The following is a 57671-nucleotide window of genomic DNA, read 5'->3' on the forward strand; positions in this document are numbered from 1 at the left end:
GCAAGACCAAGAGCAAGACCAAGAGCAAGACCAAGAGCAAGACCAAGAGCAAGACCAAGAGCAAGACCAAGAGCAAGACCAAGAGCAAGACCAAGAGCAAGAGCAAGACCAAGACCAAGACCAAGACCAAGAGCAAGACCAAGACCAAGACCAAGACCAAGACCAAGACCAAGACCAAGACCAAGAGCAGGAGCAGGAACAGTAGCAAGAGCAAGAGGAGGGGAAGAAAAGGAAGAGGAAAAGGAAAAGCAGACGTGAGAGAGGGGATCTGCAGATCACTCAGGGAGCGGAAAAATGAGATACAACAAGATACTACTAGTTAAAATTTTACATTTCGTAAAATAGAAATAATTTCCATATAGGAGATCAATAGGAGAGGGATTACGGGATTACGAGATATGAGATATGAGATATGAGATAGGAGAAATAGCTGTCTATTGCAGATGAATCGGCTGCGGATGGCGTTTTAGGAGGTACTTTTTAGTGAGATGCGTAACAAATGGGGAGTTTGGTTCGTCTGAGGGGGTGAGGTGATGCGGTGATGAGGATTGCGTTGGCGATGTTGGCGTGTATAGTGCTGACGTTTGTAGCGGGGGCGATTGCGGTGCCGGGTAAAGCGTATGCCTGCTCCTGTGCGCCTACGCCGTCGGTTGAGGAGGAGCTGAGCCGCAAGACCGCGGTATTTTCGGGTACGGTTACGAAGGTGGTCAAGCCGGAAAATAAAGAAATCAATAGTTCGGCCGATCCGGTTGAGGTTACGTTCGATGTGGAGAAGGTATGGAAAGGCGATCTGGATAAGCAAACGAAGGTTTATACGGCGGTCGGTGAGGAAAGCTGCGGTTATGTGAATTTTGTGCAGGGGGCCAAGTATATCGTATCCGCGTACGGATCTTCGGAACGGCTGGAAACGGGAGTTTGCGAGCTGACGAAACCGATCGAGCAAGCCGAAGAAGCGGTGGAGAAGCTGGGAGCGGGGAGCGAACCGAACGAGGGAAGCAAGCCCGATGACGCAGTAGAGAAGGTTCGAACGGGAAACGATCCCGATAACGCAGTAGAGAAGGTTCGAACGAGAAACGATTCCGGTGACGAGGTGGAAAAGGTGCCAACGGGAAGCGGGGAGCCCGGAGATGCGGTGGAGAAGCTGGGAGCGGGGAGCGAGCTGGGAGGAGAAGGGGGCGGAGATGGGAATCCGGTCTGGCCGTGGGTCGTTGCGCTTGCTGCGGGCGGCGGTGTTGGGCTGGTTATCGTTCGAACCCGGATGAAGAGAAAGGGAGGAGAGTGAACGATGCGGAAAAAGAGCGTTGTGTTGTTGGCCTTTCTGGTCGTTTTTGTATTGGCGCTGACGGCTTGCGGGGAGAGGCCAGAGACGCGGCAAACGCCTGGAGGGCAGGCTGAAACGCCGAACGCCTCCGGGGAGCCGTCCGAGAATTCGGATTTTGCTTACGAGGGTTATATTGTCAACCTGGAGGACGGAAGAATTTTGGTCACCGATACGGTAGAGAGGGACTTTAGCGATAACGGGGGCGCCCGTCATTTTTACGGAGCGGTCTGGTTTTCCAATGCCGGCTCGGGACTCGAAATCGGCCAGCGGGTCCAAGTTTGGGTGGATGAGGGCATTGCGGAATCCTACCCGGGACAAGGGAAGGCGAGCCGTGTGGAAGTCATCGAGGCGCCGAAGCCGGACGGGGCCGAATTGACGGAAGCGGAGGCGATCCGCAAGGCGCTTGAAGCTTCCGAGCCTGCCGGCATGTTCCCGCCTGCCGTCAAGGAGGTGGAATACGAAGGGGACGCCGGCCAATGGAAAATCGAGCTTGCGCAGAACGGGGAGGCTCAGACGGTCGTTGTCGAGGTCGCGGATAAGCCATAAAAAACAAGGGATAAACGCCAAAGTGCTCCGGCGGTTATCCCTTTTGCTTGTCAGGCCAGCCACTCGTCCCAGCGGCTCTCCAAGTAATTTTTCATCCAAAGGCACACTTCCCATAGGTCGGAGACGGGCTGGCGGGTAAACGGAAGCGTATGCAAGTAGCCCGGAGGGCCGAATTCGGGAACGAAAATAAGCTGCTCCGCTCCTTGATCGCGTTTATGACGGGCGATGGAGCGCCACCAGGCGTCGTGCGCGGCAAGCGCATCGGCATGCTCCGGGGCGGCCGGATGATTGACCTGCGGTCCTTCGGCATAGCCGACGCGGGCATGAACATACGCGGCGCGGGGCGTTATTTTCGCCATTCTTTCGGCCTGGTCCTCGAGCAGCGATTCGCATACGACACACCAATGGCTGAAGTCCGCGCATAGGCGCAGTTCCGGCACATCGTCCAGCAGACGCTCCGTCGTCCACGGCGTATACATTGCGCGTCCGCGGTGAGTCTCGTGAACGACGGGAATTCCGAAGGTGCGTTCGATTTCGGCCGCTTGCCGGTAGAAGCGCAGCTGCTCTTCGTAAGGCATATCGTCCTTCGCGCTGTGCGCGTTGATCAACGCCGGCGAGAACGAGGCCGCCCGCTCGAGCTGGCTTCGGAACGACTCGATGTGATCGCCGCTCGTGAACAGCATCGCGGAGTATTCCAGTCCGTAGCGGTCCAGCAGCGCCCGGAACTCCCCCTCTTCCTCCGGTCCGGGAGGTGCGCATTCGACTCCGGCATAGCCGGCGGCCGCGATAAGCGCGAATCTCTCTTCTAGCGTCTGATGCTCCATGCCCCATAGGGACTTGAATACTTTTAGCTTCATGATTGCGGGTCATCTCCTTCGTTTTCGGAAAGCTCGTCGATCGTTCGTTCGAATCCCGGCGCCAGGTGAGCGAGAAACCATTCGACTTCGGGCAGCTCCAGCCGGAGCAGCTTCTCTTCGGTCTGTCTGCGCGCGGTGGCAAACTCGCGATTGCCGGCGGACATCTCGCTCGTGCATTTCAGATAGGCGTCCAGCAGGTCGGCGGCCTTCAACAGCTTGGCCAGCTCGGGATCGGCAGGCTGTCTGGCGAGCAGCGGGGCGTAGCTGCCGCGCAGCCGTTCGGGGACGTTGGCCAGCAGCCGCTCGGAGGCCAGCGATTCGATCTCGCGGAAGTTGGCGAGAATCCGCGGGTTCTGATGCTTCACTGGCGTCGGGATGTCCCCGGTAAACACCTCGGCGGCATCGTGAAACAAGGCGAACGCGGCGAGCTGCTCGGGCTGGATATCCCTCCCGTATATTTCCCGCGCAATAACGCCCAGGGAATGGGCTATCAGCGCCACGTGATAGGAATGCTCGGCCACGTTCTCCGGTCTCGTATTCCGCATGAGACTCCAACGCTCGATATGCTGCAGCCGGTACAAATACGCCAAAAAATGATTCGCCATGACCCCGGCCTCCTTTTCTCCCAACGCTGCTATCTATGCTATTATATAATGTATAGGGGTTAACGAATAGAGAGGGGATTCCGTACTTATGTCATCTGCATTCGAACAAAGCGTCTATCAGCTCGTCGTCGAAACGTCCACGAATCTCCCGGCGGATGTTCGCCGTGCCATAACCGCGGCCCGCGAGGCGGAAGACCGGGCTACCCGCGCGGGATTGTCGCTGTCCACGATCGCGCAAAATATCGAAATGGCCGAATCCAACGTCTCGCCGATCTGCCAGGATACGGGAATGCCGACGTTTGTCGTTCATACGCCGGTAGGCGCCAACCAGATCGTGATGAGGCAGGAAATCCGCAACTCGATCGCCCGGGCGACCAAGGACGGCAAGCTGCGCACGAACTCGGTCGATTCGCTGACGGGCGCGAATACCGGCGACAATCTCGGGCCGGGCACGCCGGTCATCCATTTCGAGCAGTGGGAGCGCGACGAGGTCGACGTCCGTCTCATTCTCAAAGGCGGCGGCTGCGAAAACAAGAACATTCAATACAGCCTTCCTTGCGAGGTGGAAGGGCTCGGCAAAGCGGGCCGCGATCTCGACGGAATCCGCAAATGCATTCTGCACGCGGTGTATCAGGCGCAGGGGCAGGGCTGCAGCGCCGGCTTTATCGGCGTCGGCATCGGCGGCGACCGGACGACCGGCTACGAGCTGGCGAAGCAGCAGCTGTTCCGCAACGTCGACGACGTCAACCCGATTCCGGAGCTTGCCCGGCTCGAGGAGTACGTTCTGGACAAGGCGAACCGGCTCGGCATCGGCACGATGGGCTTTGGCGGCAACGTGACGCTGCTCGGCTGCAAGGTCGGCGTGGCCAATCGGCTGCCGGCCAGCTTTTTCGTGTCGGTCGCCTACAACTGCTGGGCTTACCGCCGGCAGGGCGTGCTGCTGGACGGCGGCACGCACGAGATCAAGAGCTGGATCTACGAGGGCGGCTCGAACGTGCCGATGAGGGACCAATCGGACGCAGTCGCGGAAGTTGCCGGAGGCAAAGAAATCGTGCTGCAGATGCCGCTTACGGAAGAGGACGTCCGCAGCCTGAGGGTGGGCGACGTCGTTATTCTGAACGGCGAGATGCATACCGGGCGCGATGCGCTGCACAAGCATCTGATGGACCACGACGCGCCGGTCGACTTGAACGGCGGCGTAATCTATCACTGCGGACCGGTGATGCTCAAGGACGGAGACGGCTGGCACGTGAAGGCGGCCGGGCCGACGACGAGCATTCGCGAGGAGCCCTACCAGGGCGATATTCTGAAAAAGTTCGGCCTGCGCGCGGTAATCGGCAAAGGCGGCATGGGGCCCAAAACGTTGGCCGCGCTTAAGGACCACGGCGCGGTGTACTTGAATGCCGTCGGCGGCGCAGCCCAATACTATGCCGAATGCATCAAGAAGGTGAACGGCGTCGACTTCATGGAGTTCGGCATTCCGGAGGCGATGTGGCATCTTCAGGTCGAAGGCTTCGCGGCGATCGTCACGATGGACGCTCACGGCAACAGCCTGCACGCCGACGTCGACAAAGACTCGAAAGCGAAGCTGGAGCAGTTCAAAGATCCCGTATTCGCGTAACGAAGAAGGAGCGCATCCCCGGCCATGACCAAGTTTCGCTTTAAGCTTACCGTTCTGTTCGTGCTGCTGATCGGCTCGTCCGTGCTGGCCGCGGGATTGCTTATGGGCAATTCCTATCAGAAAAACCACCAGGCGGCTTTGCGCGATCATATGATTCGCGAGCTGCACGTCCTGAACGCTGCCGTCCCTTGGCCCGACACGAAGGACAATGCTCAAGCGAGCGAATATTTGCAGCAGCAGGCCCGGCGGTTCAAAGAAATCGCCGGGATGCGCATTACCTACATTCGCCCGGACGGAGCGGTGCTGGGCGATTCCGACCATGCCCCCGGCACGATGGATAACCATCTGAACCGGGAAGAAGTGAGCGAAGCGCTGGCCACGGGATCGGGGAGCAGCATTCGGTACAGCGATACGCTAAAAGAACGAATGATGTACGTGGCGATTCTGGTGAACGCGGAGGAAGGCGAGAACGGTCCGGGAGTCGTGCGATTGGCGATGAGCCTCGGCGACGTCGAGCGCAGCTTGGACAACATGTGGCTGGCGCTTATTTTCGGATTGCTTCTGCTGTTCGTCGTAGCCGGCGCTGTCAGCTATCGCGTCGCGCTTGGCGTAACTCGCCCGCTGGAAAGGATGACCGCGGCGGCGAAACGGATGGCCAATATGGACTATGCGACGCGCGTGCCCGAGGGCGGCAAAGACGAGGTCGGCGAGCTTGCGCGGGCGCTGAACGCGATGGCGTCGAGTCTGCAGGATCAGCTCGACGAAATCCGCGGCAACGGGACGCGGCTGCAGAGCGTGCTCGACAATATGCCGAGCGGCGTCGTCATGATCGCGCCCGACGGGAAAATCACGCTGTACAACCGCGAAGCGGAGCAATTCCTCGGCAGCTCGACCCGCGAGCGCGTCGGCCGCAGCTTCGCGGAAATTCGCCAGCATTACGAGCTGATCCATTTGATCAAGGAAGTGCTGGAACAGCCGGCTTCCGTTCACGAGGAGCTGACGGTGTATTATCCGGAGGAGCGGCTGCTGGAGATTCATATCGTGCCGATGACGATGAATGGCGACGACGAGCGGGGCCTGCTGCTCGTGCTGCAGGACGTGACCGCGATCCGTCGTCTGGAGCGGATGCGCAGCGAATTCGTCGCCAACGTCTCGCACGAGCTGAAGACGCCCGTGGCCGCGGTCAAAGGGTTCGCGGAGACGCTGCTGGCGGGAGCGGTGAACGACGAGGAAACGGCCAGGTCGTTCCTGACGATTATTCAGGACGAGAGCGACCGGCTGAACCGGCTGATCGGGGACATTCTGGAGCTGTCCAAGATCGAGTCCCGCCGCGCTCCGCTGCAATTTTCCCCGATCGACCTGCCGGCGTTTCTCGGAAGGATGGCCGAGCTGCTGTCACCGGAAGCGGCGAAGAAAAGCATCGAGCTCGACGTGCGGTCGGAAGAGGGGCTGTTCCTCGAAGCGGACGAGGACCGTCTCGGCCAGATCGTCATGAACCTGATGCAGAACGGCATCAACTATACGCCGGAGGGCGGCAAGGTGAAAGTGCGCGCGGAAATCGCGGAGGCGGAAGACGGGGAAGAGGAATGGGTGCGCATTACGGTGTCGGATACCGGGATCGGCATTCCGAAGAAGGACATTCCGCGTATTTTCGAACGGTTTTACCGCGTGGACAAAGCCCGTTCGCGCAGCTCCGGGGGCACCGGACTGGGGCTGTCCATCGTCAAGCACCTGACCGAGCTGCATCACGGAACGATACGGGTGGAGAGCACGGTCGGCGCGGGATCGAAGTTTATTTTGGAGCTGCCGCTGCTGCAGCCGTGAAACGGCCGAGCCTATTTTACATTGCGTTAATATTTGCATGACGAAGGCTTTACAGTGGTATGATAAAACTAACATAGTGAGCCAAAAAGGCAGGGGATTCTGCACGATCGGAGGTACTCATGTCGGACAAAGTGTTAATTATAGAGGACGAACCGACGCTTGCCCGTCTCGTCACCTACAACCTTTCGCAGGAAGGCTATGAAACGGATGTGGTAGGGAACGGAGCGGAGGGGCTCCATAAAGCGATGCACGAGCCCTACGCGATTATCTTCCTGGACCTGATGCTTCCGGGCATGAACGGCTTCGAGGTGCTCCAGAAGCTGCGTCAGAACGGCATACGCACGCCCGTGATCATCCTGACTGCGCGGAACGCGGAGGAGGAGGTCGTGCAGGGACTCAAGCTCGGGGCGGACGATTATATTACGAAGCCGTTCGGGGTGGCCGAGCTGCTGGCCCGGACTTCGGCGGTGCTGAGGCGCTCTCGCAACGAGGAGAGCAGGCCGACGAAAGCGGCGGAAGGGGAGAAGGTCATCCCGATCGGAGACCTGCAAATTTTTCCCGACAAGTACGAGGTGTTCTCGGGGGGGCAGTGGATTACGCTGCGGCCCAAGGAGTTCGAGGTGCTGCTCTACTTGGCGGAGCGTCCGGGCATCGTCATTACGCGGGACGATCTGATGAACGTCGTATGGGGGTTCGATTATATCGGCGGCCAGAGAACCGTCGACGTGCACGTCAGCTCCTTGCGCAAGAAACTGGAGCTGAATCAGCAGAGCGTCCAGATCGACTCGATTCGCGGCGTCGGCTACAAGCTGATCGTGAACCGGAAGGTTACGTCCAATTAGGTGAATCGGCATTTTCCGGCAATCATCGCCCGGCCAATCGGCCCGGGCGTTTTTTTCATGGCCGGATTAATGGCGGAAACCGCTTGTCCGAATCTGCATTTTTTTGTTGACCAAATCCTGGAATACTCGTTATGATAGGAACATACATAAATTTCTATTAATGGATCGAATTTTGTCGAATGATGGGGAGGAAGAGGAGAGAAGGCCTCATGGATGTACTCTTCACTAAGGAGATGATGCTTTCGTGCCGCACCGCAAATTAATGGAGCGAACGTTAGAGCGCCAGGCCGAGATGTACTGGTCCGGCGTCATGAGAGGCTGGGAAAGCGAACCGCCGCTGCAGCCCGACGGCTACGGCAAATCCGGAGACAAACGGCAAATCGAGATGAATATACCCGAGCCTGTCGTTGCGAAGATGGATAAGATCTGCAACGGGCGGGAAGATCTAAGAATGATTTTTTACCTGGGGTCGTGGGCGGCCGTGCTGCTCGCGTTTACCCAATCGGAGAGCAAGATCGCCATCGCCGTTCCTGCCGGCGGAGTCGGCGGCGGGGTGGAAGCTTACGACGGCCGAGTCGTTCCTGTCACCTTCGAACGGCCGGACAAGATTACCCGCTTTAAGGACTTGCTGGCGCATGTGATGGAGACGTTCAGGAATAACGACAAACATCTTGCTTATTGGCTGACTCGCTCGGATTCCTGGCAGCTTCCGACCGGGTATGAACGCTTTGGATTTCACTATAACCACTTGCAGGGGAGGGAAATGAAGACCGCGTTCGGGCAGACGAACGAAGCTTTAATGGAGTGCCGGATAGTCGTGAACGGCGAGGGGGGAGGGAGCCTCGTCCTCGTTTACGATTCCGGATATTACAGCCGGCATCTCGCCGGGACGCTCGGAGCAAGTTATCTTGCCGTACTGGAGCAGGCCGTTGACGCGCCCGACCGCGAGCTGATCTCGCTTGAGCTGCGCTCGCCCGCGGAAGCGGCCGATCAAGCGCGCTGGAACGATACGGCGGCCGAATTCGCGGCGGAGCAGACGATTCACGACATGTTCGCGCTAGTCGCGACGGCCCGGAGAGACGCAATCGCCGTCGTATGCGGCAGCGAAACGTTAAGCTATGGCGAGCTCAACGCCAAAGCGGAAAACATCGCGCTTCGCTTGCATGAACGGGGAGTCCGGCAAGGCGATCGGGTAGCCGTCATGCTGGAACGTTCTCCGGCCTGGATCGTCTCGCTGCTCGCCGTGATGAAATCCGGCGCCGTCTATGTCCCTGTCGACCCGTCGTATCCCGAATTTCGGATCGATTATATGCTTAAGGACAGCCAAGCGTCGGCCTTGATTTTACGCGACGACAACGAAGCGAGCCGGGACTTCAACGGAATCAAGATCAAATATGGTGAAGGCTTGTTTCAACGTCGCGAAATGGAAAACGTTTTCAAAAAGAAAGAACGAACATCGTCGGAAGATCTTGCCTATTTGCTGTACACGTCAGGCTCCACGGGGGAGCCCAAAGGCGTAATGGTCGAGCATCGCGGCGTCCTGAATTTACGGCATTACTTTCTGTCCGCGTATCGTCTCGGAGAGGCCGATCGCGTGCTGCAATTCGCCAGCGCTTCGTTCGACGCTTCCATCTGGGAAATCTCCATGGCGCTGCTTACCGGCGCGCAGCTGCATATCGCAACGCCGGACATTGTCGGAGAGCCGACTCGTTTCGAACGATGGGCCGCGGACAGCGGAATTACGGTCGCCACGCTGCCGCCGACATATGCGGACAAGCTTGTCCCCGGGAACCTCGGTCAATTGCGATTGCTGATTACGGCCGGATCCGAATCGAATCGCGAGCTGTTGGCGTCATGGGGAGAACGCGTCGAATACGTGAACGCCTACGGTCCGACGGAAACGACCGTATGCGCTTCGGCCTGGTCCGGGAAACCGGACGACATTGGAGCGACAGGTTCCATCCCGGTGGGCAGGCCGCTGCCCAACACGCAAATTCGGATCGTAAACCGGGAGCTGCAGACGCTTCCGTCCGGCATCCCCGGGGAGTTGGCCGTCTCGGGAATCGGGCTCGCCAGAGGATACTGGAACCGGGAGGAGATGACCGAGCGGAAATTCGTTAAATTGCCTGGCGACGGAACGCGGGCGTATCGAACGGGCGACTTGGCCAAATGGGGAGCGAACGGGAATCTGGTTTTTCTGGGAAGAATCGACCGCCAAGTCAAAATTCGCGGCTATCGGATCGAGACGGAGGAGATTCGGCACGTTCTGACCAGTCTGCAAGGCGTGAAGGACGCGATCGTCGCCGTAAAACCCGATCCGCAGGAGGAGCCAGCGCTGGTCGCTTATTACGTGGGGGATTACGCCGGTGAGGACGAAGCGGCCGCGCTGCGGGAGCGGCTGGCGAATCGGCTTCCGGGCTATATGGTGCCGGCATTCCTGATCCGGCTTGCGACTATTCCGCTGACCGCCAACGGCAAACCCGATGTCGCGTCGCTCCCCGCGCCGGGGGCATGGCTGGCGAATCAGCTGCCGTCGGACGAGCAGCGGCCGCAAGGCGAATGCGAAACGCGGCTTGCCGGCCTATGGCGCAAGGTGCTCGGCGTGGAACGCATCGGCAGGGAGGACGATTTCTTCCTGCTGGGCGGCCATTCCATGAAAGCGGCCAAGCTGGCGGCGGAAATCTACGGAGCGTTCGGCGCCAACATGCCGATCGAATTGATTTTCCGGCACTCCCGGCTGCTCGACATGGCGAGATGGATTGCGGAGATCGGCCGTCTCGAGCGAACGGCCGTTATTCCTCGCGCGCCCGCGAAAGACGCTTACCGGCTCTCCCCCGCGCAAAGCCGGGTGTATATCGCGGAAAGCTCCAGCATCGACAGTACGCTCTACGTTCTGCCTTTCTTGTTTCGACTGGAGCCCGCCCCGGATTTCGCGGCGTTGGAGGAGGCGTTCCGCCGATTGATCGAGCGTCACGAGCCGCTGCGCACGTCATTCGGCTGGCAGGGCAAAGAACCGGTGCAGCTCGTCGCGCCGAAGGCGGATTTCCGTATCTCGCGGATCGAGGGGCGCGGAGAAACGCCGGAGCAAATCGCCGAACGGCTGATCGAGCCGTTCGATTTGGCCCGGGCGCCGCTGCTTCGGGCCGCCTGGATCGACGAGGAGGACGGCTCCGTCCGATTGTTCCTGCAGCTTCACCACATTATCGCCGACGGGCTGTCCCTTGGGCTGCTGCTTCATGACCTGAACGCGATTGTATCGGAGCTGCCGCTGGCCCCCCTCTCGCTGCAATATAAAGATTATTGCGACTGGCTGCACGGCAAGGAAGTCGACGAAGAGAACGAACGGTTCTGGGCCGGGCGTTTCGCGGACTACGAGGGGACGGCGGACCTGCCTCTCGATTATCCCCGGCCGTCCGTTCGCCGTCCCGAAGGCGATACGTTGGCGATTCAATGGGACAGGGAGTTAACCGCGCGAATTCGAAAGCTGTCGGAGGATTGCCAGGCGACGGTGCACATGACGATGCTGGCCGCTTATTACGCGCTGTTGTCCAAGCTTACCGGGTCCGAGGACGGCGTTGTCGGTTCGCTTCATGCCGGCAGAAACCACCCGGACGTCATGGGCATGGTCGGAATGTTCGTCCATACGCTGGCTCATCGCAATCGGGCCGACGGGTCTTTGACTTTTCGCCAGTTCGCCGCTCTAGTGAAGAGCCGGGTGCTGGAAGATTACGAGCATGCGGATTACCCGTTCGAGCTGCTGGCCCGCAAGCAGCAGGCGCGCAGCGCCGCGCGCAACCCGCTGTTCGACACAATGTTCGTCCTGCAAAATCTGGACGCCGCTCCCGCAACGATCGGAGCGTCGCACTGGCTGCCGGTAATCCTTAAAGAGAAGCTGACGCGTTTCGATCTCGTGTTCCAGGCCTGGGAGAACGAGGAAGGCATGCTGTTGTGGGTCACCTACGCCAGCTCGCTGTTCCGTCCGGAAACGGCGGCGGCAATCGCGGAAGACTATCGCAGGCTGCTCGCGATGCTGGCTGAACGTCCCGATGCGCCGTTGGGCGAAATCGGCCTGTCGGTCGATTACCGCCCGATTACGGCGTCGGGATTAAAATTCGATTTTCAATTTTGACGCAAGGAGGAGCTGTCATGGCCGCCAGCCGGATTCTTCCGTTAGCCGTACCGGAGATCATTTCTTACCCGCATATCTCTTATGCCCTGTCCGTCGTGTCGCTGGCTCCCGAGGGCGTCGACTGGGTGTTCAGCAACTACGTGCAGTTGTGCATGCTGGATCACGGCTCGACCGTCGAAATGCGGTATTTCATACCCAACGCGGATTTGTTTCCCTTTCCGGGATTGTTCGGCACGCAGCACATACGAAGAGACTGGATTCTGCACTATTGCCCGAGTTTTGTCGACTTCGTCCGCTTCAGCATCGACCGGGAGTTTTACGTATGGACGTTCGTGGACGAATACTACATTCCGGGGACGCGATCTTATCGGAATCAATCGTTCGAGCACTCCATCATGATCCATGGGTACGACGACGAGCGGCGCGAATTCCATATTAGCGGTTACTTGGAAAGTCAGCGCTACATGCAGTCCACGCTTGCCTACGATGCGGCCGAGCTTGGGTTTACGGAGATGCGCGTGCCGGAAAATCATTACGCCAACAATACGCATTTGCTGACGAGAAGCGTGAACGGCTATGAGTTCAAAACCCATTGGATCATGGAGCAGCTGACCGATTACGGCCGCGCCAGACCTTCCGATGTCCGGATGGAAATCTTCGAGGAACGGAAAGAGTGTCCTTATTATTGGGGGATCGGCGTGATCGACGGCTTGCAGGAAAAGCTGCGGCAGCATATGAGCGGGGAGACGTTCGTCGACCATCGTCCGTTTTTCATTTTGCTCGAGCATAAGAAAACGATGAACAGGCGGATCGCCTATATGGCAGAACATGGCCATTTCGTATTTTCGGACGCGGTGCGGGACGGCTACAGGGAGATCGAGTCGAAGGCGCAGACGATTATGAACCTGGAGCTGAAATATTTAATGACGCGGGAAAACCGGTATTTGACCCAGATGATCGAGCGGCTTGGCGGTTTGAGAGAAGCGGAGGCGCAGACGATCGAACAGATGCTGGCGCAATACGAACGACACGACCAAAGGAGGAAGGAAGGATGACCGCCGGTAAACGATTGCCGATCGCCGTTCCGGACATCACTTCGTACACCCATGTCACCTATGCGCTGTCCATTATGCACACGGATCCCGACGCGCTCCGCTGGGTGTACAGCAACTACATTCAGCTGTTCACCAGGGAATCGGGCCACTCGATCCAGGTCGATCATTATACCCCGACGGCGGAGCACCATCTGATTCCGTGTCTGGGCGGATCGCAGAGGCTGACGCGCAAAACCCTCGAGAAATATGCCGGCGGTTTCGTGAATTTCGCTCGGGAAAGCATCGAGGACGGGTATTACGTCTGGACGTGCGTGGACGAATTTTACATCCCCGGCACGGTCGCGTATCAGAATCGTTCCAATCCGCATGCGATCATGATCCACGGTTACGACGATGCCCGAAGCGTCTTTCGGTTAACGGGCTATTTCGAGAACCAGCGTTACGGAGAAGCCGAAGTCAGCTACGCCGACATGGAACAAGCCTACTACGGCTTCGAACCGAAAGACGACATCCATTGGACGAACTTCGTTCGCATGCTGAAGCTGAACCGCTATTATAAAAAGTTTTACGAATTCAAGACGCATTGGGTTATGGAGCAGCTGGAGGAATACGGGCTGGCGAAGCCCTCCTCGAGAAGAATGGAAGTGTTCGAGGAGAAGTTGGACTTCCCGACCGTGTGGGGATCGGATGCGTACGACCGGCTGCAGCTGCAGATCGACCGGCATATCGCCAAGGAGGGAATCGTCGACCATCGGCCTTTCTACGTGTTATGGGAACATAAAAAAATGATGAACAAGCGCATCGCCTATATGGAGGAAAACGGCTTTTACAAATTCTCGGAGCGATCGAAGGAGGAGTGGCTGAAAATCGAACAATCGGCGCTGCTGGCGCGCAATCTGGAATTGAAATACCTGGTGAGCTTCAACAACCGCTTTCTGGAGCAGCTGAAGGATCAACTGGCGGCGTTAAAACGGGAAGAATCACTGGCGATCGAGCGAACGCTCGATGACTATGCGCGCAGCGGAGGCAAAAGATACCTGCATATTCTAAAGGAGGAAGCTTAATGAGTTTGGATGCGTTGGAAATCCAGAAAATATTGGCCAGCGGCAGGTTAAGCAAGGAAAAAGACTTCTGGTCGGCTCTTCTGGAGGGAGACCGCGAATTAACCCGGATTCCCGAAGACCGCCGACCGGCGGATTCAGAGCAGACGCATGACCAACAAGGGCAAGTCGAATGCGGCGCAAGCTTGTCGCTCAAAATCAACGCTTTTACCGGCGGTTCCGACCTGGCGGCTTATCTCGTATTGCTGAGCGGCGTTCAGATCGTTGCCCGGAAGTACGCGCACGCCGGGGAGACGCTGGTGGTCACGCCGGTGCTGGACGCCGGAGAGCAGGAAGAAGGACGCATCAACCGTTATTTGGTCATTCCTTTCGAGCCGGACGCAAGCGCCTCGTACCGCAGTTATCTGAATTCGTTAAAAGAGAGAGTCGCCTCGATCGCGGAAAATCAGAACTATCCGTTCTCGCAGCTTGTGCTCGATCGGGGCTGGGGAGGAGAGGAGAACGCCGAAGATTTTGTTATTCCGCTTGCGATGGGCTGCAGCCGCATCCATGGGGCGGAGTCGTTCGAGGGAACGAAAACCGACTTCCTGTTCTGGTTCGAGGAACGAGACGGCCTATGGGATTTGCGCCTCCGCTGCAACGCTTCGCGATACTCGGGCGAATTCGCGCAGGCCGTCGCCGCCCACTGGCTGCGCGCGATGGACGTCTTGTTGAGCGATCCGGATGCGCCGCTGTCGTCTCTTGATTTGCTTTATCCGTCCGAATGGGAGAAGATCGTTCGCGGCTTCAATGCGACGGACGGGCAATTCCCGGCGGACAAGACGCTTCACCGCTTGTTCATGGACCAGGCCGCCCGGACGCCGGATGCGATCGCCGCGATCCATAAAGACGAAACGATCACCTATCGGGAGTTGAACGAAAGGTCCAACCGGCTGGCCAACGCGCTTCGCGGCAGCGGCGTCGGACCGGAGACGCGGGTTGCGCTGCTGTGCCGGCGTTCATTCGATCCGGTCGTAGGTGCGATCGGCATTCTGAAGGCTGGAGGCGCTTACGTGCCGTTGGACGCTTCATGGCCGAAGCGCCGCATTCAGACCGTGCTGGACGAGGTGGGGGCTGCCCACATGGTGACGCAGAAGGAGCTGTTCGCTCCCATCGCCGATCTGCTGTGGAGGTCGGATTCCTTGCGCCAGGTCGTGCTGCTTGACGAGGAGGAGGCCGATCCGACCGCTTTCCGCTTCGACCGGCAGGCCATGGTCAAAATGTTCGACGACCTGGCGGCGTCCGCGACGGACCGGGTTTCCGCCGGAGGATTCGTCAGCACCTATACGGGATTGTACTTCACCGAAGCGGAGGTGGACGAGTACCGCGACAGGGTCGTCGAATTGGCCCGGCCGTTCGCCGGCGAAGGGAAAGCCGCGCTCGAAATCGGCTGCGGCTCGGGACTTGTTCTCTTCGAGCTTGCCGGCGCATTCGGTCAATATACCGGCCTGGACGCTTCGCAAGTCACCCAGGAGCGCAACCGGCAGCGCGTGATCGAGAACGATCTTCAAGCCAACGTCAAGCTGTTGACCGGGTTCGCCGACGAGATCGCGGGCATGGAGGATCAACGGTACGACGTCGTGCTTCTGCCGAGCACGATTCAATTTTTCCCGGACTATCTCTATTTGGACAATGTGCTGAGAGAGGCGATCCGGCTCGTTCGGCCGGGCGGAGCGCTGATCGTGTCGGATGTTCCGGACGAGGCGGCCAAGGAGGAATTCCGCGCTTCGCTGGAGGAATTCAAGCGCAATCATGGCGCGTTCTACAAGACGCGCATTCAACTGGATCAGCATTTGTATTGCCATGAAGATTATTTCAACGGCCTGGAGAGGCGATATCCCGGAGTAAAGGTCGAGGTGCGCAAACGCACGAAGGGCTTCAAGAACGAACTGCGCTACCGCTACGATGTCGTCATCTCCAAGCCGGCCGACATACGCTCGGAGGAGCAAGCTTCCGCGAGCAAGCGAATGTTGACGCGCGCCGACTTGAACGCGGAGGACGGCAGCCGCGGGCCGGACGTCGAAGACGATGCCTCGCGTACCGCCTACGTCCTATTTACTTCCGGATCGACGGGAACTCCGAAAGGGGTCGTCGTTTCTCATCGCCCCGTCGTCAACGTGATTGACTGGGTGAACGAACGGTTCGGCGTAAACGAGAGGGATCGGTTATTCTTCATTACGTCGTTCTGCTTCGACCTGTCGGTGTACGACGTGTTCGGAATGCTGTCCGCGGGCGCGGCGATCGACATCGTTGCCGAGGAGGACGTTCGCAAGCCGGAGGCGTGGCCGCAGCGCATGGCGGACAGCGGAATTACGATCTGGGACTCCGCGCCGGCCGCGCTGGGGCAGAGCGTTCCGTTCTTCCAAAAGCATGACGGTCCGCAAGCTCCGCTCCGCTTGTTCCTGCTGAGCGGGGATTGGATTCCCGTGCCGCTCCCGGGACAATTGCGCCGGCTGTTTCCGGAATGCGCGGTCGCCGCGCTCGGGGGAGCGACGGAGGCCTGCATCTGGTCGAACTGCTACGAGGTCGGCGAGACCGATGCCGGCTGGCTTAGCATTCCGTACGGCAAACCGATACGCAACGCCAGGTATTACATTCTCGACCGCGACTTGAAAGCCTGCCCGATCGGCGCCAGAGGCGAACTGTTTATCGGAGGCGAATGTCTGGCGAACGGCTATCACGCAGAAGCGCTGACCCGCGAGCGATTCGTTCCCGACCCGTTCCGCTCGGAGCCCGGGGCCCGCATGTACCGGACGGGGGACTTGGCCAAGTACGGACGGGACGGCAACATCGAGTTTCTCGGGCGCGTCGACCATCAGGTGAAAATTCGCGGCTATCGTATCGAGCTCGGGGAAATTCAGGCGAAGCTGCTGCGCCATCCGGATATTTCGCAATGCGTCGTCATCGACAACGCGGAAGCGTCGGGGCAGAAGGCATTGTGCGCTTATTACGCGGCCGCCGAAGTTCTCTCCGCGCGCGCGCTCAAGGAATTTCTGGCGACGGATTTGCCGGCCTATATGATTCCGTCTTATTTCGTAAGGCTGCCGGCCATCCCGGTGACCTCCAACGGCAAGGTAGACCGCGCGGCGCTTCCCGCGCCGCAATCGCAGGTTCGCTCCGACGCGGCCGCCTACGAACCGCCGGCCAACGACATCGAAGCCGAGCTCGTGGAGCTCTGGAAGCAGCTGCTCGAGATCGATGTCGTCGGCGTCAACGACAATTTTTTCGAGCTGGGGGGACATTCCCTGCTCGCCGTCAAGCTGGATATCGAAATGGAGGAGCGCGGCCTGGTCATCTCGCCGGAGGATTTCCAGCAATGCTACACGATTCGCGATCTGAGCCGGCATACGACACGGTCATGCGACGAGGCTTCCTGAGAATGAGATTGCAGCCGCGAGAGGAGGATGCGGGAAGTGAATGCGCTGTGGGTCGGATTGCCGGGGCTGGCCATTGTCGGAAATTTGATCGGCTTGGGCGCGGTGCTTCGCGGTATTCGCAAAAATAAACGGGTCGGGGAGAGCCAGAGAAGGGCTGCCGTCACCGTTCAGATCGCCTTTGGGGCGGTATTCTACGGATGGTTGGGCTACTGCGTTGCGCGATTATGGGCGGACGCTTCCTTGACGGAACAGATCGCGCTGGGCGGGACGTATGCGGCTTTTGCCTTGTTCGGCGTTTACCTGGCTCTGACGGCGGCTTATCCGAAGCCGAAGGAGCGGCCGTACGGAACGATGCTGCTGCTGAGCATCGCCAGCGGTGTCGGCAATGCTTCGATGATCTTCGTCGTGAACGCGGCCATCGCGGGCAACGGAACGTTCAGCACGGATTTGCTGCCGTTTTTCGTGCTCGGCATGCTGGGGTTCGTGTGCGGACAGAAGCTGCTGAGATCGCGGCTGATCCGCATGACGAACGGGATCGTGTACGACAAGAGAATGGAAGTGCTTAACGTCGTGCTGAACGCTCCGTATGCGAACGTGGAAGCGATGGAGAGAGGGAAAATCGAGGCTTGCCTGAACAACGACACGGAGACGGTGAGCAGCTTCTCCAACCGGATGGTCAGCGTCGGGACGTGGTCGGTCACCATCCTGGCCGGGTTTGCTTATTTGGCCGCGCTGAGCTTGGCGGGTTTTCTTTTCTCGCTTGCGGTCGTATTTGTCGCTTCGGGCGCTTTCTTCGTCATTCTTCGCTCCGCGAACCGTCTGTGGGAGCAGACGCGGGACATCCAAAACGTATTTTTCAAATTCATTCAGGATTTGATCTACGGGTTTAAGGAACTGTACTTGAACCGCCGCAAGGCGCGCGATTTCCGTGACGATATGGAGCTGAGCTGCGCGTCCTATCGCGACAAACGCTCCCAAGCCGAAGTGAAGGTGGCGAACGTCGTCGTTATCGGCGACCTGCTGTTCGCTTCCGTCATCGGGACGGTCGTATTCGCCTTCCCGCATATGCTGCCGGGGATCGGAAGCGGGGAGCTGCGAAGCTTCGTATTCGTGTTCCTGTATATGGCGGGGCCGCTTACCTCCATTCTGAACACGCTGCCGGATCTGTTCCAGGCGCGCATAAGCTGGAGGCGCATTCGCAAATTTACCGACGAGCTCTCCGAGCTGGGCGGCAGAACCGACGCGGAAGCGGGATCGGAGGAAGCTGCGGATCTCAGGCTTCGTCTGGAGCAGGCCATTTACGAGTACAGCCGCGGCTCGGAGCGCAGCTTCTCCGTCGGACCGATCGATTACGAGTTTCGCTCCGGAGAGCTGGTCTTCGTCATCGGCGGCAACGGCAGCGGCAAGTCCACGCTCGCGAAGCTGGTCACGGGCCTTTACGAGCCGAACGAGGGCAGCGTTACGCTTAACGGCAACCGGATCAGCGCCGCCGCGATCGGGGATTACGTGTCGACGATATTCAGCGACGCTTATTTGTTCGATCGTCTGTACGGAATCGATTTCGAGGCCAAGGCGGAGGAAGCGCGGCATTATTTGAACGTGCTGGGCTTGCAGGACAAGGTCGCCATAGAAGGCGGGCGGTTCAGCACCACGAGGCTGTCGACCGGCCAGCGGAAACGGCTGGCGCTGCTGGTCAGCTATCTCGACGATAAACCGATCTGCCTCTTCGACGAATGGGCGGCGGACCAGGATCCGGAATACCGGGAATATTTCTACACGACGCTGCTTCCCGAGCTGAGAAACAAGGGCAAATGCGTCATCGTCATTACGCATGACGATCGCTATTTCGGGATGGCCGATAAGCTGATCAAACTCGAAATGGGGAAAATCGCATGAAGCTTTACTGTCTGCCCTACGCGGGCGCGTCCGCGGCGATCTATTTCAAATGGAAGAAACACCTCGCGCCGGATTTGGAGTGCGTTCCGTTGGAATTGGCCGGAAGGGGGACGCGCGCAGCGGAACGGTTCTACGAAGGGATGGAGGAAGCGTGCGAAGATGTGTTTCGCCTGCTGGAGGCGCGCATGGACGGAACTCCTTACGCTTTGTTCGGTCATTCCATGGGCGGAATGATCCTGTATGAAACCGCGCGGTTAATTCGCGACCGGAATGCGCCGGCTCCGGTTAAGCTTGTTGTCTCCGGACGTCCGGCGCCGGAGACGCCGGACCCGGAAAGTCCGATCCATCGTCTGGCGGACGGGGAATTTGCCGAGCGAATTTTGGAGATGGGCGCCACCTCGGAGGAAATTTTCGCCAGCAGGCCGCTGCGCGAGGTGTTCATGCCGATTTTAAGAGCGGATTTTCGTCTCGTAGAAACGTACAAGTACGAAGCGAAGCCTCCATTGCCCTGGGAGATCGCGGCAATCGCGGGGGAAGAGGAGAAGTGGACGGCCGCGGAGGTGGAGGGCTGGAGAAGGCATACGTCCGCGGATTGCCGCGTCGCGCGGCTGCCGGGCGGTCACTTCTACTGGCAGGACCGTCCCGAATCGCTGCGCGCTTTGTTTTCGCTGCTGCGGCGGGAATTGTTGGGCATCGCCGATGATCAAATCGATTTAATCGTAGAAGGAGGCGCGCGATGAAGCCGTTCACCCAATTGGCGGAAATGCTGGAAAGCGCGGCGGGTAGCGGGAAAGGCATCGTGTTTATCCATAAGAAATCGGAATCCCGGTTGACCTATCGACAATTGTACGAAGAAGGGCTGGCTTTGGCCGCCCGATTGCTGGACCAGGGCTGGCAGGCGAGGGAAGAGGTCGTCATTCGGATCGACGATCCGCGCGCGTTCGTCACGGCGTTCTGGGGCTGCTTGCTTGGAGGATGGATTCCCGTCCCGGTGACGGCGGGAGGCAGCGAAGAAAGCCGGGCCAAGCTGCTGCAAGTATGGGACACCTTGAACCGGCCAAGGCTGCTGGCGGACAGGGCCGGTCTGGCCGAGGCCGAAGAGACGATCGGGGCGGATCGGTTAAACGGCTCTTTGTACGCTCTTGAACTCGAACGATTGCAGCCGGAATCCGGGGGGAATCGGCCGAACGGACTGCCTTACCGCGCGGCTGCCGAAGAGCTCGCCTTCCTGCAATTTTCCTCCGGCTCGACCGGGGAGCCGAAGGGCGTCATGCTCACGCACGGCAATCTGCTGTCGAACATGAAAGCCATCGTTTCCCGCTCGGGAACGACGGCGGACGATTCTTCCTTAAGCTGGATGCCGCTGACCCACGACATGGGGCTGATCGGTTTCCATCTTGCCCCGATCTACGCCGGCATGGAGCAGTACCTGATGCAGCCGGCCCAGTTCATGCTTGACCCGATGCTGTGGTTATCCAAGGCGAACGAGCATCGGATTACCTCCATTGCTTCCCCCAATTTCGGCTATAAGCATTTTCTCGGCTGCTTTAAGCCCAAGGAGGCCGAGGGGTGGGATCTGAGCTGCATTCGGCTGATCTTTAACGGCGCGGAGCCGATCTCCGCGGAATGGGCCGACAAATTCACGGCCGCGTTGGCCCCGAGCGGATTGCGCGCGGAAGCGATGTTCCCGGTATACGGAATGGCGGAAGCGACGCTGGCCGTCACCTTCCCGCCCGTCGGCGAGCCGCTCGTTCCCGTGCCGGTCGATCCGCGTACGCTGCGTGTCGGCGACGAAGCCCGGCTTGCGAGGCGCGACGATGAGGCCGCGATCGTGTTCGTCGACGTCGGTTACCCGGTCGAGGATTGCGAGGTTTCCATACGCGACGAGGCCGACGGGGAGCTGGCCGACGGGTTAACGGGCCATATTCTCATTCGCGGGCGGAACGTCACGAGCGGTTACTACAACGCTCCGCAGCAGACGCGGCAAGCTTTCGCTCCCGGAGGATGGCTGCGGACGGGCGATCTCGGGTTCATGCGCGAGGGCAGGCTGGTCATTACGGGAAGATATAAGGACATCATCTTCGTCCGGGGGCAGAACGTCTACCCGCACGACCTGGAGAAACGCGTCGAGTCGATCGAAGGCATCGGATACGGCAAAGCGGCCGCCTGCGGCGCCCCGCACCCGGACTCGGGCGAGGAAGAGATTGTTGTTTTCGTCCAGCATCGGGGGAAGCTGGAGAAGTTCGTCCGGCTTGCGGATCAGGTCAAACGCCGACTGGCCCGGGAAACCGGCTTCGACATCGGTCTTGTGCTGCCGATTCGGAATATTCCCCGAACGACAAGCGGTAAAATCCAGCGTTATAAGCTGGCCGACAGATTAAGGGCGGGAGAATGGGACGAAACGCTGCGCGAGCTGGCCGGGTTGATTCACGCCGGTTCCGGCGAAGAGGACAACGTTGCGCTGCCGGAGGACGATACGCCGGAGATGGCCGAGCTGAAGCGGCTGTGGCGGGAAGCGCTTGGCGCGGCGGACGTGCGGTCCGACGATCATTTTCAGGAGAGGGGAGGGAATTCGTTAAAGGCCGCCCTGCTGCTGGCGAGCATTCGGCAGCATTGGGGGATCGAGCTGTCGCTCCGCGATCTGTTCGAATATGCGACGCCCAGGCTTCTGCTGGGTAAAATTCGGCAGAGCGCGGGAGTACCGCAACCGACGGATGCGCCGGAGCTGCCGGAGTTGTCCGAACTGCCTGCGCTTGACGGCGCGGCAGCGGAAAGTTATCCGGCATCGGTTGCCCAGACGCGGATGGCCTTCGTCGACCAGGCCGAGGAAATCGGCTGCGCGTATCAGATTCCCGTGGCGTTGGCGATCGAAGGGGCTTTGCGGCCGGATGCCGTGCGGTCCGCGATCGAACAGCTTATCCGGAGACACGCCACGCTTCGCACCGCTTACCGTTGGGAGGAGGGCGAGCTCGTCCAGCAAGTGTTTTCCGCGGAATCCGTCCGCTTCGAATTAAGCGTATTTCCGGCGCGAACGGAGCTTCCGGCCGACGCGGTTACGTTGGCGAACGCGGAAGCGAAAGCGATGCTGGCTCCTTTTGACCTCGGCCGGCCGTTTCCGATCAGAGCGGGGCTGTGGACGGACGGGGCGAACCGGCATGCGCTGCTGTTAAACGTTCATCACGTCGCTTCCGACGGAATCGGGATGAACGTGCTGATGCAGGAGTTTTCCGCCTTGTTGAACGGAGAGGTTCTACCTTCTCCGGGCAAGCCGTATGCCGCCTTCTCCGAGTGGGAGCGGCATCGCCGGGACGCGAAGCCGGACAGCGAGGCGTATTGGCGCAAGGAGCTTGAGCTTCCGGCCCCGCCTCTCGATTGGCCGGACGCCGCGGTCAGACCGGACAAACGAAGCTTCCGCGGAGGCACGGTCCGTCTGGAGCTTTCCTCCGAGCTTATGCGGAGGTGGCGGAAGCCGCTTCAGCAGAGCCATCGCACGGTCGCTTCCCTGCTGCTGGCCCTTCATTCCGCGATTGTCAGCCGGTTCAGCGGGTCCCGAAGCTTCTCGGTCGGAATTTTGCTTGCGGGAAGAACCCATCCCGAGACGCTGAATATGGTCGGGATGTTCAACAATTACGTTCCCGTACGGATGACTGTCGACGGGGCTTTGAATTTTCATGAGCTGTGGGGTCGCACGGGAGATCAACTGTGGGATGCGTTAAGTCATGCGGACGTTCCCTATGAGCAATTAATAGAATGGTCCGGCCGGGGCGTCGACCGGTCCCGCAATCCGCTATTCGACACGATGCTTGTCTACCATAACCAGGCTCAACAATCCCGCGCGAGCTTCGAAGCGGCGGGCTGCCGCTTCGAGCAGGTTCCGGTGGAGACGGGAACGGCGAAGCTCGATTTGAAGCTGGACGTCTACCCCGAGCCGACGGGAGCGCTTTCCTGCGTATGGGAGTATAACGACGAGCTTTTCCGCCGGGAGACGGTGGAACGGATGGCGCGGCATTTTCTGCGGTTGGCGGAACGGGTCGTCGATGAACCGGAGCGGGCGCTGAACGATATCAGCCTGCTGAGCGAGGCAGAACGGCGGCAGGTGACGGAGACGTTTAATGCGACGGAGACTCCGTTCCCGGCGGAGTTGACCTTGCCGGAGCTGTTCCGGCGTCAAGCCGGGCGGACTCCGAACCGCGTTGCCGCCGTGTTCGAGGCCGAGCGGCTGACGTACCGCGAGCTGGAGGCGCGGGCGAACCACGTCGCCCGGCGGCTGCTCGCGCGCGGACTTCGTTCGGGCGAGCCGGTCGGTCTCATGACCGAGCGTTCGCCGGCGATGCTTGCCGGGGTGCTCGGCATCTTGCAGGCAGGCGGCGCGTACGTGCCGCTGCCGCCGGACTTTCCGGCGGAGCGGCTGCGGTATATGGCCGACAACGCGGGCATTCGGATTGTCTGTGCGCAGGCGAGCGGGTTGGACGCTGCGGCGGAAGCTTGTCCGAGCGCGGAGCTGATCGATCTGGACGAATGCTGGAAGCCAGCCGGTGCGGTGGGGAATGGGGAGTCTTTGACGGCAGCGCCGAGGGAGATTTCTCCGGCAGAGCCGGGAGCGTCTTTCGCGGCGGAGCCGGACGGAGCGCCTTATGTCGCCGTCTCTCCCGAACAAACGGCCTACATTCTATACACATCCGGCTCCACGGGACGGCCGAAAGGCGTTATGATCCGGCACCGTTCCGTAATAAACCGGCTGAACTGGATGCAGCGGACGTATGCGCTCGGCGAGCAGGACGTTATCCTGCAGAAAACGCCATACAGCTTTGACGTGTCGGTATGGGAGCTGTTCTGGTGGATGCTGTCCGGCTCAAGCTCAGCCTTCCTCGCTCCGAGGGCGGAGAAGGACCCGGGACAGTTAATGGAAGCGATTGCGAAGAACGGCGTCACGACAATGCATTTCGTGCCGTCGATGCTGGCGGCATTCCTGGAAGCGGCGCAGGGCGAGCAGTCGGAGGCGCTGCGGGAGAAGCTGGGGACGCTGCGGTACGTGTTCGCCAGCGGCGAAGCGCTGCACAAGGCGCACGTGGACAAGTTCTATGCGCTGCTGCGCCGGGCCGGTCTGGGCGGAACGAAGCTGGTGAACCTGTACGGGCCGACGGAAGCGACGGTGGACGTGACGGCGTACGACTGCGCGCCGGACAGCGAGCTGGAGTATGTGCCGATCGGAAGGCCGATCGACAACACGGCGATCTATATCGTCGGCGAAGGGGATCAGGCGCAGCCGATCGGGGTGCCGGGGGAGCTGTGCATCGCGGGCGTGCAGCTGGCGTCGGGGTACGCGAACCAGCCGGAGCTGACGGCGGAGCGGTTTGTGGCCAACCCCTTCGTACCAGGGACGCGAATGTATCGGACGGGCGACAGAGCCCGCTGGACGGCGGACGGGCAGCTGGAATACCTGGGCCGAATCGACGACCAGGTGAAAATCCGGGGTTACCGGATCGAGCTGGGCGAAATCGAGCGAACGCTGCTGGGGCACGAGGCGGTATCGGAAGCGGCGGTGACGGCGGCGGACGACGGAACGGGAGGCAAACGCCTTGTTGCCTACATCGTGGCGGATCGCCCCTGCACGTCAGGGGAACTGCGCAAGCATTGCGGGGAGCGGCTGCCGGACTATATGATCCCGGCGCTGTTCGCACAGCTGGAGCGAATGCCGCTGACGGCGAGCGGGAAGGCGGACCGGAAGGCGCTGCCGGCGCCGGAGGCGGAGATGGAGACGGGGGTGGCGTATGCCGCGCCGACCACGGAGACGGAGCGGCGACTGGCCGCGATGTGGGGGGAATTGCTGCAGCGGGAGCAAGTCGGCATCGACGACGATTTTTTCGCTATCGGCGGTCACTCGCTGAAGGCCGCAATGCTGGCGGCCCGTCTGCATAAAGAATTTGGCCTTCGCCTGGCCATGCGGGATATTTTTCGATATCCGACCTTGCGGGCGTTGGCGCGATACATGGAGCAAGCCGCCGCCGCGGGAGGGGACGACAAGTATGAACGGATTCCGCGTGTCGCCCATCAAGCGCGCTATCCGCTGTCATCGGCGCAAAACCGGCTGTTCGTGCTGCAAGCGATGGATGCGCAAAGCACCGCTTACCACCTGCCGACGGCGATTCGCATTGCCGGTCCGCTTGACCGGGCGAAGCTGCTCCTGGCCGTACGAATGCTGTCGGAGCGCCATGAGACGCTGCGCACATCGTTCGAATGGAGCGACGGAATACCGATACAGCGCATTTCCGGCGAGCCGATCGCGGAGATCGAGTACGAGATCGAGCCCGAGGCCGATCCGGATGCTTGTCTGCGCGAATTTGTCAGGCCGTTCGACTTGAGCGAATCCCCGCTGTTAAGGGTGAAGCTCGTTCGCAGAACGGAGCAGGACCATCTGCTGCTGCTGGATATGCATCATCTGATTGCGGACGGCGTGTCGACGGCCGCGCTTGCGGAGCAATTCGTTCGGCTGTACGAGGGTGAGCGGCTGGCGGTGCTCCCGGTCCAATATAAGGATTATGCGGCATGGCAGGCCGAGTGGCTCGGATCGGACGAGTGCCGCGCGCAGGAGCGTTATTGGCTTGAACAGCTGTCGGGAGCCGTTCCGACGCTGGATTTGCCGACGGATTACGCCCGCCCCGCGCGGCTGGATTACGAGGGGGATTCGCTTACCGTTATTCTTGACGCGGCAAGGACCCGCGAGCTCAAGGAGTTGAGCTCGCGAACGGGCGCAACGCTGTATATGGCTTTGCTCGGACTGTTCGCGACTTTGCTGCAGCGGTATTCGGGCCAGCCGGAAATCTGGATCGGTTCCCCGACAGCCGGAAGGCCGCACGCGGATCTGGCCGACCTGGTCGGCATGTTCGTCAATACGGTCGTTCTGCGCAACCGGTTCGACGGCTCCCGAACGTTCGTAGAATTGCTGGAAAACGTAAAGGGAACCGTCATCGGCGCCTTGGACCACGAGCGTTACCCGTTCGAGGAGCTGGTCGACAAGCTGGGCGTGCGCCGCGATACAAGCCGCAATCCGCTGTTCGACGCGATGTTCATTCTGCAGAACACGGGGATCGGCGAGGTCGGCACGGCCGAGACGCGATTCGAACCGCTCGATCCTCGAAAAACGACGGCGAAGTTCGATCTGACGCTGGAGGTCGCGGAAAGAAACGGCGTTTTGGCATGCTGCTTCGAGTATCGTACATCCTTGTTCCGCCGGGAGACGGTGGAACGGATGGCGCGGCATTTCCTGCGGTTGGCGGAACAGGTGCTGAGCGAACCGGAACAGGCGCTGAACGATATCAGCCTGCTGAGCGAGGCGGAACGGCGGCAGGTGACGGAGACGTTTAACGCGACGGAAGCTCCGTTCCCGGCGGAATTGACCTTGCCGGAGCTGTTCCGGCGTCAAGCGGGGCGAACGCCGGACCGTATCGCCGCCGTGTTCGAGGCCGAGCGGCTGACGTACCGCGAGCTGGAGGCGCGGGCGAACCGCGTCGCCCGGCGGCTGCTCGCGCGCGGACTTCGCTCGGGCGAGCCGGTCGGTCTGATGACCGAGCGTTCTCCGGCGATGCTTGCCGGGGTGCTCGGCATCTTGCAGGCAGGCGGCGCGTACGTGCCGCTGCCGCCGGACTTTCCGGCGGAGCGGCTGCGGTATATGGCCGACAACGCGGGCATTCGGATTGTCTGCGCGCAGGCGGGCGCGTTTGAGGCTGCGGCGGAAGCTTGTCCGGGCGCGGAGCTGGTCGATCTGGACGGCGTGGCGGAGAATGGGGAGTCTTTGGCGGCAGAGGCGAGGGAGATTTCTGCGGCAGAGCCGGGAGCATCTTGGGCAGCGGAGCCGGACGGAGCGCCTTATATCGCCGTTTCTCCCGAGCAAACGGCCTACATCCTGTACACGTCCGGCTCCACGGGGCGGCCGAAAGGGGTTATGATCCGGCACCGTTCCGTAATAAACCGGCTGAACTGGATGCAGCGGACGTATACGCTTGGCGAGCAGGATGTCATTCTGCAAAAAACGCCGTACAGCTTTGACGTGTCGGTATGGGAGCTGTTCTGGTGGATGCTGTCCGGCTCATGCGCAGCTTTCCTCGCCCCGGGGGCTGAGAAGGACCCGGGACAATTAATGAAAGCCATTGAAGCGAACGGCGTGACGACGATGCATTTTGTGCCGTCGATGCTGGCGGCGTTCCTGGAAGCGGCGCAGGGCGAGCAGTCGGAGGCGCTGCGGGAGAAGCTGGGGACGCTGCGATACGTATTCGCCAGCGGCGAAGCGCTGCACAAGGCGCATGTGGACAAGTTCTACGCGCTGCTGCGCCGGGCCGGTCTGAGCGGAACGAAGCTGGTGAACCTATACGGGCCGACGGAAGCGACGGTGGACGTGACGGCTTACGAGTGCGAGCCGGACAGTAAATTGGATTACGTGTCGATCGGAAGGCCAATCGACAACACGGCGATTTACATCGTCGGCGAAGACGATCAGGCGCAGCCGATCGGGGTGCCGGGAGAGCTGTGCATCGCGGGCGTGCAGCTGGCGTCGGGCTATGCGAACCAGCCGGAGCTGACGGCGGAACGGTTTGTGGCCAACCCGTTCGTACCGGGAACGCGGATGTACCGGACGGGCGACAGAGCCCGCTGGACGGCGGACGGCCAGATAGAATATTTGGGCCGAATCGACGACCAGGTGAAAATCCGCGGCTACCGGATCGAGCTGGGGGAGATCGAGCGAATGCTGCTGGGGCATGAGGCAGTGTCGGAGGCCGCGGTGACGGCGGCGGACGACGGAACGGGAGGCAAACGTCTGGTCGCTTATATCGTGGCGGATCGGGCCTGCACGTCGGGCGAACTGCGCAAGCATTGCGGGGAGCGGCTGCCGGACTATATGATCCCGGCGGTGTTCGCGCAGCTGGAGCGGATGCCGCTGACGGCAAGCGGGAAGGCGGACCGGAAGGCGCTGCCGGCGCCGGAGGCGGAGATGGAGACGGGGGTAGCGTACGCAGCGCCGACTACGGAGACGGAGCGGCGGCTTGCCGAGATGTGGGCGGAATTGCTGCAGCGGGAGCAAGTCGGCATCGACGACAACTTTTTCGAGCTGGGCGGAAATTCGCTGCTGCTGCTTCGCATGCACAAGGAGCTTGAGACCGTCTATCCCGGCCTGTTAACGGTAACCGATCTGTTCGCCTATCCGACCGTGTCGAAGCTGGCCGGCAAACTTTCCGAAGGGGCTTCGGCCCCGACGACCGTCCCTGTCGTGCCTATTCGGGTTCCCGAACGAGCAAGACCGCTCGACCGGCACGCGCGGCAGGGAGACCTGCTGCGATTGCCGCTGAACAGCCAGACCGTACGGCATTTGGAACAGATCGGCGAGCTGGAGGACGCGGATTCGGAGCTTGCTGCCATCGCGATCTGGGCCGTCCTGCTCGCGCAAGCGTTTCGTCAGCCCCGATACGACCTGCTGCTATGCGGCATAAGCGGCGGCGCGGGCATTGCGGCGGTCGATCTGAACGCGGCGAAGGGCTACCCGGAGCTGCTGCGATCCATTCGCGAGACACGGCTTCAAGCCGCGCCTCCTTACCCGGCTCTTGTCAGACCGGAAGGCGAGGCCGCGGCGATTGTGCCGCTGTACCGGGGGAGCTATTCGCCCGCTGCGCCCGAGCCGTGGCTGACCGCGGCGGATTTGACGATCGGGTTAAGCGGAGCAGGCGCGGAGAAAACGCTGCTGGCCGAATACGACGCGGGGAAGATCGACAAAGAAAAGGTGAAGGAGCTGCTGCAATCGTTCCCGATCTGGTGCCGGCGGATGGCCGTCGAAGCGCAGGCCAAGGAACAGACCGCTGCGGCGGGCGTCCGGGAGAGGAGAGAATGAAAATGACGAAGGTCGGTTTGCTGTTTCCGGGACAAGGCTCGCAATATGTCGGCATGGCCAAAACGCTGACGGAGCGGCACGCCGCGGCGAGAAGGACGTTCGAGGAAGCCGGGGACTGCCTCGGGTGGGATGTTCTGAGATTATGTCTGGAAGGGGACATCGCCGCGCTCACGGCGACCGCCAATGCCCAGCCGGCGATTCTGACCCACAGCGTCGCGGCTTACCGGGCGTGGACGGAGCTTTACGGAGAGCGGCCTGCCGTCGGCGGCGGGCACAGCCTGGGGGAATTTTCCGCGCTTGCGTGCAGCGGCGTCCTAAGCTTCGCGGATGCCGTCCGGCTCGTCCGGCATCGGGGAGAATTGATGCAGGCCGCGGCCGGAGCGGCGGACGGAGGCATGGCCGCGATCAGCGGAATCGACGACGACAGGCTGGAGCGGCTGCTGGAGGAAATTCGGAGCGAGGGCGCGGTTCTGGTCGTCGCGGGCGTCAATTCCGCTCATCAACGGGTCGTATCCGGGCATCGTACGGCGCTGGAGCGATTGGCCCGCCGGATCGAAGGGCTTCCGGCCAAATATACGCCGCTGAACGTCGGCGCAGCCTTCCACAGCCCGTTCATGGCGGACGCCGCCGCGCAATTCAGGATCCGGTTGGAAGACTGCGTCTATGGCGCCCCCAGTTGGCCTGTCCTGTCCAACGTAACCGGAACGCCGCACGCGGCCGAAGGCGGCGAGGCTTCGTTAATCGAACGGCTGACGCTTCAGATGACCCGGCCCGTGCAATGGGCCGCCTGCATGGAGACGATGCGGGCTTACGGAGTGGAGCGTACCGTGGAGCTGGGACCGGGCTCGGTGCTCACCCGGCTGTGGCAATCTATTCGGCCCGACGGAGATTCGGAATATTCCGACGACCCGCGTTTGCTGGCGAAATCGGATGCCGCCGGTATTCCCAGAACGGCGCAAACGTCGCGCGGAGACGCAGGCTTGGCCAATTTTCTCCCCCGATGCCTTGGAATTGCCGTAGCTACCCGCAATAACCGCGCGGATGCCGAAGCCTATCGGACAGGGGTGCTCGAGCCTTATCGCGCGGTGGAGCGGCTGGTTGCGGCTAACCGGGAGAACGGAGAGCCGCCTTCGGAGGACCAGCTGCGCCAAGGCTGGGACATGCTGCTGAGCGTGTTCGAGACGAAAGGCACAGAAGCTTCCGAAAGACGCATGAGACTAACGACGCTTATTAAAGACACGGGCACGGACAACCTGTTCTCAGTGCCGAAACCAAATGAGGGAGGGTTTGCGTCATGAAAGCCAAAGCATTAACCGTCGCGCGTTCGATCGCGCATATCGCCGTTTATTTGTTCACGTTCTGGCTGGTCTCGGTTCTGCACGAAACGCTCCTGCTGCAAAATTTCCCCGATTACCGGGCGTTTATGGAACGAAATATTCCGATTTTCCTCTGTACCGTATTCGGCATGGCATTCCTGTTGTTTTTGGGGATCTCCAAGCTGCAGAAGGTGCTGTCCAAAGGGAAAATTCCCGGAATTATCCGTACGGCCAACTTCGCTCCGCTGCCGATGAACGAGTGGTACAAGCTTGCGCTGATGGCTCTCGGAGGGGCGCTGCTGTTCCTCGCGGTGATGAACCTGTCGGGCGTACGCGGCAATACGCAAGACTTCGAGGATTACATCAACGTATTCGGCACGGCGGAATCCTTCGTCTACGTAATTCTCGGCGTCGGGTTTTTCGCCGTCGTATTCGAAGAGCTGCTGTTCCGGGGCATCGTCTTCAACGCCTTCCGCAAAGCGATGCCCGTCTGGCTGGCGGTGACGCTCACGTCGCTTATTTATAGTTATTTTCAGCCCTCGTTCTGGATTAGCGTCACTTCTTTTTTCCTCAGCGTGCTGTACTGTCTCGTCTATATTCGGTTGGGCTCGATCTGGGGCTCGATCGGGATCGGCGCTATCGTGAACTGCTTGATCATGATCGCGGACAAGACCGGGCTGGCGGATGCGTTCGCCAACTTGCCGGATGCTCTGCTGCTTCTGTTCGCGGCGGCGGGCCTGCTGCTGATCGTCGGAACGCTGCTCTGGATGTGGCAGGGCGCGGCGGCGATGAAAAAGTACGGGGTGATGGCCGGCAATCTGGCCGTGTACGTCGGCATTTATTACGGATTGCTGCAGGTGCTGGTCACGATCTGGGAGCAGGCCGTGCTGCCGAAATATCCAAGCTTGGCCTCCCACGGCATTATCGGGCTGTATACGAACGCGATTCTGGCGATGCCGCTCTACTATTACGTGCTCAAGATTTTCTATAAAAAAGATTTGATCGCTCTGGCGCAATTCCGCAAAGCAAGCGCCAAAGTTCACGTGCTGAACCTGCTGCTCGCCGTCTGCATGGCCGTATGGGTAATGACGCTGTTCAGTATCCCGGAAGTGATCAAGGCCGCTCCCGGCTTCGAAAATATCGTCGGCTTTTTTCTCGCGCACAACGCCTGGGTGTTTTTCTCCTTTTTCGTCATCAATTCGGTGTACAAGGAAATTTTATTCCGCGCCCTGATCTTCAACGAGTTAAAAAGAGCGCTGCCGCTGCCCGTTGCAATGATCGTTACGGGGATTTTGTACGGCATTCTGTTTTTCTCGGGCGATATTCCGTTGATGCTGTACGGCACGGCGGGAGCGGTTATTTTCGGCCTGCTCTACGTCTGGTATCGGTCGATCCTGCTTACGATCATCAATGAATTCGTTCTGTTCTCCGCGTATTATATCATTCGCCACAGCGGAGGAATTCCCGAAGGCGCGATCCAGTATTCGCTGCTCGGCATCAGCTCGATCGCCATCCTTGCGCTTCTGTACGGGCTGTGGAAGAGTAAAACCTCCTCCTCCGTCGTTCGCCGACCGCAGGAATCCGCCGGAGTCGAGGCCATGTAAGGACGAACAGTCCAAGGACGGAAACGAAAGCAAAGGAGCGAGCGATATGGCGATGGAAAAAGCATGGTGGGAAGCGGAGGAGGAAGAGGAGCTGCCGATGGCGGTGGAGGAAACCTCTAACCGCGATATCGCGATTATCGGAATGGCCGTCCGGCTTCCGGAGGCCGAAGACGTCGCTTCTCTATGGGATAAAATCGCAACGCGATATGACGCCGTAGGTCCGTTCCCCGAACAGCGCCGGAAGGACGTCGAGTCGCTGCTGGCCGGAACGAAGCTTCCGGGCGGCAAAATCTCGTATTACGACGGGGCTTATTTAAGCGAAATCGACCGGTTCGACTATCGCTTCTTCCGCTTGTCGCCCAAGGAAGCGGCGCTCATGAGCCCGAATCAGCGCCTATGGCTGGAGGTCGCATGGAACGCCATCGAGGATGCGGGCTACGGCGGGGGCAAGCTTGCGGGCAGCTCGACCGGGGTCTATCTGGGCTACAACGGCGATGCGTTTCACGACTACAAGCGGCTGATCGCAGAGCGGGAGCCCGAGTCCTTGTCCCTTGCGATTCCCGGCAATTTGTCCTCGATCGCGGCGGGCCGGATTTCGTATTTGCTGGATTTCAAAGGTCCGAGCCTGACTGTCGACACGGCCTGCTCCTCCTCGCTGGTGGCGCTTCATCTGGCTATTCAGGCGCTAAGGACGGGGGAGTGCGAGCAAGCTCTCGTCGGCGGGGTCAAAACCTATTTGCTGCCCGTCGATCTCGGCATCAAAATCGGAATCGAATCGCCGGATTTCCGCGCGCGCACGTTCGACGACGGCTCCGCGGGAACCGGGGGCGGCGAGGGCGCGGGCGCCGTGCTGCTCAAGCCGCTGGGCAAGGCGATCCGCGACAAGGACGCCGTCTATGCGGTCATTAAAGGAAGCGCGATTAATCAGGACGGCGCTTCGATCGGCATTACGGCGCCGAACGGACGGGCGCAGGAGGAAGCGATCGTGAAGGCCTGGCAGGACGCCGGAGTCGATCCGGTCACGATCGGTTATATCGAAGCGCACGGTACGGGGACCAAGCTCGGCGACCCGATCGAGATCGGAGGAATTACGCAGGCGTTTCGGCGATTTACCGATCGCCGTCAATTTTGCGCAATCGGCTCGATCAAGACGAACTATGGGCACCTGGATACGGCGGCGGGAATTGTCGGGTTAATCAAGGCGGCGCTTGCGCTTCGCTATCGCCAATTGCCTCCGATGCTGCACTTTCGCGAGCCGAACCGCGAAATCCCGTTCGCGGATTCTCCGGTATACGTAAGCGACATGCTCCGTACGTGGCCGGAGGAGGGCGGCGAGCCCTTGCGGGCCGGAGTCAGCTCGTTCGGGATGAGCGGCACGAACGCCCATGCCGTGCTCGAGGAGGCGCCGCGAGCGGCGGCTGCGGCGCGGGCGAAGGACGGCGGGATGCAGCCGTTGACGCTGTCGGCGAAAAGTCCGACGGCGCTGCGGGCGATCGCCGCGAGCTATCGCGAATATGCCGAACGATGGGCGGATGACGAGGCGGAAACGGGCGATTTCTGCTATACGGCGAATACGGGGAGGGGACATTACGAATTCAGAGCGGCCTTAACGGTTCGATCGACAGATGAGCTGAAGGACAAGCTGCTGCGTCTTGAAGGCGAACTCGCTAAAGGTGCGGAAGAGAAAGACAGCGCGCGTTGGAAGGAACCCGGCGAGCTGACGGACGAGAACGGGCTTGCGACGGGGATATGGCTGGGGAAGGCCGATTTCGCGGCGGCGATCGAAGACGTCAAGATTGCCGCGGACCTCTCGGATAGCGAGCCGGAAGCGCTTTGCTCGGCATACGCCAAGGGAGGGAATCCGAATTGGGAGGCGTATTATCGCGAGCGCGACGTCCGGAAAATCCATATTCCCGCTTACCAATTCGACAGGACGCGCTGCTGGCTGGAGGAAACGGAAGCCTCCCGTTCGGACTATGCCTACCCGTTCGGGTCCGCTGCGTCTGCCGAACCCGGCCGGGCGCCGGAGGCGGCCAAAGGCGTTGTTCTGAAGGGACGGGATAACGGCCTGTATACGAAGACGGAGCAGACGGTGGCCGACGCCTGGGGACGCGGATTGGGCTTCTCCGCCTTGGACGTGAACGAGCATTATTACGAACTGGGAGGCGATTCGATTCTCGCTCTGACGATCGTCGACGATTTGAGCAGGCAAACGGGGCGCGAGATCGGCGTGGCCGACCTGCTCGGTTATCCGACCGTTCAAGCGTTGGCCGCGCATCTGGAACGAAGCGGTCTTCCATCGAACGGCAGCGCCGCGGAGACGGAGGGGGCGGCTCCCGCGGAGGATCGCGAGTTTGCGCTGTCCAGAGCGCAGCTGCGCATTTTTCTTGGCGCGCAGCTTCCCGGCGCGGAGCGGCATCACCATATGCCGATGGCCTATATCGTGGAAGGCCAGCTGGACGTTGCCCGGCTCGAAGAAGCGTTCCGGAAGCTGGCGGAGCGGCATGAAAGCCTGCGTACGACGTTCGATTGGTCGGAGGCCGGGGAGCCTCGACAGATCGTCCACCCTGCTTCGGTCATACAGGTAGAGACGGAGACGCTTGGCGGGGAGGAGGAGTGGCCATCTCACGCCTCTTCCTTCGTGCGTCCGTTCGAGCTGTCCCGCTTGCCGCTGTTGAGGGTCGGGCTGGCAAGCGTCTCCGCCGAACGGCATTTGCTGATGCTGGATTCCCATCACCTGATCGCCGACGGCTCGTCGCTCGCCCTGCTGCTCCGAGAGATGCAGGCGCTGTACGGGGGCGCTTCGCTGCCGCCGAAAGAAGGAGACTACCGGAGCTACGTCGCTTGGCAGCAAGAGCGGATCGGCAGTCCGGAGTGGCAGGCGCAGCGGGCCTATTGGCTGGACAACGTGCTGGCCTCGCCCGCCGCTCCGCTGCGGCTGCCGCTTGACGAAGCGCGGCCGGGAACGCGTTCCGGGGAAGGGCGATCCTATCGGTTTACGGTATCTCGCCGGTTGACGGAGGATTTGCAGCGTCTGGCCAAGCAGCGGCAGGTGTCGCTGCACACCGTGCTCTATGCGATCTACGCCGTCCTGATGCAGCGGTATACCGGGCAGGAGGATCTCATCATCGGATCGCTCGTGAACGGCAGAGACCGGCCCGAATTTCGGCAGCTGGTCGGCGTCATGATCAATTTCCTGCCCGTCCGGGTGACCGTGCCGGAAGCTCTGGACATGAACGGCCTGCTCGACCGGGTAGAGAAGCTCACCCGGGACGCCTATGCGAACGGGCAGTTTCCTTTCGACGAGATGGTCGAGGCGGCCGCGGCGCGTGGAGACCGTTCCCGCAACCCGCTCTACGATACGATGCTAGTTTTCCACAATCATGCCGCGGGAAGCGACCGGCTGCAAGCCGGCGGTCTTGTTTTTCGCGAATATGGATTGGAGAAAACGACCTCGGCGCTGGATGTCAAGCTGGACCTGTTCCCCGGGGCGGAGGGCGAATTAAACGGCCTGTTCGAATACGACTCGATCCTGTTCCGGGAAGAGACGATTGCCCGAATGGCCGGGCATTTTACGGCCATAGCCGAATGGGCGGCAAGCGGAAAAGGCGGCACAATAGGCGAACTGACGCTGTTCGAGCCGGAGACGGCAGCCGGGCTGGAGCGCCGGAGAGCGCTTAACGACAGCGCCCGGTCGGCTGCGCCGGAGCGGCAGCTCCAAGTTCGGATCGCTTCCACGTTCACTTCGGAGCCGATTGCGGGTACGATCCGCCACTGGCTTGAAGCGTTCGGCAGCCGGGCGCAAGTCACGTTCGCTCCGTACAATCAAATTTTCCAATACGTGATGGAAAATCGCGAGGGATCGTCCGGCCAAACCGGCGTTACCGTGCTGCTGATTCGCCCCGAGGATTGGCTGTCCCCGGGCGCGGCGGCCGCGGAAGCCCGATTGTCCGCGCTGGAGTCGGAGCTGGAGAAGCTGCTGCTCCTGCTCGACGCCCGGGACGGCGGCGAAGCTTATTTCATCGGATTGCTGCCGTTCTCCGCGGACGGCCCGCTGCGCGGGCTGCCCGAGTCGGCGGGGCAGGCGTTCCGGGAACGCTGGAATGCGCGGATCGCGCTTGCCGCGAACCATGTCTCGGCGCTGGACTTCTCCGCGGCCGCCGAGCGTTACCGCGTGGAGGAGATCGAAGACAGGATCGCGAACGAGGAGGGGCAAATCCCGTACACGCCGGAATATTTCGCGGCGATCGGCACGGAGACGGCGCGGGCGTTGGCCGGATGGCTGCAAAGTCCGTTTAAGGTCATCGTCGTCGACGCGGACAATACGCTGTGGCGCGGAATCGCCGGCGAGGACGGAGCGGCGGGAGTACAGGTTACGCCTGCGTTCGCGGCCTGGCAGCGGCTGCTGCTTCGCAAGCGAAGCGAAGGGATGCTGCTGGCGCTCTGCAGCAAAAACGACGAGCCCGACGTATGGGACGTATTCGAGCGCAACGGGGACATGATTTTGCGGAAGGAGCATTTCGCCGCATGGAGAATCAATTGGCGGCCGAAGTCCGACAATCTCCGCGAGCTGGCGGAGGAGCTGAATCTGGGGCTGGACAGCCTGATTTTCGTCGACGACAACGCGGCGGAATGTCTGGAGGTCATGGCCCGGCTGCCGGAAGTGCTGACGTTAAGATTGCCGCGGGAAGAAACGATGACGGATTTCCTGGATCACGTATGGGCCTGGGATCGGCATCGGGTCACGGAAGAGGACCGGAAGCGGGCAAGCAGCTACGATGCCGAGCGGCAGCGCAAGGAGGCGGCCAATCGGCCGGGCGCAACGCTGGAGGATTACTTAAGCGGATTGCGCATAAAAGTCAGCTTCCGCCCGCTATCCTCCGAAGAGGCGGAGCGGGCGGCGCAGCTGTCGGCCAGAACGAATCAGTTCAACCTGAACGGGATTCGCCGCTCGGCCGCCGAAATCCGCCGTGGACTGTCGCTCCCGGCGGAATGCCATTGGATCGTGGAAGCCGCCGACCGGTTCGGGGATTACGGAAGAATCGGTTACGTCTCCGGCCTTGTGCGCGAGGAGACGCTGGAAATTCATACGTTCCTGCTCAGCTGCCGGGTGCTGGGCCGCGGCGTCGAGCAGACGATATGCGCCGGATTAAAAAGGTTCGCGTCGGTCCGGGGCTGTACGAAGCTGTTGGCCAAATTTCGCCGTACAGCGAAAAACCGTCCTTTCGAACAATTTCTTGAGCAAGCAGGCTGGCTCGGAGTTGGGGATAGCCATCGGGAAGAGGTAGACTGCTTATTTGACTTGCATCAGATTTCCGAGGCGCCTTCCCACATCATCTTCTATGACGGCGAGCCGTACGAACCGGAAGAAGCGATCGAATTGACGGCGGCTTCCGTAGAAGCGCCGAGGGCGGAGACGCTCGAGTCCGACCGCTTGTACGTTGAGAAACCTTCCAACATAAGCGACCGCAGCGATTGGGCGCTCCCGAACGAACGCGAAAAGGCTTTGCGTCATCGGGCTTATTTGCTGCCGCTGCGCTTCCCGGACGCTTCCGGCATTGTCGCCATGACGAAAGGAAGGGGAGCCGGAGCCGCCGCGGACGCAAGGAACTTGTACGCGCCGCCGGTCGGCGACACGGAATCCGCGGTCGCGGCGCTATGGGAGAAACTGCTTGGAGGCGGGCCTTACGGCCGCGAAACTCATTTCTTCGACGCCGGGGGAGATTCTCTGCAAGCCGCTTCGCTCGTCTCGCTGATCGTGCGGACGTTCGGCGTTCGCCTGACGCTGGTCGATCTGTTCGACCATCCCCGGCTCAGGCAGATGGCGGCGCTCGTAGACGGCGCGGGAACGACGCCATTTTCGCCCGTGCCGGCAAGCGGCATTCCGCGGGCGGAATTCGCCGAACGGTATCCGGTATCGCCCGCACAAAGAAGAATGTATTTTTTGCAGCTCTTCGAGCCGAACGGTACGGCTTACCAGATTCCGTCGACGCTTCGGTTGACCGGGAAGCTGGATCGGGAGCGGCTGATGCAAGCCATCGCCAATCTGACAGACCGGCACGAGGCGCTCAGAACCTCGTTCGAGCTGACGGAAGGGGAGCCTTTTCAGAGAATACATCGCGGGGTCGCGCAAGCGATGGAAGAGCGCGAGGTTCGCGAAGGCAGAGAAGCGCTCGAGGAGGAGCTGCGCGCGTTCGTCCGGCCCTTCGACTTAAGTTGCGCGCCGCTGTTTCGGGTCGGCTTGTTCCGGGAAGCCGAGGATCGCCACGTGCTGATCTTCGATATTCATCATATTATCGCGGACGGAGTATCGGTAAACGTGCTTACGGACGATCTGATGGCGTTGTACGAAGGACGGGATCTCCCCGACCAACCGATACAGTATAAGGATTACGCGCTGTGGCAGAGAACGGAACCCGAGGCTGCCAGGTTGGCTAGACAAACGGATCGGTGGGTCGAACGATTCGAGGCCGCCGTTCCGAAGCTGGAGCTGCCCGCGGATTACGCTCGTCCGGCCGTAAAGGGCACGCAAGGCGCCCAGACGGTCGCGTATCTGGATGCGGCGCGGACGGAAAGCTTGAAACGCCTGAGCCAAAGCGCGGATTCGACGCTATTCATGGTTCTGCTGTCCGCCTATGCGTTATGGCTGTCCAAGCTGTCCGGGCAGGCAAGCGTTGTCGTAGGCACGCCGGTGGCGGGAAGAAATCACCCCGATGCCGAGAGGCTGGTCGGTGTATTCGTGAACCCGCTGCCGATCCGGATTTCTTCCGATTGGAAATGGACGTTCGAGCGGCTGCTGGCGGCCGTCAAGGAAGAAGTGTTGGGGACGCTGGACCGGCAGGAAGCGCCGTTCGAGGAAATCGTGGAACGATTGCAGCCGGAGCGGGATCTGGGCCGCAACCCGCTGTTCGACGCCATGTTTTCGATGCTGAATATGACGCACGCCGATCTGGGCGCGACCGATCTGATCGTAGAGCCGCTAGTCGTCGATTACGGGGTTTCGCAGTTCGATGTCGGTCTCTACGCCATGGAGGAAAAGGGAGGGGTAACCTTCATTATCCAATACGCCACGGGTCTGTTCCGGGAGGAGACGATGCGGCGGTGGGCGGACGGCTTCATCGCGCTGCTGGAACGGATCGCGGAAAACCCGCGGACGGAGCTGTCCCGCATCAGTCTGCTGCGCGAGGCGGAACGGCGGCAGGTGACGGAGACGTTTAACGCCACGGAAACTCCGTTCCCGGCGGAGCTGACCTTGCCGGAGCTGTTCCGGCGTCAAGCCGGGCGGACGCCGGACCGGATCGCCGCCGTGTTCGAGGCGGAGCGGCTGACGTACCGGGAGCTGGAGGCGCGGGCGAACCGCGTCGCCCGGCGGCTGCTCGCGCGCGGACTTCGTTCGGGCGAGCCGGTTGGTCTGATGACCGAGCGTTCGCCGGCGATGCTTGCCGGGGTGCTCGGCATCTTGCAGGCAGGCGGCGCGTATGTGCCGCTGCCGCCGGATTTTCCGGCGGAGCGGCTGCGGTATATGGCCGATAACGCGGGCATTCGGATGGTCTGCGCGCAGGCGAGCGGGTTGGAGGCTGCTGCGGAGGCTTGTCCGGGTGCGGAGCTGATCGATCTGGACGGTGTGGCGGAGAATGAGGAGTCTTTGGTGGCAGTGCCGAGGGAGATTTCTGCGGCAGCGCCGGAAGAGTTATTGGCAACGGAGCCTTATGGAGCGCCTGATGTCGCCATCTCTCCTGAGCAAATCGCCTATATTCTATACACGTCCGGCTCCACGGGAAGGCCGAAAGGCGTCATGATCCGGCACCGTTCCGTGATGAATCGGATTCACTGGATGCAGCGGACGTATTCGCTCGGCGAGCAGGACGTTATCCTGCAGAAAACGCCGTACAGCTTTGACGTGTCGGTGTGGGAGCTGTTCTGGTGGATGCTGTCCGGCTCCAGCGCAGCTTTCCTCGCCCCGGGGGCGGAGAAGGACCCGGGACAGCTGATGAAAGCCATTGCAGCGAACGGCGTCACGACGATGCATTTCGTGCCGTCGATGCTGGCAGCGTTCCTGGAAGCGGCGCAGGGCGAACAGCCGGAGGCGCTGCGAGAGAAGCTGGGGACGCTGCGGTATGTGTTCGCCAGCGGCGAAGCGCTGCATAAGGCGCACGTGGACAAGTTCTACGCGCTGCTGCGCCGGGCCGGTCTGAGCGGAACGAAGCTTGTGAACCTGTATGGGCCGACGGAAGCGACGGTGGACGTGACGGCTTACGAGTGCGAGCCGGACAGCGAGCTGGAGTACGTGCCGATCGGGAAGCCAATCGATAACACAGCGATCTACATCGTCGGGGAAGGGGATCAGGCGCAGCCGATCGGGGTGCCGGGAGAGCTGTGCATCGCGGGCGTGCAGCTGGCGTCGGGGTATGCGAATCAGCCGGAGCTGACGGCGGAGCGGTTCGTGCCCAACCCGTTCGTACCGGGAACGCGGATGTACCGGACGGGCGACAGAGCCCGCTGGACGGCGGATGGCCAGATCGAATATTTGGGCCGAATCGACGACCAGGTGAAAATCCGAGGCTATCGGATCGAGCTGGGCGAAATCGAGCGAATGCTGCTAACGCACGAGGCGGTCTCGGAGGCGGCGGTGACGGTGGCGAACGACGGAACGGGAGGCAAGCGCCTCGTTGCTTACATCGTAGCGGATGGCACCTGTACGTCGGGGGAACTGCGCAAGCATTGCGGGGAGCGGCTGCCGGACTATATGATCCCGGCGCTGTTCGCGCAGCTGGAGCGGATGCCGCTGACGGCAAGCGGGAAGGCGGACCGGAAGGCGCTGCCGGCACCGGGGGCGGAGATGGAGACGGGAGTGGCGTACGCCGCGCCGACTACGGAGACGGAGCAGCGACTGGCCGCGATGTGGGCGGAACTGCTGCAGCGGGAGCAAGTCGGCATCGACGACGATTTTTTCGCCATCGGCGGGCACTCGCTGAAGGCCGCGATGCTGGCGGCGCGCATGGAGGAAGCATTTTCCGTCCCGGTCCCGGTTAAGATCATGTTTCTGCATCCGACGATACGCCGGATGGCTCAAAAAATAGAGAGAAGCGAACCGGCCGAATCTGCCGCTAGGCCCATTCCCCGGGCGCCGGAGCGGCCGTATTACGCGGTCACTCCCGCGCAGAAGCAAATGCTTCTTCACGAATACCGCCATCCCGGCAGCTTGTCTTATCATATGCCGTCGGTGCTGGAGCTGGACGGGAAACTGGACGTGGACGGGCTCAAGGAAGCCCTGGCCCGGCTCGTAAACCGGCATGAAGCGCTTCGTACCTCGTTCGGCCAGTCGGAAGGTCAGCCGGTTCAGATCGTTCATGCGGAGACGAGCGTTGATCTGGAAACGTTGGACGAGAAGGCTTTTTTATCAGAGATGGACGGGGGCTGGGAAGCTGCGGCGCAAGCTTGGCTTCGTCCGTTCGACCTGACGCGTTCGCCGCTATTTCGGGTAGGACTCGTCCGGCTGGAACCGGAGCGCCATCTGCTGCTGCTCGACATCCACCACGCAGTATCCGACGGGGTGACGTCGGGCCTTCTCGTTCGCGACCTGCTGGCGTTCTATGAGAATCGGCCATTGCCCGAGGTGAAGGCGCAGTTCAAGGATTACAGCGAATGGATCGCCAAGCTTCGGATCGAAGCGGAATGGGAGCGGCAGCAGGCTTACTGGATTTCGAGGTTCGCGGACGGGGTGCCGGAGTTCGATTTGCCTTATGACCGGGACAGACGGTCAGTGTTGGATCTTTCCGAGTTGGACCAAGCCGGACGGTACGCGTTCGGCTTGGACGCTTCTCTCCAAGCCGAGCTGGAGCGTTTTGCCGCCCGCACGGGAACAACCTTGTTCATGGTCATTCTGGCCGCGTACCAAGCGCTGCTGGGATGCTGGTCCGGGAAAACGGACATTGTAACCGGCGTTCCGTCGGCCGGCCGCAATCATCCCGATTTGGCGCAGACCGCCGGGTTGATGCTGCAGACCTGGGCGATCCGCAATCGTCCCGACCCCGCGCTGTCCTTCGAGGCTTGGCTAAGAGAGGTTAAGAGAAGCCTGCTGGAAGCGTTCGAGCATCCTTGGTTATCCGCAGAGGATCTGGCCGACCTGCTGAACGAAAAGGGGCTTATTCGTTGGGAAGGGAATCGCAATCCGCTATTCGAGACGATGTTCGTGATGCAGAATATGGCCCCTGCGCCGTCCCGTGCGGACGGTTTGGTTTGGCGGACGCTGCCATGGAGCTTCGCCGCGGCCAAGCTTGATCTTGTGCTGCAAGCGGAAGAAAAGGAGGGCGCGTTAGCGCTCGGCTTCGAATATCGTCGCTGCTTGTTCCGCGAGGAGACTATCGCCGAGATGGCCGAAGCGCTGCTGAACCTGCTGGCCAAAGCCGCGGCTTCTCCGGAAGAGAGCCTGGGCAAGCTTACCGGAATCGAGGCGCTGCGCGAATCCGCGGATAAGAAGGACGAGCTTTTCGGCTCGGGGTTTTCGTTTTAGACGCCAAGAGAAGGGGCGGATGCCGCCCGGACGGCAGCAATAGTTGGTAGGGAGGAAGATAGCAATAGTTGGCAGGGAGGAACGGGGGAACAAAAATCGGCTAGGGGACGGGGCGGGAAGACGAGAGGGGGGACCTGGCCCGGGGCCGCCTTACCCCCGTCCCCAGGCCAGCATCTTGCGCTGAAACTCTTTTGGCGAGCAGCCGTTGAAGCGCTTGAACATTTTGTAGAAATGAGCCATGTTCGCCATGCCGATCAGGTCGCCGACTTCGCTAACGCTGATATCCCGGGTGAGCAGAAGCTGCTCCGCGCGTTTGATTTTACGGAAGTTGACGTATTCGGTGAACGATTGTCCCATAATTTTCTTGAAAAATTTCACGAAGTAATAATAGCTCATGTTCGCCAGTCCGCACACTTCCTCCACGGCAATCCGGCCGTCGATGTTCGCTTCGACGAAGTCGAGCACCGGCTTAAGCCGGATGCGCTCGATCCGGTCCTGGTCGGCGAGCAGCCCCCGGGTATCGTTACGGATCAGGATGAGCAGCAGCTTCTTGATCAGCATGTTGACCGCCAGCTCGTAGCCGCTTTGTTTCTCGGACGCCTCGCGGTGAATCTGGCTGATGCATTCGGCCACGCTGCTGCGGGCTTCGGGATTTTCCCGGAAAATATAGTTCATGGCGCTCAGCGGCACCTTGGTCTCGTTAAAGTATTGCAAGTATGGAATCGTGCTCTGATCGAAATAATTGGTAAGGTCGAACTGCAGCACGATATAGCGCAAAATCCCCTCGGCGGAGTGGTCTCTGTGCAATTGGGAATTGCCCAGTATGACGATGTCCCCCGGTCCCAGCTCGAAGGTCTCGTCGCTCAGGTCGACGGTCAGGTTGCCTTCCTGGATGAGCATCAACTCGCATTCGGGATGATAATGCCAGGACACTTCCCCGTGGTTGCGCCTCGTCGACTGCCAAATCTTGAGCGATAGCAGAGGATTCTCGTATTCGATCTTTTCTCTTAACGGTTGCAAGGGATCAGCCCCTTATAGAGGTGGTGGGCGGTAAAAGGCAAAATCGCATACAATCCTCGCAGATCCCCGAATGGGATTCTAAATGAAGTATGATACACTATATTGTAGTTTGAATATGGATAAGCCGCAAGGAGGACAAGCGCTTTGTCAAAAGTTAACGTAGGCATGATCGGCTGCGGCGGAATCGCCTTGGGGAAACATCTGCCATCGCTTGCCAAAATCCCGGAAGCGCAGGTGGTCGCGTTCTTCGACATTTCGGCCGACCGGGCGCACGAGGCGAAGAACCGGTTCGGCACGCACGACGCGAGAGTGTACCACGACGTGTACGAGCTGCTGCGCGATCAGGACGTTCAGGTCGTGCACGTCTGCACGCCGAACGATACGCATGCGGAAATTTCCATCGCGGCGCTGGAGGCGGGCAAGCACGTGCTCTGCGAGAAGCCGATGGCCAAAACCGCCGAGGACGCGCGCAGAATGCTGGAAACGTCCGAAAGAACGGGCAAGAAGCTCAGCATCGCGTATCAGAACCGCTTCCGCGCCGACAGCCGCTGGCTGCATCAAGCCTGCCGCGAGGGCAAGCTTGGCGAGATTTACGTCGCCAAGGCGCATGCGGTGCGCCGCCGCGCGGTGCCGACCTGGGGCGTGTTCCTCGATCAGGAGAAGCAGGGCGGAGGTCCGCTGATCGACATCGGCACGCACGCGCTTGATCTGGCGTTGTGGATGATGGACAACTACGAGCCGAAGACGGTGCTTGGTTCCTCCTACCGCAAGCTGGCGGAGCAGGGCAGCAACGCGAACCTGTGGGGGCCTTGGGATCCGGCGAAGTTCACGGTGGAAGATTCCGCCTTCGCGATGATCACGATGAAAAACGGAGCGACCGTCTGGCTGGAGTCGAGCTGGGCGCTGAACACGCTGGACGTGGACGAGGCGAAGGTGTCCTTGAGCGGTACGAAGGCGGGAGCCGATATGAAGAAAGGGCTGCGCGTCAACGGCGAGGAGCATGGCCGCCTGTACACGCAGGAAATCCAGATGGCCGGCGATTTCGGAGGCAATCCGGTGCCGGACGACGCCGCCGAGCAGGAGGCGCGCGCCTGGATCGAAGCGATCGCCTACGATCGCGAGCCCGTCGTGACGGCCAGGCAGGCGCTTGTCGTGCAGGAGATTCTCGAAGCCGTCTACGAATCCGCGAGCAAGGGGCAGGCGATCAGCTTCGCATAGGCCGCCGGCGGGAGCGGGGAAATAGCGGCCCGCCGGACCGTTAACGGGTGTAGAAGACAGCGGTCCGAGGAAATAACGGTCTGGCAGACCGTTAACGGGTGTAGAAGACAGCGGTCCGAAGAAATAGCGGTCTGCCAGACCGTTAACGGGTGTAGAAGAGTACATTCCGAGAAATAATGGTCTGCCAGACCGTTAACGGGGGCAGAAGACAGCGGTCCGAAGAAATAACGGTCCGCCAGACCGTTAACCGGCACAGAAGGCTGCAGCCCGGAGAAATAGCGGTCCGCCGGACCGCTATCGGGGGCGAGAGCCGTCCCCAAATGAAATAAGAGTGGCAAAATGCCCCTCGTTTCAGGTAAAATAGAAGGTGATTTATGAACGCGCGTACATAAACGTGCAAAGGTTTCCATTTTTAATGAGAGGTTTGGTGAATATCCAGTGAAATCCGGCGTATTTATCGTTCTATTCGCTGAGCAATCGTTCGAACAGGCGCTTGATACCGTTAAGGCGGCGGGATTGCAAGCGGTGGAGATCGGCACGGGAGGATTTCCCGGCACCGCGCATGTCAACGCGAAGGAGATCGTGAACGACGAGGCGGCCGTTCGCCGCATTCGCGAAGCGGTCGATTCCCGCGGCCTGACGATCAGCGCGCTGAGCTGCCACGGCAACCCGCTGCATCCGGACAAGGCTACGGCGCAATCCGATCACGAGGATTTCGTCGCGACCGTGCAGTTGGCCGAGAAGCTCGGCGTGGAGACGGTCGTTACGTTCTCCGGCTGCCCGGGAGACTCCGAAGGCGCAAAGTATCCGTCCTGGGTCACTTGCCCATGGCCGCCCGATTTCCTGACCGTGCTCGAATGGCAGTGGAACGAAGTCGCGATTCCGTATTGGAAGGAACAGTCCGCGTTCCTGCGCAAGCATAACGTCAAAGTGGCGATCGAAGCTCACCCGGGCTTCCTCGTGTACAATACCGAAACCGCTCTGCGCCTGCGCCAGGAAGCGGGAGACAACATCGGCGTCAACTTCGATCCTTCCCACCTGTTCTGGCAGGGCATGGACCCGATCGAGTGCATCAAGGCGCTCGGCGACTCCATCTACCACGTGCACGCGAAGGACACGAAGATCGACAAGCGCAATACGGCGCTGAACGGCGTTCTCGATACGAAGCATTACGGCGATATTCTGAACCGTTCCTTCGTGTTCCGTACGGTCGGCTACGGCCACGACGACGAATTCTGGAAGGATATGGTGAGCACGCTGCGTCTTGTCGGCTACGACGGCACGATCAGCATCGAGCACGAAGACGGCATCATGAGCGTGAACGAAGGCTTCACGAAAGCGGCCGGCTTCCTCAACTCCCTGATTCTGAAAGAAAGCGCGGGTGAAATGTGGTGGGCGTAAACAACAAAATCAACGTCGGCATGGTTGGCTACAAGTTCATGGGCAAAGCCCACAGCCATGCGTATAAAGACGTCGGCATGTTCTTCGATCCGGCCGCCGACGTCGTCATGAAGGCGATCTGCGGACGCGACGAGCAAGGCGTCAAGGCGGCGGCCGACAAGTTCGGCTGGGAATCCTACGAGACCGATTGGCGGAAAATGGTCGCGCGCGACGACATCGACTTCGTCGATATCAACGCTCCGAGCGACGCGCACAAAGAAATTACGATGGCCGCGATCGCCGCGGGCAAGCACGTCTTCTGCGAGAAGCCGCTCGCGCTGAACCTGGCGGACGGCCGCGAGATGCTGGAGGCGGCGGAGAAAGCGGGCGTCAAGCACGCGGTCTGCTTTAACTACCGGTTCCTGCCGGCCGTTCAATTGGCGAAGCAGATTATCGACGAAGGCCGTCTGGGCGAGATTCATCATTATCGCGCCACCTACCTGCAGGACTGGCTCGTCGATCCGAACACGCCGATGGCGTGGCGGCTGAAGAAGGAAGTCGCCGGCTCCGGCGCTCACGGGGACATCAATGCGCACAGCATCGATCTCGCCCGCTTCCTGATCGGCGAGTTCGACCGCGTTGTCGGTCACAACCGCACGTTCGTGAAGGAGCGTCCGCTTGCGACGGATGCGGCAGGCGGATTGTCCGCCGGCGCCGGCTCGTCCACGCAGAAGGACGAGGTTACCGTCGACGACGCGACGGGTTTCCTGGCCGACTTCAAGAACGGCGCGATGGGCATGTTCGTCGCCTCCCGTTTCGCGGCCGGACGCAAAAATCACAACACGTTCGAGATTCACGGCAGCAAAGGCTCGCTGCGCTGGGATCTCGAGAAGCTGAACGAGCTGGAAGTGTACTTCCGCGAGGACGAGCCTAATCTGGCCGGCTTCCGCCGCATTATGGCGACGGAGCCGTCGCACAAGTATGCCGGCAACTGGTGGCCGACCGGTCACATTATCGGCTACGAGCACGCCTTCGTGCATATTGTGTACGAATTCGTGCAGCACATTAAGACGGGCTCTCCGTTCGCGCCGACGTTCTATGACGGCGTGAAGTGCCAAGAGGTGCTCGAAGCGGTCGACTTGTCGATCGAACGCGGCTCCTGGGTCGGCATCGACGAAGTGTAACGGTTGTTCTTCATAAAACAATGGCGGCGCGGGGAGCGAACCTCCCTGACGCCGCCATTGTTTGTACAGGGGATTATCCTTCGATATCCTTGCGCAGAAAGATGCGAAGCGACACCCGGTAAGAGACGGATAACAGCAGCAGTCCGGCGATGGGCAGCCCGGCGGCGAGCCGGGTCCAGGACGACTCGCCGAGGCTGAGCGCGTCTTTGAAGTTGCCGAGTCCGCCGATAATCGCCGCGGTCAGAAAGATGACGAGAAACGAGATAAAGGACGAATTGCGCACGCCCAGCCAAAATTGCACCGGATAGTAGAGCGCTGCGAAGGCCATCGCCAGCGCGGCGGACAGCGACAGGTGCAGCGCAGTGAAAGGGAAACGGGTATCCATCACGTATTCGTTAAACGCGTAAATCGCGGCGGCCAGAAGCATGCCCAACGCCAAATAGACGAAGAGGCTGACGTATTTCGCCAGGACGATTTCCCGTCTGCGGACGGGCAGGCTGCCGATGAACAGCAGGCTTTTGTTGCGCAGCTCGATGGTCGAGGAGAACACCGTCATCATAATGGCCGGCAGCATGCAGATCATCATAGGGGAGAAGGGCGACACGAAGAAGACGCCGAACGCGACGGCATAGACGGCCACGAACAAGAAGTACATTTTCAGAGCGATAACGTCTTTGCGAATCAGATTAAGCATGCGCCTCGACCCCCTTGGCCGTAAAAAACATAATGTCCTCGAGAGTCGGACGCTCGATCCGCCCATAACCGGCAAAGAGCCGTTCGGCCTCCCGCCGATCGCCGGTCAACCCCTCGAAGCCGGACGACGTCTCGCGAATGCCGACGAAGATGCGGCGAACGTCCGCATCCAGCAATTCCTTGTCCGCTTTGACGAGAGCGTACCGCTCGAACACCCGTTCCTTCGACTCGTTGAACACCAGCTCCCCCCGATTGAGAAAAGCGATATAATCCGCGACGCGGTCGAGATCGGTCGTAATGTGCGTGGAAAACAAAATCGCCTTGCGTTCGTCCAGCATCAGTTCGGCTAAAATTTCAAGCAGCTCCCGGCGGAAGACGGGATCTAGACCGGCGGTCGGCTCGTCCATGATCAGCAGCTCGGCCCGGTGCGACAGGGCGAAGGCGAGGCTCAGCTTCATCTTCATTCCTTTGGACAGGCTGCGGATTTTCGCCTTGGGCGACAGCTCGAACCGGTCGATGTACCGGGCGAATTGCCGATCGTCCCAACGCTTGTAGAACGGTGCGCAGACGCTTCTCATCGCGTCGACGGTCAGATGCTCGTAATAGCTGCAATCGTCGGCGACGTAGCCGATCCGCTCCTTGATCTCGGCTTCATGGCTCGCATAAGCTTGGCCGAACACCCGCACATCTCCGCCGCCGGGCAGCGTCATGCCCATCATCAGCTTAATGAGCGTGCTCTTGCCTGCGCCGTTTGCCCCGATCAGCCCGGTGATAAAGCCCTGTTTGACGTCCATGGTGACGTCCTTCAGCTCGAAGCGCTTGTATTTTTTGCTTAGACGGCTAACCTCGACAACCGCATTTTCGTTCATCCTTCTCCCTCCAATTCCTCGTACAGCAGCCGAATATGCGCGAGCAGCTCCTCCAGGGGCATCTGCAGCGAACGGCTTTCCTGGACCGCTTCGATCAGCTTGCCCTCCAGCAGCCGCAGCCGCTGCTCCCGAATAAATTGCGGGTTGGCGCCGGAGACGAACGACCCCTTTCCGACGACGGAATCGATCAACCCTTCCTTCTCCAGCTCCTCGTAGGCCCGCTTGGTCGTAATGACGCTGATCTGCAGTTCTTTGGCCAGCAGCCGGATGGACGGAAGAGGCTGGCCGGGCGTCAATTCCCCGTTAAGAATCGCCTGACGGATTTGACGGACAATCTGCCCGTAGATCGGCTCGTCGGACGCGTTGGATAAAATGATGTTCATGGCGCCTCCGTGCTATGTGTATTTACTGTATATATATAATATATACACATGGGGCGAAATTCGTCAACCGTTCAAGCCGATCGGCCGCCTCGACTGCCCATCGGAGGGCGTTTGCAGCCCGGCAGCCTGCCCGAAGGACAAACTTTACCGTCAGTTAACGGAAGACGAACGAATGGAAAACAATCTTCTGTTACTTTCAGACTATAGGAAAAACCTTCCCGTCAAGCCCAATTTCTATAGAATGAGGTGTTCTGATGGCAACGAGCATGCTTCTGGAGAAACCCGGAACTGCGGACAGCCCGCAGCAGGAGGCCGGTCTTCGCCGCACGGTCCGGGCCGTTCCTTCCGTTAACGAAATTTTTCAGCCGATTGCCGTAAAGGATTGGGCAAGCAGTTGTCCGGTCATCGATCCGTCGCAGCGCAGCAACGATCTGGTCGACTTGTTCCGTCGTCAGAAGCAGCACGAGTGCGTCGTCGTATGCGATGAAGCGAAGAGGCCGCTCGGCCTTATTATGAAGGATCGGTTTTTTCGCAGCCTGGGCACGCTGTACGGCCAGTCCGTATACGGGAAAAAAGCGGCGTCCGTGCTGATGGACCAGGCTCCGATGATCGTCGATCTGGCGATCGATCCCCAGGAGCTGATCGATCGCGCGCTGTCGCGAACGGAGGAGACGTTCTACGACGCGGTGCTGCTTACCGACAACGGGAAGCTCGCCGGAGTGCTGACGGTGAACGATCTGCTTAACGTCTCGAGGCTGCTGCAGAAGGAAGCGGTCAGCCGGCAGATGCGCACGATCGGCGATACCGAAGCGATGATCGAGGACATTCACGTGTCGGTAGAGCGGGTGGCGAAAGCGACCGGCGAAGTAAAGGAATGCAGCGAACGGATCGGGGAAATTACGGACCAGGGCCGCCAACAGCTGGGGGAGATGCTCGATCTGTTTAAGCTGTGGTCGGCGAACGCGGACAAGCAGGAGAAAGCCGCCGGCCAGTTAACCGAGCGCACGTCGGCCGTCGACGGCATCGTCCGGCTGATCGCCGAGCTGGCCGATCAGTGCAACCTGCTGGCCGTGAACGCCGCGATCGAGGCGGCGAGGGCGGGCGCGCACGGCCGGGGGTTCGGAGTCGTCGCCGGAGAGATTCGCGCGCTGGCCGATCAGACGAAGCGGTCGGCCGGGCAGATCGCCGGACAGATCAAGGCGATGACGGAGGCGGTGAAGCTGTCGGCCGGGCTGGCCGGGGAAGGCAAGCTGGGAGCGGACAGAGGGGTGCACTCGGTGAAGAAAACCGAGGATACGATCGCGCAGCTGTGGAGCTCGTCCGAGCTGAATCAGGAAGCGGCGGCCTTGCTGCTGTCGGCGTCCGCCGCGGCGAGAGACAGGTCCAAAGAAGCAAGGGACGAGATCCGCAAGCTGGCCGGACAGATGAAATCCTAAATTTAACAATCGGAAAACGGGCCGGAAATCGCCGCTTTACAAACCGGGACTATACTCACTGTAGCCTTATAAGAAAAATCTACCATAATCCAGAAGGGTGATCGGTGTCGATGGTGCTAAAGAAAGCGTCCCTGGCAACTGTGTTGGCTTTGGCGGTCGGAGCGGCTTCCGCCGGCGCGGCATTCGCCGCAAACGAAAAGACGAACAGCGCGGTGCAGCTTGCGAATTCGGTTTACATCGTTAACGGAACGGCGGTCAATTTCGGTACGATCACGGAGAAAGGCAAAACCCTCGTGTCTCTGCGGGAAATCAGCTCCAGGCTGGGAGCCAAGCTGCAGGTTTCCGGCGGCGGAGTCCAGGCGAAGCTGAACGGACATACGGTGGAGCTGAAGTCGGGCAGCGCCGTGCTGAAGGTCGACGGCGCGGAGCGCGGACTGGACGTTCCGGTCAAGAGCGTCAAAGGCGTGAACTACATAGAGCTGGAAACCTATGTGGATGCGTTGGGAGCGAGCCTGTACAAGGACGAGACCGGCACGAACTGGATTGACGCCAAGCTTCTGGCGAACGTGGACCGCATTCAGTGGGTCGACGCCGGAAGGTTTATCGCCACGCAGGAGAACGAGACGGGACGCGCGGATTATCTTGTCGAGGCGGCTACGGGCAAGTACCGTCTGCTGGACGTCGCAGCCGACGCTTCCGATCTTGTCATTGCTCCGGACGGCCGGAAAGCCGCTTATACGAACGCCAACGGACAAGTATCCGTGCTGGATCTTTCGACGATAAGCCGCGCGGTTGTCGTCAGCGTCGACACGAGCATCAAGCCGGAGCTTGTATGGTCGGCCGACGGAACCGGCATTTACTTCCTGCAAGGGGACAAAGGCAGCGTCATCGCCAAGCTGGACCCCGAGATCGATAAAATCACGAAGATTCTGGACGACAAGGTAGACTACAAAGCGAACCTTGAAGTGTCCGCGGACGGCCAAACGTTCACCTACACGGTAACGAAGCCGGGCGCCGTCGTCGCCGACGCGGACAAGCCGGTCGAAGCGGACGACGTCTCGATCGACACGAAGGGCACGGAGCCGCAAATCTTCCAATTTACGGTCGAGCCCGCCGCGAAGGAAAACAAAGCCGTGCAGCTGACGACCTCCACGGACGACAAAGTATTCATCCATGCGGCTTCGGACGGCAAGAGCGTCGCATATGTCAGCGTTAGCGCCGACGCCGCGGCGAAATCGACTTTGATTAAGGTCGGCGCAGACAAGAAGGTTTCTCCTCTGTACGACGAGAGAGATATCTATCAAGCGGAATATTCCGGCGGCAAATGGTATTTGCTGACGGAGGGCGACGGGGACGAGCAATTCGTCTACGAGGTCGACCCGGCGACGGGCGCGGCGAAGCAGCTCTACACGCTGTCCGGCGCGGCGAGCGGAATCGTCGCCAAGGAAGGCGCGCCGCTGGCCATCGTGCAGGACGGCCGCGTATTCCTGGATGTGAACGGGCGCTGGAAGCCGGCGTCCCGATAATCGAACCGAGAGGAGAACATTTTCCATGAAATGGTTTAAAACGCTATCCGTCGCCGCCATGGCGATCGCCCTGGTCTCGGCCTCCGTGCCCGCGGCCGGAGCGGCAAGCTCCCTGAAGGGCAAAATCGTCATCAACGGTTCTTCCGCGCTGCTGCCGCTGACGCTGCAAGCGGCCAACGAATTCAAGAAGCTGCACCCGAAGGTGAAAATCTCGGCGTCCGCGGCGGGCTCGATCACCGGTCCGCAGTCGGTTCGCAAGGGCATCGCCGATATCGGCGCGGTGGACTGGGACGCTTCCCAGGACGTTCCGGGCTTCAAGAAATTCGACGGGCAGGTTGCGCATAAGGTCGCGATTATTCCGTTCGCGGCCGTCGTCAACAAAAACGTCAAGGTCGACGATCTGACGACGAAGCAGCTGCAGGACATTTTCTCCGGCAAGGTGACGAACTGGAAGGACGTAGGCGGACAGGACGCCGACATTATCGTCGTCAACCGCGCGTTCGGCTCCGGCACTCGCGTCAACTTCCAGCTGAAGGCGCTGCAGGGCACCGATTTCATCAGCAAAGGCAACAACTACAAGGAAGTCAAGTCGAGCGGCGACATGAAGACGGCTGTAGAGACGACGCCGAATGCCATCGGCTACATCGACCTCGTGTACGTAACGAGCAACATGAAGGCGCTGAAAATCAACAAAGTCGCGCCGACGGAAGCGAACGTCGTCAACGGCACGTACAAAGTATGGGGTTACGGCTACTATATGACGAAGGGCCAGCCGGACGGCGCAACGAAAGCGTTCATCGAGTACATTCAAAGCGCCAAGTTCCAGAACGGCTCCCTGAAGAAGCTGAAGTTTATCCCGATTTCCGCGCTGAAATAGCCTGACTTATTGCGAATAATCGACCAACTCTACATTTCGGCAAGAAACCAGCGAAGCGAACCGTCGCCAAGCTGGTTTCTTCATGGGAGGAACCTGGAGCTATGCAACTGGATACGTCGGCGCGCCCTTCGCTTGCCGGTGCGAAGGCGAACGATCTGGGCGGCAGCATCAAGGCCGGCTCGGGCAAATCGTTCGACCGGAAGAACAGGCTGCTGATTTACAACCGTTTTTTCAAGCTGCTCTGCATCGCCAGCGCCGCGTTCGTCTGCCTGATTCTGTTCGGCATTCTGTTTCTGATGTTCCGCACCGGGGTGCTGACGTTCCGCGACGTATCTCCGGCGACGTTCTTCTTCTCGACGGATTGGATGCCGGAGGACGACCGCTACGGCGCTTTCGTGTTTATATTCGGCACATTCGCTCTGACGCTGCTGACGCTGCTGATCTCCGTGCCGCTGTCGGTGATCATCTCCGTCTTCCTGGCCGAAGTCGCGCCGGGCTGGCTGCGCAATCTGCTGCGTCCGATCTTGGACCTGCTCGTCGGCATTCCGTCCGTCGTCTACGGCTTTCTGGGACTGACGATCCTCATTCCGCTGCTTCGGGACGTGACCGGCACGAATATGGGCGACGGCATTCTGGCCGCGGCGATCGTGCTGACGATCATGGTGCTGCCGACGATCAGCCGCGTCAGCGACGACGCGATCAGCGCCGTTCCGCGCAAATACCGCGACGCCTCTTACGCGCTGGGCGCCACGAGATTCCAGACGATCTTCAAGGTATCGATTCCGGCCGCCCGCAGCGGCATTCTGTACGGCGTCATTCTGGGCATGGCCCGGGCGATCGGCGAGACGATGGCCGTCGTCATGGTCATCGGCAATACGCCCCAGCTTGCCGACGCGCTGTTCAAGCCGACGTCGGTGCTGACGAGCAACATCGTCATGCAGATCGCCAACGTGCCGTTCGATTCGACCTGGAACAACGCGCTGTACATGATGGGCTTCCTGCTGCTCGTCATCTCTCTGTTGATGATCGTGCTCGTAAGACTGCTGCAGCGGAAGGGAGCCCATTCATGAGAAACGCGATCGGATCGGCCCGCAGATCGTTCGCCTCGGGCCGGAGCGTCAACGCTTTTAACAATCGGCTGTTTACCGTATTCGTCTGGAGCGCATCCGCGGCCATGGTGCTGTTCATTCTCGGATTGCTCTACCTGATTCTGCAGAAGGGGCTGCCTTCCCTGACCTGGGATTTCATTTTCGGGCTGCCGAGCGAGATCGAGGAGGGCGGCGGCATCGGCCCGGCGCTGTTCAATTCGTTCTATATGCTGCTGATCTCACTGTTCATCGCGGTGCCGCTCGGCATGGCCGCCGGCATCTATCTGGCCGAATTCGCGCCCGACAACAAGCTGATCGGCTTCGTCCGCATTTGCGTGGAGGGCCTCGCCTCCGTGCCTTCGATTATTTTCGGCCTGTTCGGGATTGCGCTGTTCGTGGAAATGTTCCAGGTCGGCTTGACGATTCTGGGCGGGGCGGTCAGCCTGGCGTTTCTGAACCTGCCGGTCATGACCCGCGTCACCGAGGAATCGATCCGGGCGGTGCCGGGAGAGCTGAAGCAGGCTTCGTTCGCGCTCGGCGCGACGCATCTGCAGACGATTCGCCGCGTGCTCGTACCGACGGCGATCAACGGTCTTGTGACCGGGATTTGCCTGATCGCGGGCCGCGCGTTCGGGGAGAGCGCCGTCATCATTCTGACGGCGGGGGTTACGACCTCGGGCGAGATGTGGGACTTCAACCTGCTGTCTCCGGGCGAGACGCTGGCCGTTCATCTCTGGTACGTCCAGTCGGAAGCGATCGTGCCGGACGCGGTGGAAATTTCCGACAAGGCGGCCGCCGTGCTCGTGTTCGTTATTTTGCTTTTTAACGTGCTGTTCCGCATTCCGCTCTGGATCAAGGATCGCAAGAGCAGATAACGAAGATTACGGGAAGAGCGTCCGCACGATCCGTTCGGCCAGCTCCCCGTAACCTTCCCGGACGTGCCAGCTTGCGTACAGGGTCCAGCTCTCGGGGCGGTCCGGCCAATCGGCCGCGACCGCCCTTGGCGCGGAAGCGGGCAGGGCGCGCTCCGGCAGGACGGCGAGGCCCAGACCGTCGCGAACGGCTTGCGCGATCAGTTCGACCGAATCGAACGAGACGTTGACGCGGGAGACGCCCATGCGCGCAAGCCAGGGGGAGACGAGCTCGCCCAGCGATCGCTCCGCATGCTCGACGAACGGGTAACGGTGCAGCCGCTCGGCCAGGGCGGGACCCGAGAGACCGTCCAACGGATGATTGGCCGGCAGCAGCAGCTTCCAGGGGGAGACGAGTAGCTCCGCGGAGCGCAGCCGCTCCGGGTCGACGGGCTGCCAGCCGCCGATCGCCAAGTCGAGATCGCCGGATTCGAGCCGCCGAAACAGATCGTCGTCGTTCTCCTTCGCGACGTTGACCCGAATGTCCGGAATCCGGCCGATCTCCGCCAGCCATCCCGTCCCGGCCAGCGCCGCCATCGCGCAATCGGTGCAGCCGATCCGCAGCAGCCTCCGTCCGTTGTCCCGCAGCTCGCCGACCGCGGCTTCGGCTTCCGCGTGCAGCGCCGCGATCCGCCTGGCGTAGGGCAGCAGCGTTTTCCCCGCCTCCGTCAAATAGATGCGGCCCGCCCTCGTCTCGAACAGCTTGACCCCCCAATCGCTCTCCATTCTCTTCATATGAAAGCTGATCGTAGGCTGCTTCATATGCAGCGCGTCCGCCACGGCGGTGACTTGCTTATAGCGATCCAGAAGCTCGACGATTTTCAATTTTAATAGACTCATAACCGTTTCCCCCCGATTCCGCGCTTGTCCCATACAATACTTCAATAATAATAGCATTTATATTTAATAAATGTATGAACATTTTTCGCCGAGTTAACAAAACGAAAACATTGCACGAATGTCGGCCTTCTACAATATGAACTGTCAAGAAAAAACAAACAAGAGTTGGAAGGGGAACTTTACGAAATGAAGAAGACGGTATTGTTGATGATGGTGTTTGCGCTGACGGTGGTACTGGCCGCTTGCGGTCAAAACAACAACAGCGGCGGAGCGAGCTCGGCTCCGGAAAGCTCGGCTCCGGCAAGCACGACGCCTGCCAGCGAAAGTCCGGCAAGCGAAAGCCCGGCCGCGGAACTGTCCGGCTCGCTGCTCTCCACGGGATCTTCGGCGCTGCTGCCGCTGGTCGAACAAGCTTCGAAGAAATTCATGGACCTTAACAAAGGCGTATCGATCCAGGTGCAAGCGGGCGGAAGCGGCACCGGCCTGACGCAGGTGTCCGAAGGCCAATCCGACATCGGCAACTCCGACGTATTCGCGGAAGAGAAGCTGGATGCCGACAAAGCGGCCGAACTGGTCGATCATCAAGTCGCGGTAGTCGGCATGGCTGCGGTCGTTAACCCGAACGTTGCCGTCGACGACTTGACGAAGCAGCAGTTGGTCGACATCTTCACCGGCAAAGTGACGAACTGGAAAGACCTTGGCGGCGACGACCAAAAAATCCAGATCATCAACCGTCCTTCGAGCTCCGGTACTCGCGCAACGTTCGAGACTTACGCGCTGGGCCAGAAGTCGGAAGACCTGCAAGGCTCGATCCAGGAGGATTCCTCCGGTACGGTACGCCAACTGGTCGGCGAAACGCCGGGAGCGATCGGATACTTGGCGCTGAGCTACCTGGACGAATCGATCAAGGTGCTGAAATACGAAGGTGTGGAAGCAACGGTGGACAACGTGGCGAACGGAACTTATCCGGTATGGGCTTATGAGCACATGTACACGAAAGGCGAGCCTAACGAGCTGGCGAAAGCGTTCCTCGACTTCATGCTGAGCGACGAAATTCAGAATGCCGACGTCGTCGAGCTGGGCTACATTCCGGCAAGCCAAATGCAAATCAAACGCGATGTGAACGGCACGATCACAAAATAAAGGTTCCATATCATAAGCCGATCAAGAGGCGCTGCAACAGGCCTCTTGATCGGCTGTGTAAAGGGAGAGGTCTATGGCTCAGCCGTTAGAACGACAGCAAGCAAAGCCGCATCTCGCGGAAGAATGGGTCGGCAAAATCTACACTTTGCTCTGTATCGCGTTTCTTATTCTCACCATCTTTTCGCTTGTCTATTTCGTCGCCTCCAAAGGGCTCAGCACTTTTTTTGTCAATCGTGTGAATTTCCTCGACTTACTTACGGGTTTAAAGTGGGCTCCCGACGGGAACCCCAAGCTGTTCGGGGCGCTGCCGTTCATATTCGGCTCGTTCAGCACGTCGCTGCTCGCCGCGGTGATCGCCGCACCGCTCGGATTTTGCGCGTCGGTGTTCATGGTCGAGATCGCGCCGAAATTCGGACGCCAATATTTGCAGCCGGTCATCGAGCTGTTGGCGGGCATTCCGTCCGTCGTCTACGGCTTCGTCGGCTTAAGCGTCATCGTTCCTTTTTTCCGGGACGTGTTTCCCGGACAAGGCGTCGGCATCGCGGCCGGAGCCGTCGTGCTGTCGATTATGATTCTTCCTACGATTACGACTATCGCGACCGACGCGTTGGCCGCGCTGC

At 60.4% G+C, this 57671-nt stretch carries 33 protein-coding genes (1 of these 33 cut by a window edge); 26 read left to right on the forward strand and 7 right to left on the reverse strand.

The window, feature by feature from the left end:
* The 3 genes from ACFFT4_RS23840 to ACFFT4_RS23850 form a co-directional block, all read left to right on the forward strand.
* The coding region (locus ACFFT4_RS23840; RefSeq protein WP_378051405.1) for a hypothetical protein at window positions 1-323 on the forward strand (323 nt) is incomplete at its 5' end.
* A 218-nt stretch (window positions 324-541) separates the two neighbouring features.
* Window positions 542-1282 (forward strand): hypothetical protein, encoded by a 741-nt coding sequence (locus ACFFT4_RS23845; protein ID WP_378051406.1) that lies wholly within the window; start codon window positions 542-544, stop codon window positions 1280-1282.
* A 3-nt stretch (window positions 1283-1285) separates the two neighbouring features.
* Complete coding sequence (locus tag ACFFT4_RS23850; RefSeq protein ID WP_378051407.1) at window positions 1286-1867, forward strand: YobA family protein; 582 nt, start codon at window positions 1286-1288, stop codon at window positions 1865-1867.
* 50 nt (window positions 1868-1917) lie between these two features.
* On the opposite strand, the gene ACFFT4_RS23855 is transcribed toward ACFFT4_RS23850, so the two are convergent.
* Together ACFFT4_RS23855 and yfbR are read right to left on the reverse strand one after the other, a co-directional pair.
* Window positions 1918-2724: a sugar phosphate isomerase/epimerase family protein gene (locus ACFFT4_RS23855; RefSeq protein ID WP_378051408.1), complete on the reverse strand. Its 807-nt coding sequence runs from the start codon at window positions 2722-2724 to the stop codon at window positions 1918-1920.
* Window positions 2721-3329: a 5'-deoxynucleotidase gene (gene yfbR, locus ACFFT4_RS23860; protein ID WP_378051409.1), complete on the reverse strand. Its 609-nt coding sequence runs from the start codon at window positions 3327-3329 to the stop codon at window positions 2721-2723. Before yfbR ends, ACFFT4_RS23855 begins: the two co-directional genes overlap by 4 nt.
* Before the next feature lie 88 nt (window positions 3330-3417).
* Here yfbR and ACFFT4_RS23865 point away from each other — a divergent pair, with 88 nt between their 5' ends.
* The 13 genes from ACFFT4_RS23865 (at window position 3418) to ACFFT4_RS23925 (ending at window position 42483) form a co-directional block, all read left to right on the forward strand.
* Window positions 3418-4950: a fumarate hydratase gene (locus ACFFT4_RS23865; RefSeq protein WP_378051411.1), complete on the forward strand. Its 1533-nt coding sequence runs from the start codon at window positions 3418-3420 to the stop codon at window positions 4948-4950.
* 24 nt (window positions 4951-4974) lie between these two features.
* On the forward strand, window positions 4975-6774 hold the full coding sequence (gene pnpS / locus ACFFT4_RS23870) for a two-component system histidine kinase PnpS (protein ID WP_378051412.1): 1800 nt from the start codon (window positions 4975-4977) through the stop codon (window positions 6772-6774).
* A 119-nt stretch (window positions 6775-6893) separates the two neighbouring features.
* Complete coding sequence (locus tag ACFFT4_RS23875; RefSeq protein WP_378051413.1) at window positions 6894-7616, forward strand: response regulator transcription factor; 723 nt, start codon at window positions 6894-6896, stop codon at window positions 7614-7616.
* Between the two features lie 244 nt (window positions 7617-7860).
* The gene (locus ACFFT4_RS23880) at window positions 7861-11745 is read left to right on the forward strand and encodes a non-ribosomal peptide synthetase (protein ID WP_378051414.1); all 3885 of its coding nucleotides are present in this window, start codon (window positions 7861-7863) and stop codon (window positions 11743-11745) included.
* A gap of 17 nt (window positions 11746-11762) precedes the next feature.
* Window positions 11763-12800 (forward strand): hypothetical protein, encoded by a 1038-nt coding sequence (locus ACFFT4_RS23885; protein WP_378051416.1) that lies wholly within the window; start codon window positions 11763-11765, stop codon window positions 12798-12800.
* Window positions 12797-13864 carry a hypothetical protein gene (locus ACFFT4_RS23890; RefSeq protein ID WP_378051417.1) on the forward strand — a complete coding sequence of 356 codons (1068 nt, stop codon included), beginning with the start codon at window positions 12797-12799 and terminating at the stop codon, window positions 13862-13864. The genes ACFFT4_RS23885 and ACFFT4_RS23890 overlap by 4 nt, the downstream gene beginning before the upstream one ends.
* Window positions 13864-17277 carry a non-ribosomal peptide synthetase gene (locus ACFFT4_RS23895; RefSeq protein ID WP_378051418.1) on the forward strand — a complete coding sequence of 1138 codons (3414 nt, stop codon included), beginning with the start codon at window positions 13864-13866 and terminating at the stop codon, window positions 17275-17277. Before ACFFT4_RS23890 ends, ACFFT4_RS23895 begins: the two co-directional genes overlap by 1 nt.
* Before the next feature lie 36 nt (window positions 17278-17313).
* Window positions 17314-19173 (forward strand): cyclic peptide export ABC transporter, encoded by a 1860-nt coding sequence (locus ACFFT4_RS23900; RefSeq protein WP_378051420.1) that lies wholly within the window; start codon window positions 17314-17316, stop codon window positions 19171-19173.
* The gene (locus tag ACFFT4_RS23905; protein ID WP_378051421.1) at window positions 19170-19913 is read left to right on the forward strand and encodes a thioesterase II family protein; all 744 of its coding nucleotides are present in this window, start codon (window positions 19170-19172) and stop codon (window positions 19911-19913) included. The genes ACFFT4_RS23900 and ACFFT4_RS23905 overlap by 4 nt, the downstream gene beginning before the upstream one ends.
* Window positions 19910-29050, forward strand: a complete 9141-nt coding sequence (locus ACFFT4_RS23910) for a non-ribosomal peptide synthetase (RefSeq protein WP_378051422.1) — start codon at window positions 19910-19912, stop codon at window positions 29048-29050. The genes ACFFT4_RS23905 and ACFFT4_RS23910 overlap by 4 nt, the downstream gene beginning before the upstream one ends.
* Window positions 29047-30348, forward strand: a complete 1302-nt coding sequence (gene fabD, locus ACFFT4_RS23915; protein WP_378051423.1) for an ACP S-malonyltransferase — start codon at window positions 29047-29049, stop codon at window positions 30346-30348. Before ACFFT4_RS23910 ends, fabD begins: the two co-directional genes overlap by 4 nt.
* Entirely contained in the window at window positions 30345-31970 is a 1626-nt protein-coding gene (locus ACFFT4_RS23920; protein WP_378051425.1) for a type II CAAX endopeptidase family protein, read from the forward strand. The genes fabD and ACFFT4_RS23920 overlap by 4 nt, the downstream gene beginning before the upstream one ends.
* 46 nt (window positions 31971-32016) lie before the next feature.
* On the forward strand, window positions 32017-42483 hold the full coding sequence (locus ACFFT4_RS23925) for a non-ribosomal peptide synthetase (protein ID WP_378051427.1): 10467 nt from the start codon (window positions 32017-32019) through the stop codon (window positions 42481-42483).
* Window positions 42484-42633: 150 nt separating this feature from the next.
* On the opposite strand, the gene ACFFT4_RS23930 is transcribed toward ACFFT4_RS23925, so the two are convergent.
* Window positions 42634-43503: a helix-turn-helix domain-containing protein gene (locus ACFFT4_RS23930; RefSeq protein ID WP_378051428.1), complete on the reverse strand. Its 870-nt coding sequence runs from the start codon at window positions 43501-43503 to the stop codon at window positions 42634-42636.
* Between the two features lie 144 nt (window positions 43504-43647).
* On the opposite strand from ACFFT4_RS23930, the gene ACFFT4_RS23935 reads away from it, so the two are divergent.
* From ACFFT4_RS23935 to ACFFT4_RS23945, 3 genes are all read left to right on the forward strand, one after another.
* Complete coding sequence (locus tag ACFFT4_RS23935) at window positions 43648-44721, forward strand: Gfo/Idh/MocA family protein (protein ID WP_378051430.1); 1074 nt, start codon at window positions 43648-43650, stop codon at window positions 44719-44721.
* Window positions 44722-45159: 438 nt separating this feature from the next.
* The gene (locus tag ACFFT4_RS23940; protein WP_378051432.1) at window positions 45160-46122 is read left to right on the forward strand and encodes a sugar phosphate isomerase/epimerase family protein; all 963 of its coding nucleotides are present in this window, start codon (window positions 45160-45162) and stop codon (window positions 46120-46122) included.
* A gap of 20 nt (window positions 46123-46142) precedes the next feature.
* Window positions 46143-47285 (forward strand): Gfo/Idh/MocA family protein, encoded by a 1143-nt coding sequence (locus ACFFT4_RS23945; protein ID WP_378051630.1) that lies wholly within the window; start codon window positions 46143-46145, stop codon window positions 47283-47285.
* Window positions 47286-47358: 73 nt separating this feature from the next.
* On the opposite strand, the gene ACFFT4_RS23950 is transcribed toward ACFFT4_RS23945, so the two are convergent.
* The 3 genes from ACFFT4_RS23950 to ACFFT4_RS23960 are packed head-to-tail and all read right to left on the reverse strand — an operon-like array spanning window position 47359 to window position 49230.
* On the reverse strand, window positions 47359-47979 hold the full coding sequence (locus ACFFT4_RS23950; RefSeq protein WP_378051433.1) for an ABC-2 transporter permease: 621 nt from the start codon (window positions 47977-47979) through the stop codon (window positions 47359-47361).
* Window positions 47972-48847, reverse strand: coding sequence for an ABC transporter ATP-binding protein (locus ACFFT4_RS23955; protein ID WP_378051434.1), 876 nt, complete (start codon window positions 48845-48847; stop codon window positions 47972-47974). The genes ACFFT4_RS23950 and ACFFT4_RS23955 overlap by 8 nt, the downstream gene beginning before the upstream one ends.
* A complete protein-coding gene (locus ACFFT4_RS23960; protein ID WP_378051436.1) occupies window positions 48844-49230 on the reverse strand; it encodes a GntR family transcriptional regulator in 387 nt (128 codons plus the stop codon). The genes ACFFT4_RS23955 and ACFFT4_RS23960 overlap by 4 nt, the downstream gene beginning before the upstream one ends.
* Window positions 49231-49484: 254 nt before the next feature.
* On the opposite strand from ACFFT4_RS23960, the gene ACFFT4_RS23965 reads away from it, so the two are divergent.
* From ACFFT4_RS23965 to pstA, 5 genes are all read left to right on the forward strand, one after another.
* Window positions 49485-50666: a methyl-accepting chemotaxis protein gene (locus ACFFT4_RS23965; protein WP_378051438.1), complete on the forward strand. Its 1182-nt coding sequence runs from the start codon at window positions 49485-49487 to the stop codon at window positions 50664-50666.
* Window positions 50667-50776: 110 nt separating this feature from the next.
* Complete coding sequence (locus tag ACFFT4_RS23970; RefSeq protein ID WP_378051631.1) at window positions 50777-52192, forward strand: stalk domain-containing protein; 1416 nt, start codon at window positions 50777-50779, stop codon at window positions 52190-52192.
* Between the two features lie 25 nt (window positions 52193-52217).
* Entirely contained in the window at window positions 52218-53069 is an 852-nt protein-coding gene (locus ACFFT4_RS23975; RefSeq protein ID WP_378051439.1) for a phosphate ABC transporter substrate-binding protein, read from the forward strand.
* Between the two features lie 101 nt (window positions 53070-53170).
* Window positions 53171-54139: a phosphate ABC transporter permease subunit PstC gene (gene pstC / locus ACFFT4_RS23980; RefSeq protein WP_378051441.1), complete on the forward strand. Its 969-nt coding sequence runs from the start codon at window positions 53171-53173 to the stop codon at window positions 54137-54139.
* A complete protein-coding gene (gene pstA, locus ACFFT4_RS23985; RefSeq protein ID WP_378051442.1) occupies window positions 54136-55032 on the forward strand; it encodes a phosphate ABC transporter permease PstA in 897 nt (298 codons plus the stop codon). Before pstC (ACFFT4_RS23980) ends, pstA begins: the two co-directional genes overlap by 4 nt.
* A 6-nt stretch (window positions 55033-55038) precedes the next feature.
* Here the strand turns inward: pstA and ACFFT4_RS23990 are convergent, their stop codons facing one another.
* On the reverse strand, window positions 55039-55908 hold the full coding sequence (locus ACFFT4_RS23990; RefSeq protein ID WP_378051443.1) for a LysR family transcriptional regulator: 870 nt from the start codon (window positions 55906-55908) through the stop codon (window positions 55039-55041).
* A 186-nt stretch (window positions 55909-56094) separates the two neighbouring features.
* On the opposite strand from ACFFT4_RS23990, the gene ACFFT4_RS23995 reads away from it, so the two are divergent.
* Together ACFFT4_RS23995 and pstC (ACFFT4_RS24000) are read left to right on the forward strand one after the other, a co-directional pair.
* Window positions 56095-57051 carry a phosphate ABC transporter substrate-binding protein PstS family protein gene (locus ACFFT4_RS23995; protein ID WP_378051444.1) on the forward strand — a complete coding sequence of 319 codons (957 nt, stop codon included), beginning with the start codon at window positions 56095-56097 and terminating at the stop codon, window positions 57049-57051.
* A 73-nt stretch (window positions 57052-57124) separates the two neighbouring features.
* Window positions 57125-57671: the 5' portion of a phosphate ABC transporter permease subunit PstC gene (gene pstC / locus ACFFT4_RS24000; RefSeq protein WP_378051445.1), read on the forward strand. The gene runs 356 nt beyond the window's last position; 547 of the gene's 903 nt are visible here — the first part of the coding sequence; it begins with the start codon at window positions 57125-57127; its stop codon lies beyond the right edge, outside the window.

It is taken from the genome of Cohnella cellulosilytica (assembly GCF_042431195.1).
GTDB lineage: Bacteria > Bacillota > Bacilli > Paenibacillales > Paenibacillaceae > Cohnella > Cohnella cellulosilytica.

What these genes read in the sequence shown, in the direction of transcription:
- ACFFT4_RS23845 (WP_378051406.1), top strand. Translation starts at nt 542, where the DNA reads ATGAGGATTGCGTTGGCGATGTTGGCGTGTATAGTGCTGACGTTTGTA.
- ACFFT4_RS23850 (WP_378051407.1), top strand. Translation starts at nt 1,286, where the DNA reads ATGCGGAAAAAGAGCGTTGTGTTGTTGGCCTTTCTGGTCGTTTTTGTA.
- ACFFT4_RS23855 (WP_378051408.1), bottom strand. Translation starts at nt 2,724, where the DNA reads ATGAAGCTAAAAGTATTCAAGTCCCTATGGGGCATGGAGCATCAGACG.
- yfbR (WP_378051409.1), bottom strand. Translation starts at nt 3,329, where the DNA reads ATGGCGAATCATTTTTTGGCGTATTTGTACCGGCTGCAGCATATCGAG.
- ACFFT4_RS23865 (WP_378051411.1), top strand. Translation starts at nt 3,418, where the DNA reads ATGTCATCTGCATTCGAACAAAGCGTCTATCAGCTCGTCGTCGAAACG.
- pnpS (WP_378051412.1), top strand. Translation starts at nt 4,975, where the DNA reads ATGACCAAGTTTCGCTTTAAGCTTACCGTTCTGTTCGTGCTGCTGATC.
- ACFFT4_RS23875 (WP_378051413.1), top strand. Translation starts at nt 6,894, where the DNA reads ATGTCGGACAAAGTGTTAATTATAGAGGACGAACCGACGCTTGCCCGT.
- ACFFT4_RS23885 (WP_378051416.1), top strand. Translation starts at nt 11,763, where the DNA reads ATGGCCGCCAGCCGGATTCTTCCGTTAGCCGTACCGGAGATCATTTCT.
- ACFFT4_RS23890 (WP_378051417.1), top strand. Translation starts at nt 12,797, where the DNA reads ATGACCGCCGGTAAACGATTGCCGATCGCCGTTCCGGACATCACTTCG.
- ACFFT4_RS23895 (WP_378051418.1), top strand. Translation starts at nt 13,864, where the DNA reads ATGAGTTTGGATGCGTTGGAAATCCAGAAAATATTGGCCAGCGGCAGG.
- ACFFT4_RS23905 (WP_378051421.1), top strand. Translation starts at nt 19,170, where the DNA reads ATGAAGCTTTACTGTCTGCCCTACGCGGGCGCGTCCGCGGCGATCTAT.
- ACFFT4_RS23910 (WP_378051422.1), top strand. Translation starts at nt 19,910, where the DNA reads ATGAAGCCGTTCACCCAATTGGCGGAAATGCTGGAAAGCGCGGCGGGT.
- fabD (WP_378051423.1), top strand. Translation starts at nt 29,047, where the DNA reads ATGAAAATGACGAAGGTCGGTTTGCTGTTTCCGGGACAAGGCTCGCAA.
- ACFFT4_RS23920 (WP_378051425.1), top strand. Translation starts at nt 30,345, where the DNA reads ATGAAAGCCAAAGCATTAACCGTCGCGCGTTCGATCGCGCATATCGCC.
- ACFFT4_RS23925 (WP_378051427.1), top strand. Translation starts at nt 32,017, where the DNA reads ATGGCGATGGAAAAAGCATGGTGGGAAGCGGAGGAGGAAGAGGAGCTG.
- ACFFT4_RS23945 (WP_378051630.1), top strand. Translation starts at nt 46,143, where the DNA reads ATGGTTGGCTACAAGTTCATGGGCAAAGCCCACAGCCATGCGTATAAA.
- ACFFT4_RS23950 (WP_378051433.1), bottom strand. Translation starts at nt 47,979, where the DNA reads ATGCTTAATCTGATTCGCAAAGACGTTATCGCTCTGAAAATGTACTTC.
- ACFFT4_RS23955 (WP_378051434.1), bottom strand. Translation starts at nt 48,847, where the DNA reads ATGAACGAAAATGCGGTTGTCGAGGTTAGCCGTCTAAGCAAAAAATAC.
- ACFFT4_RS23960 (WP_378051436.1), bottom strand. Translation starts at nt 49,230, where the DNA reads ATGAACATCATTTTATCCAACGCGTCCGACGAGCCGATCTACGGGCAG.
- ACFFT4_RS23965 (WP_378051438.1), top strand. Translation starts at nt 49,485, where the DNA reads ATGGCAACGAGCATGCTTCTGGAGAAACCCGGAACTGCGGACAGCCCG.
- ACFFT4_RS23970 (WP_378051631.1), top strand. Translation starts at nt 50,777, where the DNA reads ATGGTGCTAAAGAAAGCGTCCCTGGCAACTGTGTTGGCTTTGGCGGTC.
- ACFFT4_RS23975 (WP_378051439.1), top strand. Translation starts at nt 52,218, where the DNA reads ATGAAATGGTTTAAAACGCTATCCGTCGCCGCCATGGCGATCGCCCTG.
- pstC (WP_378051441.1), top strand. Translation starts at nt 53,171, where the DNA reads ATGCAACTGGATACGTCGGCGCGCCCTTCGCTTGCCGGTGCGAAGGCG.
- pstA (WP_378051442.1), top strand. Translation starts at nt 54,136, where the DNA reads ATGAGAAACGCGATCGGATCGGCCCGCAGATCGTTCGCCTCGGGCCGG.
- ACFFT4_RS23990 (WP_378051443.1), bottom strand. Translation starts at nt 55,908, where the DNA reads ATGAGTCTATTAAAATTGAAAATCGTCGAGCTTCTGGATCGCTATAAG.
- ACFFT4_RS23995 (WP_378051444.1), top strand. Translation starts at nt 56,095, where the DNA reads ATGAAGAAGACGGTATTGTTGATGATGGTGTTTGCGCTGACGGTGGTA.